Here is a 54,634-nt window from a genome sequence, read left to right as displayed (position 1 = left end):
GGTGACGGCCCAGGGATCGCCGACGCCGATGGTGTCGGCCAGGGCGATCTCCTCGACGCCCAGCGCCGCGATCCGGCCGACCAGATCGGCGACCTGATCGACCCCGACCTCGCCGTCGAAGGGGCAGCCCCAGACGCAGGACAGGGTGGCCGACAGGGACGGCGCGGCGCCGGAGGCGGCTCCGGCGTTGGCGCGCCCGGCGACGATCCCGGCCAGCATCTCGACCTGCTGGTCGACCGTCAGGCCCTGGTTCTTCAGGCCAAAGCCGTCGGTGGCGGACATGGCCACATTGACCTCGTTCACCGCCGTGCCCAGCGCCCGGTCATAGCCCTTGCCGTTCAGCACCAGACCGATGCGGCTGCGGCCGTCCTGATGCGGAAGCGCGGCCATGACCTCTTCCGCCCCGGCCATCTGGGGCACGTATTTCGGGTGGACGAAGCTGACCGCCTCGATCCGGCGGGCGCCCGCGGCTTCGAGCCGTTGGACGAAGTCGGCGCGAACGGCGGGTTCGAGCACCGCCTTCTCGTTCTGCAGGCCGTCACGGGGGCCGACCTCGACGATGGTGATGCGGCGGCTCATCGGGCGGGGGCCTCCGCCGGGAGCGCGTCGCTGCTGGGCGCATAAAGGAACAGGTCCACGTCGTCGCCCTGCGAATAGTTGTGGCCTCGCACCTCGGCGACGGTGCGGCCGGTCACCCCCAGCCGGGCGGCGGCGGCCTGGAAGGCGTCGGCTTCCCGCGATTCGACGATCACGGGGCGCCCTTCGGAGAGGGCCTTCGCGGCGCCATCGGCGTCGGTCAGTTCCGTGTCCCGGCCGGTCAGGAAGACGAAGCTGGGCTCATGATAACCCGCGATGGCGACCGGGCCGGGACGGCCCTGACGCGGGTGCAGGTCGTTCTCGTACAGGGCCTTGTCCAGCTGGGGCGAGACGGACAGCGGGCGCAGCTGGCGCAGGGTGCCCGCCAGCGCCCCGTGCGCGACCACGCCCAGGGTCAGGCTGACCAGAACGGCGGTGACGGCCGCCCGGTGCATCAGCAGGAAGGCGCCGATCAGGCCGGCCAGCACGGCGAAGGCGATGGTCAGGGTCGCCCAGGTCTGGGCGGTCGACTTGCCGAACTCGGTCAGGCCGTAGACCACCCCCGCCGCCAGCAGCAGGCCGACGAAGACCGCTAGGGCGGCGCCGGCGGCGCGCGACACCTTGCCGATCGGCCGGGTCAGGGCGGCCGCCGCCAGCAGGGCCAGGGCCCCGAAGGCCGGCAGGTTGTAGTGGATCAGCTTGGTCGGGGTCAGCTCGAAGATCAGCCAGGCCGGAACCAGCCAGCAGACGAGGAAGCGAATCGTCGGCTCGGCCCGGCGATGCCAACCGGTCGACACGGCGGCGGGCAGCAGCAGGGTCGCCGGGAAGAAGGTGATCAGGGCCGCGATCAGATAGTAGCCGGGAGGCGCCCCGTGGCTCTCGTGGCCGCCGGCGATCTTGGGCGCGAGATCGCCCGCGATAGCCTCCCGCCAGAAGCCGCCGTCGGTGGCGATGGTGATGGCGATGGCCCAGGGACCGACCAGCAGGGCCACCAGCGGCAGGCCCCAGCCCCAGCCGAGACGCTTGAGCCAGCGGAAGTCGCGGTCCCACAAGGACACCAGCAGCATGGCGGGGGCGATGACGATCAGCCCGATGGGGCCCTTGATCAGGATCGACAGGCCCAGGCCGAACCAGAACATCAGCTTGTGCGGGCGCAGCGGCGCCTCTCCGGCCCTGGAGGCCAGGTAGATCCGCGCCAGCCCGGCCATGGCCAGGGTGACGGCGCCGCACAGCATGGCGTCGGTCTTGGCGATCCCGGCCTCTGTCGACAGCAGGAAGGAGGCGCCCAGCATGGCCCCGGCGAGGAAGCCCGCCCGGTTGCCGAACATGGCCTGACCGACCCAGGCCACGGCGGCGGCGGCCATCATGGCGCCGAGGATGGACGGGATGCGGTAGGGCTGGATGTCCCGGTTCTCGACACTGGACGTCGCCGCCACGGCGACCGCCTGCATCCAGTAGATGCCGACCGGCTTCTTCCAGCGGGGATCGTCCTGGAAGCGGATGTCGACGTAGTCGCCGGTTTCCAGCATCTGGGAGGTCGCCTGGGCGTAGCGGCTTTCGTCGCGGTCCAGCGGCGGCAGCAGGGCCAGAACCGGCAGGCCGGCGAACAGGGCGACCAGCGCCGCCAGCAGCGGCCCGCGCCATCCGGCGATATACTTGTCGAGGTCGGGACGGATCATGGGGCAGTCCTACCACGCCGGTTCCGCCGTCGTCATGCGGTGTGCGCGCATGGCTCCCGCCCGGCGTCAAAACCGGCTAGAGAGCGCTCATGACCGAAGCCGTTCCCGACATCTCCGTCGTCGTTCCCGTCCATGACGAGGAGGGCGCCGCCGGCCCGCTGGCCCGCGAGATCGCCGCCGCCTTCGCCGGACGGTCGTTCGAGATGGTGTTCGTCAACGACGCCTCGAAGGACCGGACCCTGGACGAGCTGCGCGCCCTGCAGGCCGAGCTGCCGCAGCTGCGGGTGCTGAGCCACGGCTCCAATGCGGGCCAGAGCCGCGCGGTGCGGACCGGCGTGCTGGCCGCGCGCGGCGCCATCGTGGTCACCCTGGACGGCGACGGGCAGAACCCGCCCGCCGACGCGCCCCGGCTGGTCGACCTGCTGGCCGCCTCGCCGTCGAGCGTGGCGCTGGTGGGCGGCGTGCGGGCCAGACGGCAGGACACGGAGGCCAAGCGCTGGGCTTCGCGCTGGGCCAACCGCATCCGCAAGAAGCTGCTTTCGGACGACGCCGACGACACCGGCTGCGGGCTGAAGGCCTTCCGGCGGGACGTCTTCCTGCGCCTCCCGTACTTCGATCACATCCACCGCTATCTGCCGGCCCTGATGATCCGCGAGGGGTATGAGAACCGCTACCTCGACGTCGATCACCGGCACCGGGAGACCGGCCGGTCGAAATACACCAACTGGGGACGGCTGATGGCCTCGTTCTCGGACCTGCTGGGCGTGATGTGGCTCAAGTCCCGCTCGCGGAAGCCGGGCGCGATCAGCGAGTTCTGACCCGCCGGCGCCCGCACCACCCGCGGGCGTAGCCGTATGGAGCGAACCGGGGTATCTATCGTTAACAAGCGCGGCCGTGAGCGGCCGACGAGGGAGCCTCGCCCATGCTGATCGCCCTGCCGCTGCTGCTGATCCCGGTGGTCCTGTACAATATCGTGGTGCTGTCGAACGTGATGGCGGGCAGTGATGTGAACCTGGCCGCGGGCGGCGCGGACGCCATCCTGCGCGATCCCATGTTCTCGATCCCGATGGCCTCGGGCACCAGCTGGAACGTGGGCGTCGGTGACCTGATCCTGCTGCTGTCGCTGATCCTGCTGTTCTTCGAACTGCTGAAGTCGACCTCCAGCCAGAAGGTCGCGATCATCAATCACGCCCTGTCGATGATCCTGTTCGTCGCGGTGCTGGTCGAGTTCCTGCTGATCAAGGGCTTCGCCACCTCGACCTTCTTCCTGATCGTGGTGATGGTGATGCTGGACGTGCTGGCCGGGTTCATCGTGACCATCATCTCGGCCCGCAAGGACCTGGATTTCGGCGGCGGGGCGTAGCCGGAGGCCCGGGGGAGCGTCAGACGCCGCCCCTCCACCCCGCATCCTGCGTCAGGTAAACGCCACGAAGATCAGGGTCACGACGGTGATGTCGAAGGCGCGGGTCAGGAAACGGGGCATGACGGGTTCCGGAACGGGTCGATCTGACCTGTCGCCAGCAAGGACCGTGCCGTCCGCCTAGATGTCGGTGTCTTCCGTGCGACCGGGCTTCGGGCGCCGGTCGACCGTGCCGGAATATTCGGCCCCGAGGTAGGCGCTGCGGGCCGCGGTGAGCACCGGCTGGCCGCCCTTCAGGCCGCGCTTCTGGCCGGTCTGTCCCATCATCTGGGCGGCGAAAACGGCCGCTGAACCGTCTGACGGCGGCGTCGCGGCAGCTCTTGCCGGGGGAGTGACGTCCTCCGCCGGCAGGTCCAGCGGCACCAGATCGCGCGAGGTGGAGCCCGCCCGGCGCTCGGCCGTGCGGCGCTCGGCGGCCCGCCGGTCGCGCCCCTCGACGGGGCCGACGCCGCGGACCTTGTCGGTCATCCCCGGGACAGCTTGTCGAGCTGGGCGCGCATCTCGTCCATCTGACGGCGCATCTCGTCCAGTGGATCCGGAGCGCCCGGCTCCTCGGCGGCCGGCGCGGGCGCGGGCTGGCGGGCGACGCCGCCGAAACCGGGCCACATCTTCATGGCTTCCGCGAACATGGCCATGTTCCGCTTGACCGCCTCGTCCATCAGCCCGGCGCCCGGGGCGCCGCCGAAGGCCTTGGAGAACTGGCCGCGGATCTGCTCCTGCTGGCGGGTGAAGTTGTCCAGCGACATCTCGAGGTAGGAGGGCAGGACCCCCTGCATATGGCCGCCGTAGTAGCCGATCAGCTGGCGCAGGAACTGCACCGGCAGCAGGGCCTCGCCCCGGCTCTCTTCCTCGAAGATGATCTGGGTCAGGATCTGACGGGTCAGGTCCTCATTGGTCTTGGCGTCGAAGACCACGAACTCGGTCCCCTCGCGGACCATCCGCGCGAGGTCTTCCAGTGTGACGTAGGCCGAAGTCGCCGTGTTGTAGAGCCGCCGGTTGGCGTACTTCTTGATGACGACGTTGTCTCCCGCACCGGACTTCTTGTCAGCCACGCGCTGTCCCCGTTCCTGTTGCAACGCCACAGTGTCTGCGCTGCGAGTGCGAAAGTCTAGCCAGCCATCGCGGCGGGGGCGAGGACGACGCCGACCAGCACGGCCGCCCAGTGGACGGTGGCGCCGGTGACCACGAAGCCGTGCCAGATGGCGCGGCGGAACTTCACCTTCGGGCTGATGAAGACGAAGACGCCGCCGGTGTAGATCAGTCCGCCGATGACCAGCAGGGTCAGGGCGGCCGGGTGGACGGTCTCGACCATCGGCTTCAGGGCGATGACCACCAGCCAGCCGAAGGCCACATAGACAGCGCTCCAGAAGGCGTCGGACAGGCGGGGCAGCAGGACCTTGGCCAGGGCTCCGGACAGGCCGACGGCCCAGACCAGAAGGGTGAAGCCGACGGCCCAGCCGCCCTCGAACCGCTGGGTGGTGAAGGGGGTGTAGCTGCCGGCGATCATCAGGAAGATGGCCGCCTCGTCCAGCCGCCGCAGCACCGGCCGGGCGGCGCAGGGGCGGATCTGGTTGTAGATGGTCGAGGCCGACAGCATGGCCACCAGACACAGGGCGTAGACCGCGGTGGCCACCGCCGCGCCGATCCCGGCGTAGATGGCCGCCAGCACCGCCAGCAGGCCGCCGCCGACGACGGCGAGGGTCAGGCCGACCACGTGCACGACCAGATCGGCGGTCTTCTCGGCCGGGGAGAGGTAGTGCTCGATCATGTCGAGCTCGTCCGGCGTGCAGACGTGGCGGAGCAGGCGTTTCAGGCGCATGAGCATGGTCCCTTCAAGACCGGACGCCGACAGTTCGTTCCGGGGAATATGGCCTTAAGGCGGTGACTATCCGGTGAATCACGCGTTCGGGGCTGACGAAGGCGCCGCAATGCGGCACAAGCGCCACAAGTTTATTCCCCATGGAGTGAAATTCATGACCGACGTCGTCATCGTCTCGGCCGCCCGCACCCCGGTCGGCAGCTTCCTGGGCTCCCTGTCCAGCCTGTCCGCGGCCCAGCTGGGCTCGGTGGCCATCAAGGCCGCGCTGGAGCGGGCCGGAGTGGCGCCCGAGGCGGTGGACGAGGTCGTCCTGGGCCATGTGCTGCAGGCCGCCAATGGGCAGGGCCCGGGCCGTCAGGCGGCCATGGGCGCGGGCCTGCCGAAGGAGACGCCGGCCTGGACCCTGAACCAGATCTGCGGCTCGGGCCTGCGCGCGGTGGCCGTGGGCGCCCAGCAGATCGCCACGGGCGATGCGAAGATCGTCGTCGCCGGCGGTCAGGAGAGCATGAGCCAGGCGGTCCATGCCCAGCAGCTGCGCGGCGGCCAGAAGATGGGCGACGTGACCCTGGTCGACACCATGATCAAGGACGGGCTGTGGGACGCCTTCAACGGCTATCACATGGGCCAGACCGCCGAGAACATCGCGGCGACGTTCGACATCGCCCGCGAGGCCCAGGACCGGTTCGCCCTGGCCAGCCAGCACAAGGCGGAAGCCGCCCAGAACGCGGGCCGGTTCGATGACGAGATCACCCCGGTGGTCATCCCCTCGAAGAAGGGCGATGTCGTCGTCGACAAGGACGAATACATCCGCCACGGCGCGACCATCGAGGCGATGGAGAAGCTGCGCCCGGCCTTCACGAAGGACGGCAGCGTCACCGCCGCCAACGCCTCGGGCCTGAACGACGGGGCGGCGGCGCTGGTGCTGATGAGCGCGGACGAGGCGAAGGCGCGGGGGCTGACCCCGCTGGCGCGGATCGCGTCCTCGGCCACCGCGGGCGTCGATCCGGCGGTGATGGGCACCGGCCCGATCCCGGCGTCGAAAAAGGCGCTGGAGAAGGCCGGCTGGACCGTGGCCGACCTGGACCTGATCGAGTCCAATGAGGCCTTCGCCGCCCAGAGCCTGTGCGTGGTCAAGGAACTGGGCCTCGACCCGGACAAGGTGAACGTCAACGGCGGCGCCATCGCCATCGGTCACCCGATCGGCGCCTCGGGCGCGCGCATCCTGACGACCCTGCTGTTCGAAATGCAGCGTCGCGACGCGAAGAAGGGTCTGGCGACCCTGTGCATCGGCGGCGGCATGGGCGTGGCCATGTGCGTCGAGCGGGTGTGAGCGGACATTTTCAAGGACCGGGTCCCGCAAGGGGCCCGATCATTGAAGCACGGCCATGCGTCAGAAACGGACGCAGGCCCGGCCGGACCTAGTCCCGGGCGAAGACGTGCACGGGCTGGCCGGCGTGGTGCAGCTCGACGTGGCTGTAGTCGCGGGTCAGCAGCAGGCGGACCTGGGCCAGCTCGCGGGCCTCGGCCTCATTGAGGGCGTCGAGGGGTTCGTCGGTCGGATCGATGCCTGAACGGTAATGCAGGCGAAGGCTGTAGGCGGACATGACTGTCTCCCGAAGTCTGGAGCGGGAGTGTTCGAGCAACCCCGGATCGTCTCGGGGGCGGACCAATGTCTCTCAGTCGCGGGCGCTCGTGGAAAGGCTGCGCGCGATGACGGGACTCTGCACCCTTCTCGCCAAAAAAGCGAGGAAAAACCGCTATGTCCGCTACCGGACTGAGGGCGTGGGGTCGATCCGGTCGAGGGCGGACCAGCCGAAATCCAGCAGGGGCCTGACGGAGGCGGCGAAGGCGGCGAGCGTGGCCGGGAGGGCCGGCGAGGCGATCTCGGCCCCGGTGAGCGGGCGCGAGACCAGCCAGCGGGTGCGTTTCAGCACCGGCTCGAGCGCGGTCCCGGCCTGATGCTCGAACCCCTTGGGCATGCGTTTGACCGGATCGCCGGGGTCGAGCGCCAGCCCGGCCGTCGACAGGGCGGCCTCGACAGCGGCCCAGCGCGCGGGCTGGTCGACGATCAGGCGGCGGACGGCGTCGATCTGCGGCCGCTCGTCCAGGTAGAAGCCGCAGGCGACGAAGGGCCCCTTGCCGAAGGGGCCGTCGTCCGATCCCGCCGCCTCCGAAGGATGGGTGGACGGGTCCAGCGGGTCGATGCTGTCCGGATCGAAGCCGGGGCGGGACCCGCCCTCGGGCTCGATGTGGATGTAGATCATGCCGGGGCTCATCTTGCGCCCGTCGCGGGTCAGGGTGGCCGAGACGTGGGTCTTGTAGGGCCGCTTGTCCTTCGAGAAGCGGGTGTCGCGGTGGATGCGGAAGACGCTGCGCTTCGGATCGCCCGACAGGGGCAGGTCCAGGGCCGCGCAGGTGGTGGACGTCTCCGCGATCAGGGCGGCCAGGGCGGGCTTGAGGCCGTCGTCATAGGCGGCGCGATGGGCCGTGAACCAGTCGCGATCATTGTGGGCGGCGAGACCGGTCAGGAAGGCCAGGTCGGCGGAGGCGAAGCCGGGAAACGCGCTTGGGAAGGTCATGGCGCGACCCTAGACCCGGAGGGCGTTGCGGGTGAAGCGGCGCTTCCCATATGCGCCTGAAGCAGTTGCGGATGGCGAAGATGAGCAAGCCCCTGAAGATCGATTTCGTGTCGGACGTCGTCTGTCCGTGGTGCGTGGTGGGCCTGGGCGGGCTGGAGACCGCGCTGGAGAAGCTGAAGCCCGAGGGGATCGAGGCGGAGATCGCCTTCAAGCCGTTCGAGCTGAACCCGCAGATGGCGCCCGAGGGCGAGAACATCGTCGAGCACATCGGCCGCAAATACGGCTCGACCCCCGAACAGTCGGCGAAGAACCGGGCCATGATCACCGAGCGGGCGGCCGAGGTCGGCTTCGACATGCGGATGACGGCGGACAGCCGCATCTGGAACACCTTCGACGCCCACCGCCTGCTGCACTGGGCGGGCGAGACGGCGCCGGACCGGCAGCCGGCGCTGAAGAAGGCCCTGTTCCGCATCCACTTCACCGAGGGCCGCAACCTGACCGACGCGGGCGAGCTGACCGCGGCCGCCGAGGCCGTGGGCCTGGACCGGGCCGAGGCCGCCGACGTGCTGGCGTCCGGCCGCTATGTGCAGGCGGTCCGCGCGGAGGAGGCCCTGTGGCAGTCGCGGGGCATCAGCTCGGTCCCGGCCGTGGTGGTCGAGGGCAAATACCTGATCTCGGGCGGCCAGCCGCCGGAGGTGTTCGAACAGGCCCTGCGCAAGATCGCGGCGGAAGAGGCGGCGGCCCCGGCCTGACGCCCTCACGGCGGCCCCGTGAGCGGAGCGCCGCCCGGCAGGCCGGGCAGGACGGCGGCGGACGGCGGAGACGCGAAAACACCGTCCAGACCGTCCAGATCGTCCGGATCGTCCGGCCCGTTCGGCGCCGGGACGCGCCCGCGGGCGGCCTTGAAGCGCCGGAGTTCGGCCTCCATGACGCGGGTTTCCGCCCGCAGGGCGTCGGTGGTGGCGAGGAGGCGCCGCTTTTCGTCCGCCTCGCGCCGGCGCCCGGCCTGCTCGACCAGCCGGGTCAGGCGGCGGTGCTCGTCGGCCAGGGCCTGATGCACGCGCCGCCAGCGCAGGGCCGCCATGGCGTCGCCGTGCAGCACGGCCCGCATCATCCGCTGGCAGGCGACCACCGACAGATCGCCCAGGCTGATCCGCTCCAGATCGCCGTCGACGCTCTCCTCGAGCGCCAGCCCCTCGTCGTCGCGATCCAGCCCGCGCGGCCCGTCCCACGGCTGGTCGCTGCGCCGCCACCCCTCCTCGGCCGCCCGCCCGCGCAGGGTGCTGAGCCCCACGCCGTAGCGCCGGCAACAGGCGGGCGCCGACCAGCCGGCCAGATAGTCGGCGCGGATCTCGTCCCAGACGGCCTCGGTCAACCGGGCGTGGCCCGCGTCGGCGGGATCGGGGGCGGGGCGGGCCTGGGTCTCTGGGGATGCGTCGTTCATGGGAGCCTCCGGGGGGATCGGAGGCATTGTAGAACGGCGGTACGTCAGAATTGGACGTGTGGGGGAGGGGGTAGGGACGAGGGTCGAGGGTCGTGGGTCGAGGGGGTGCGGGGTGTGGGGTGTGGGGTGTGGGGTGTGGGGTGTGCCGTTCCCTCTCCCGATGGGAGAGGGACGCCGTGTCCGGATTGACGACCGGAACGCCTCCGCGCGCTCACGCAGGAAGCCGTTGATGAAGGTGGTCTTCCCGGCCCCGGTAGGCCCGACGAGGAGGACGAGGGTGGGCATGGGTGGAGGTCGGCGCGGTGGACCGGCCGGCGCGAGCGGCGGAAAAGAGTGTGTGTCCTTGTTTCCCCGGTTCCCCGGTTGTCTAGAAAAGCCGTTTCGATATGTCGCTCACAGAGTTCAGGCCGCCTCGGTGATCACTACCAGTTTTGGGGATCGTGAAAGTATACCGATCATCGCCTTGGTATGTGAGCTTAACATGTTTTCCGTCCTCCGAAATTGAGAAGCCCATTTCGGTGAGTCCGTCACGAATTTCCTTGTTTAAGGATCTGTAATCTCGAAGTAATGTCTTGAGATTTTCTCTGCGTTCATGGGGAACATTTGAAGCGGGATTATTATCGGCGACAGCTTTAAGAATGTGTTCTCGGCGACCGTTATCTTGAACTCTGCTAAGTGCATCAGCGGCGGCGTCCCGAATGACGGAAGAAATTTCGTCAGGATAGTAGTCTTGCTCGGAACCTACTTTTATTCTGACACCTGTCGAAGCGGAGCGCTGTCTTGACGATCGGATTTCGCTCGACAGTCGATTGATTTCCGCTTCCGCAGCTTGGATTGCTGCGTCTTTAAGTGCGAGTTCTGCGTCAAAGGTAGCGACATAAACATCTACTTCGTTGGAGCCGGAAGCGCGCAATGCTTGGATTGCTAAACGGGACTGCAACTGCTGCGCCGCAGCCCACGAGCACCAAGTGAGCGGACGGCGGTTCAGGAGTGCTTGTCGAACCTCCTTGGAGATAGATTTTCGTCGATCAGAATTGGTCAGTGACCAATCGGGTCGGATCAGGCGTCGACCTGAACCATCAGGCCAGTAGATGCCTACGGCGGCACCGTACGCTGGCTCGACCTCTAGGCGGAGGCGGCTCGAAAAATACCTATCAGGCTCTACGATGACATGTGCCATCCCGCAGAGCTCTCGAGCGAGTGCATCGACATTCACCCAGTAGGAACCATCAACATTGGCGCTAACGTAAACGACTGGAAGATAGCAGCCTGAGTCTCCGGAAATTAGGTTTGCGGCAAGTTCAACCTCGTCTGAGGTAAGTCGTCTGGCGGTGCGGCTGACCTGTATACCGCCATCCCATCCGCCTTCGAGAGAATCCAGGAGCGCGGCGACTACGATGGGTTTCTTGGCAGGTGGCAGGCGAGCTACCGGAGCAGCAGAATCCCGGTATGTCCGTATGCTGACCCAAGGCTCTCGGTGACCGGCATAGGAAACCTCGCTGATCCAATCGACGTTGTCTTCGGTCGCGGTGAGCCTGATCGAAACTGCAATGTCATCGGCGTTCGACGCGCCGGTAATTTCTATGAGTTGTTTCCCCGCTCTAACCGACTTTTCAGCACCCAAGCTAAGCAGGCTGAGACCCTGCGCCGTAAACGAAGTGTGAGGGGACGCGAGAACCCAGGATTTCACGGCGTCAATAAAAGCGTCAGGCGTGCTTTCCGGGCCAACGGGAAACTCAGTTGAGAAGGACAGCATTGCATACGCCCCAGTGAATTCACGCAACAGGTGCCAGCCGAATCAACGGTTTGCAACTTCAGCGTTTTGATGCGTGGAGCGGATCGGGGTCGCTCGGGCCTCATACCTTCATCTCCACCACAACGCCCCCGGCGCGGAACTTCGCCGACATCTCCGCCACCCCGGCCTCCGCCCCTTCGGCTGACGCCTGAGCGCCGAGCCCCAACGCTTCCCCGAACCATCCCCCGTCCCGGGAGTTTCCTCGCCCGGACCAGACAAGGGCGCGGGATGAAGGCGGGGTTTTCGGCGGGGGTGAGGGACGGGGTCGGGCAGTGGCTGTCGCGGTGGAAGCCGTCGAAGCGGCCCGCACGCCTGCCGTCCTCCCTGCCGTCCTGGTCGAGCGCGGTCGAGGGGGCGGCGCGGGTCGGGTATGGGGCGCGGGGGTTTGTGTATCTGTCGGCCGGGGCGCTGACGCTGCTGGCGGCGGCGGACCGGTTCGATGAGGCGGCCGGGTCGTCGGGGGCGATCGGCTGGCTGGCCGAACAGCCGTTCGGGCCGCTGTGGCTGGTGCTGCTGGGCGCCGGGCTGTGGGCCTTCGTGCTGTGGCGCGGGCTGCAGGCGGTGTTCGACGCGGACCACGAGGGCTCGGACCTGAAGGGCTGGGCCGCGCGGGCCGGGCAGGCGGTGAGCGGCCTGTTCTACGGCGTGCTGGCGGCCTCGGTGTTCGAATATCTGGATGAGTTCGGCGGGGCGCCGGACCGGGCCGATGCGGCCGAGAACCAGGAGAAGGCGGCGATGCTGCTGGCCCTGCCGCTGGGCGGGTGGCTGCTGATGGCCGTGGGGCTGGCGATCATCGCCGTGGGGGCGGGCAATATCGTGCGGGCGGCGCGCGACGACTTCGCCGGGGCGCTGGCCTGTTCGAAGACGGTGTGCAGGCGGGTCACGCCGCTGGCGCGGGCGGGCTATGCGGCGCGGGGGTTCGCCTATCTGCCGCTGGGGCTGTTCGTGATCCTGGCGGGGCTGCGGGCGCGGGCGTCGACCGTGACCGACCTTGGCGGGGCGCTGGACGCGCTGGAGCGCCAGCCGGGCGGCGACTGGGTGCTGGGGATCACCGGGATCGGCCTGATGGCCTTCGGCGCCTTCGCCTTCGTCGAGGCCCGCTGGCGCCGCATCCGCCCGCCCCGCGACCTGAACCCGCTGGACTGAGCCGGTTCAGGCGCGAGGGGGAGGATCAGACCTTCACTTCGATGGCCCCGCCGCCGGCGCGGAATTTGGCCGACATCTCGGCCATGCCGGCCTCGGCCTCGGTGAGGGAGGCGCCGGCGTCGTTCTGGCCGCGGGCGGCGTCGCGGATGTCCTGGCTGATCTTCATCGAGCAGAATTTGGGCCCGCACATCGAGCAGAAGTGGGCGGTCTTGTGCGCCTCCTTCGGCAGGGTCTCGTCGTGGTATTTGCGGGCCGTTTCCGGATCGAGGCCGAGGTTGAACTGGTCTTCCCAGCGGAACTCGAAGCGGGCGCGCGACAGGGCGTCGTCGTGGAGGCGGGCGGCCGGGTGGCCCTTGGCCAGATCGGCGGCGTGGGCGGCGATCTTGTAGGTGATGACGCCGTCCTTGACGTCCTGACGGTCGGGCAGTCCCAGATGCTCTTTCGGCGTGACGTAGCAGAGCATGGCCGTGCCGAACCAGCCGATCATGGCCGCGCCGATGGCGCTGGTGATGTGGTCATAGCCCGGCGCGATGTCGGTGGTCAGCGGCCCGAGGGTGTAGAAGGGCGCCTCGTGGCAGTGCTTCAGCTGCTCATCCATGTTGGCCTTGATCTTGTGCATCGGCACGTGGCCGGGGCCTTCGATCATGACCTGACAGCCCTTGGCCCAGGCGATCTTGGTCAGCTCGCCCAGGGTGCGCAGCTCGGCGAACTGGGCCTCGTCATTGGCGTCGGCGATGGAGCCGGGACGCAGGCCGTCGCCGAGGCTGAACGACACATCGTAGGCCCGCATGATGTCGCAGATCTCTTCGAAATGCTCGTAGAGGAAGCTCTCCTTGTGGTGAGCCAGGCACCACTTGGCCATGATCGAGCCGCCGCGCGAGACGATGCCGGTGACGCGTTTGGCCGTCAGCGGGATGAAGGGCAGGCGCACGCCGGCGTGGATGGTGAAATAGTCGACGCCCTGCTCGCACTGCTCGATCAGGGTGTCGCGATAGACCTCCCAGGTCAGGTCCTCGGCGACGCCGTTCACCTTCTCCAGCGCCTGGTAGATGGGGACGGTGCCGATCGGCACGGAGCTGTTGCGGATGATCCAGTCGCGGATGTTGTGAATGTTGCGGCCGGTCGACAGGTCCATGACGTTGTCGGCGCCCCAGCGGGTGGCCCAGACCAGCTTGTCGACCTCGTCGTCCACCGACGACAGGACCGCCGAGTTGCCGATGTTGGCGTTGATCTTCACCAGGAAGTTGCGGCCGATGATCATCGGCTCGACTTCGGGGTGGTTGATGTTGTGCGGGATGATGGCGCGGCCGCGCGCGATCTCCTGACGGACGAACTCAGGCGTCACGAAGTCGGGGATCGAGGCGCCGAAGTCCTCGCCGTCGCGGATGCAGGGGGCGGTCTGTTCGCGGCGCAGGTTCTCGCGGATGGCGACGTATTCCATCTCGGGCGTGATGATGCCGGCGCGGGCGTATTCGTACTGGGTCACGGGGCGGCCCTCGACGCCCTTGAAGACCTGGTGGTTCGACACGTCGAAGCGCGGGGCCAGGTGCTTGCCGCTGGCGTGGCCGTTGTCCTCGGGCTTCACTTCGCGCGGGTTCTCGACGGGCGCGATGTCGCCGCGGTCCAGCTGCCAGCTGGATTTGACCTTGGGCAGGCCGCGCTTGATGTCGATGGTCACCGACGGGTCGGTGTAGGGGCCGGACGAGTCGTACATCGTCACCGGCGGCTCATTGGCGCTGGGGTGGACGGCGACCTCGCGGAAGGGGACGCGGATGTCCGGGAACAGCTCGCCGGCCACATAGACCTTGACGCCGCCGGCGCGCGGGCCGGTGGGGATGCGGCCATGCTCGGCGGCGACCTGTTTGCGGGCGTCGGCCAGCGGCAGCTCGATGTTGGGCTCTTCCGGCAGGGCGGGGGGCGTAACCTGGATGTTCATTTGGCGGCCTCAAGGTGTTGAGGTCCGCCGACGTCAGGCGAGATGGTCCCTGAGCCCGAATTGGGGGCGTGGACCGAAAGCGTACTCATCCCTTCGCCGGCATGACCCGGATCAGGTTCGACGGGTCAGAGGTCTACCTCAATCTCAGCGGCTGGGCGCTTTCAGGCGAAGTGGATCCGGTTCGCCGCCCGGAAAGCGCCCCCTTGAGTGGCGCGCCTTCGAACCGCGAGCTGGTTCCCACTCGCTGAAGGCGCGCTGTGCCGCCCCCCGGAGAACGGAAGCAGCCTTACGCCTCCGGGGGGACGGGTTCAACCAGACGCTGACATGGGCGCCGGTCTAGACGCTGATCTGGGCGCCCATCTCGACCACCCGGCCGGGAGGAAGGCGATAGACGTCCGAGGCCGAGGCGGCGTTGCGGGCCAGGGCCATGAACAGCTTCGCCTGCCAGCGGGGCAGGCCCGACCGGGGCGCGGCGACCACGGTGCGCTTGCCGAGGAAGAAGCTGGTGGATTGCAGATCCACCTTCAGCCCGGCCCTTTTCGCCATGCCGACCAGCCGCGGGATCGACGGCTGCTCCATGTAGCCGAAGACGGCCGTGACCCTCCAGAAGCCGCCGTCCAGCTGTTCGGCGGTCAGGCGGTCGGCGTCGGCGACCCGCGGCGCGTCGGCGGTGTGGATGCTGAGCACGACATTGGTCTCATGCAGGACGTGGTTGTGCTTGAGATTGTGCATCAGGGCGGCCGGGGCCAGGCTGTTGTCGGCGGCCAGGAAGACCGCCGTGCCGGGGGCGCGATGCGGCTTGCGGGCCGCCAGCAGGGCGACGACCTCGGCCAGGGGCAGGGTGTCGCCGGCGGTCTTGAGACGGACCCGTTCGGCGCCCCGGACCCAGGTGGCCATGACCATGAACAGGGCCGCGCCCAGCATCAGGGGCACGAAGCCGCCCGACAGGATCTTGAGGGCATTGGCCCCCAGGAAGACCAGGTCGATGGCCAGCATCGGGACGAACAGCAGGGCGGCCTTCCACAACGGCCAGTTCCACAACCGGCGCACGACGATGAAGGCCAGGGCGGTGGTCACCACCATGGTGCCGGTCACCGCCAGACCATAGGCGTGGGCCAGTCCGGCGGAGCTCTTGAACACCGCCACCAGCACGACCACGCCGATCAGCAGGGCGATGTTGACCCGGCCGATGTAGATCTGGCCGGCCTCATGCTCGGAGGTGCGGGCGATCTTCATGCGCGGCAGCAGGCCCAGCTGCATGGCCTGGCTGGTGAGCGAGAAGGCGCCGGTGATCACCGCCTGGGAGGCGATGACGGTGGCGAGGGTGGCCAGGACGACCACGGGCGCGCGCAGAAGCTCCGGGGCCATGGTGAAGAACCAGTCGGCGTTCTCGACCCGGGCGCCCCGGGCCAGCTCGACCGCCTGCAGGGCCATGGCGCCCTGTCCGAGGTAGTTCAGCGCCAGACAGGGCAGGACAAGCCAGAGCCAGGCGGCCACAATGGGCTTGCGCCCGAAATGGCCCATGTCGGCATACAGGGCCTCGGCCCCGGTCACCGTCAGGAAGACCGACCCCAGAACGAACAGGCCCGCCGTGCCGTGGTGGGCGAGGAAGCCGACCGCGTGAACGGGGTTGAAGGCCGCCAGCACGCCGGGCTGGTGGACGATGTGGCTGAGGCCCAGCACGGCCAGAACGGCGAACCAGACGACGCAGATCGGGCCGAACCAGGCGGCCACCTTCGCCGTGCCGCGCGACTGGACCGCGAACAGGGCGATCAGGATCACGCCGGACAGGATCAGCACGGTGGCGGGGCTGATGGCGCCGCCGACGCCGGGCACGGATTTGAGCCCTTCCACCGCCGACAGCACCGAGATGGCCGGGGTGATGATGGCGTCGCCGTAGAACAGGGCGGCGCCGGTGACGCCCAGGGCGAAGATCAGCGCCGTGCGCCGGCCGACCGCCCTCTGGGCCAGGGCCATCAGGGACAGAACCCCGCCCTCGCCCTGGTTGCTCAGCCGGGTGAGGAAGATGACGTATTTGACTGTGACCACGAGGATCAGGGCCCAGAGGGCCAGGGAGCAGACTCCCAGGGCGGCCGAGGCCGTCACACCATCCCGGGACGCCTGTCCCAAGGCTTCACGAAAGGCGTACAGCGGGCTTGTGCCGATGTCGCCGTAAACCACGCCAATGGACCCGAGGGCCAGCGGCCAGAATCGCGCGTGCGCGCCGGAGGGCGCGGACGTGGAGGATTTTTGGCTGAGGTCGGAAGGGGCCGATGAGGGCGTGGCGAACGCAGGTTCGCCGGTCATCGATTTCCAGTTCTCCAGGCGGTTTCCGGGAAAGTCCGGTTCGTCGCCGCGCGGGGGTCTACGCCCGATGCTGCAGTGCAGCAAGAGAGATTTTGAGGGGCTGTAACCGGCTGTGATCTCAGTCCGGGAAGGCGATCAGCAGGCGGTCGAGCGCCGCCTCGATGCGGGTCCAGCCGGCGTCGTCGAGGGCCACGCCGCCGACGCCGGGGCGGGCGTCCGCTGACAGGGCCAGATGCTGGACGGCGGCGAGCAGCACCGCATTCAGGGCGGCGGGATCGCCTTCGGGCGGGACGCGCAGGCGGGGGCGGCGCTCGCGCATCCAGGTCTGGAGCAGGGCGGCGCGGTCATCCTCGATGCGGTTTAGCAGCGGCGAGGACTCCACCAGGGCCCAGGCCATCAGGCGCAGGGTCAGGGGACTGGCGCGGAGCGCGGCGACCCAGGCCGAGAGGCTGAGCCGGGCGAAGGCGCGCAGGGATTCGGTTTCGGCGGCGGGCGTGGCGTTCAGGCTGGCCACGAGGCCGGAATGGGCGCGGGCGGCGATGCGGGTGACGACCCCGTCGGCGCCCTCGAAATAGCGATAGACCAGCTTGCGGTCACAGCCCGCCTCGGCGGCCAGGGTCTGGACGTTCAGGCCCGGAAAGCCGTCGCGCAGCAGGATGCGCTCGCCGGCCTCGACGATGGCGGCTTCGGTGGCGCTGCGGTCGCGCAATCTGATCGGCGATTCGGCCATGGGGGGGAGCATCGCGCGGGTGCTCGATTCGAGGCAAGCGCGGGGGGATGGGGTGTCGGGTGTGGGGTGTCGGGTCCGGGGAGTGCCTGGGCGCCGGGGAGGGTGAGGCTGCCGATACCCGACACCCCACGCCCCACACCCTTCGTGGGGCGCGAGTCGGAGGTCGACGGAGCTATATGCCGGATAAGGTGCGGCCCCGGTCTGCGTCGGGGGGCGTGGCAGGGACCGGGGCCGCTTTAGTGGACTCTGTCGAGCGCGCATCGCCGCAAGGTCCGATGCGATAACAGCGGATGGTCAGTTCGGTTCCGGACATAGCGACATTTTTCTTCATGGCCTTCGCCGCCGTCCTCCGGGCGGGCTAGAGAAGACAAAACATCAGGGAGCCCCGACCATGCATCTCGCCCGCTTTCCCCGTGTCCGACTGGCCCATCTGCCGACGCCGCTGGAGCCGCTGCCCCGGCTGAGCGAGGCGCTGGGGGTGGAGCTCTGGATCAAGCGGGACGACTGCACCGGGCTGGCGGGCGGGGGCAACAAGACCCGCAAGCTGGAGTTCCTGCTGGGGCAGGCGTTCGAGGAGGACGCCGATACGCTGGTGACCCAGGGGGCGGTGCAGTCGAACCATGTGCGCCAGACCGCCGCCGCCGCCGCCGCCCACGGGCTGAAGTGCGAGATCATCCTGGAGGAGCGGACCGGCTCGACCGCCGCCGACTATCTCGACAACGGCAATGTGCTTCTGGACCGGCTGTTCGGAGCGGGCATCCGGCGCGTGCCGGGCGGGACGGACATGGCCGCCGAGCTGGAGAAGACGGCGGCCGAGGTGAAGGCGCGGGGCGGTCGGCCCTATGTGATCCCGGGCGGCGGCTCGAACGCCGTGGGGGCGCTGGGCTATGTCGACTGCGCGCGCGAGATCGTGGTCGGGGCGGATGATCTGGACATGCGGATCGACCGGATCGTCACGGCCACGGGCAGCGCCGGGACCCATGCAGGGCTGGTGGCCGGGCTGGCGGTGATGGGGGCGGACATTCCGGTGCTGGGCATCGGGGTGCGGGCGCCCAAGGCGAAGCAGGAGGAGAATGTCCTCAAGCTGGCCCGCGAGACGGCGGCCCTGCTGGGGCGGCCGGATGCGGTGACGCCGGAGATGGTGGTGGCCGACTGTGATTACGTCGGCGAGGGCTATGGTCTGGTCGATGCGGCGGTGATCGAGGCCCTGACGCTGGCGGCGCGGACCGACGGGATCGTGCTGGACCCGGTCTATACCGGCAAGGCGATGAAGGGCTTGATCGCCCTGGCCAAGGCGGGCCGGTTCGAGGGGGAGACGGTGGTGTTTCTCCACACCGGCGGAGCGCAGGGGCTGTTCGGGTATGAGAGCGAGATCGGGGGTTCGCTTTGAAGCGTGCGGTGGGCGTGATGATCGGGCTGGCGCTGGTTCTGGCGACACCGGCGATGGCCCTCGGGCAGGAAACGGCGTCCCCGCCGCACGCGATCCCGCCGCCGCCGCCACCGATCCAGCCGCCCTCGTTGTCGTCCGCCCTGGAGCCGGGCGAGGGACGGGTGGTGCTGAACTGCGGGGTGCAGCAGGACGGCAGCGTCACGGACTGCCGGGTCGAGTCGGAGGAACCGGCGGGGCAGGGGTTTGGCCCCGCGGCGCTGCGGGTGGCGGCTCAAACACGGCTGTCTGAAGAGCAGGCCCGGAGAGCCGGGATCGGGGCCCGGGTCCGCTGGACCACGCGCTTCCGGCTGGACGATTGAGGGACGTGAGGTGACCCAGACCCTCGGTATTCTCGGCGGCATGGGGCCTGTCGCGACGACGGCCTTCATGGCGCGGGTGCAGGCGCTGACGCCGGCGAAGCGGGATGAGGATCACATCCGGATGCTGGTGGACCTGAACCCGCATGTGCCGAACCGGCATACGGCGCCCGAGGCGGCGGGGAAGACGCTGGGCGAGATGGCGGCGCGGCTGCGCGAGGCCGGGGCCGAGGTGCTGGCCATGCCGTGCAACACCGCGCACAGCCACGCCGGGGCGATCCGCGCGGCGGGGCTTCCGTTTATCGACATGATCGCGGCGACGGTGGAGGCGGTCGCCAAGACCGGCGTCACGCGGGTCGGGGTGCTGGCCACGCCGGGCGGGGAGGCGCTGTATGCGGAGGCGCTGGCCAGGGCGGGGCTGGAGATGGTGCGGCTGGAGGGCGCGGATCGCGAGGCCTTCATGACCGCCGTGTTCGCGGTCAAGGGCGGCGACGACGGCGCGGGACCGCGCGGCGAGATGCGACGGCTGGCGGAGACGCTGGTTCAGGCGGGCGCCGGGGCGGTGATCGCCGGGTGCACCGAGGTTCCGCTGCTGCTGCGGGCGGAGGAAGTGTCCGCGCCGCTGGTGGACTCGGCGGAGGTGCTGGCGGCGGTCTGTGTGGAGATGTGCCGCTGAGGCTCAGGCGGCGCCGGGCTTCCACCAGTGTTCGATGACGCCGTCGAACCGACGGCCGTCGGCGGAGGTCATGGCGCTGTGCATGACCAGCGGGCGGCCGCCGTCGGTCGGGATGACGCGCAGTTCCTTGCTCCGGTGGTCGAGCTGGACCTCGGCGACATCCGCCCAGCGCAGGGTGCGGCTGTGGCCGCCACGGCTGTAGGTCAGGGCCTCGCGGGTGACGCGCAGGGTCGGCGAACCGGGAAAACGCAGGCGGAAGGTCAGGCCGAAGCCGGCGGCGGCGAAGATGCTTGCGGCGCCGACCAGGAAGGGCGAGACGCCGTCCGGATGGGTTGCCGCGCGGACCGCGATCAGGACCAGGACGAGGCCGAAGGCGCAGAGGGGGAAGAGCTCCTTGCGCGTCGGCGGGGCCGGGCGGAATTCCATGTCCATCTGAACCATGCCGGTCGCGGCCTCCCGAAGCTTGGCCGCAAGGTGAAGCGGCGCGCGAAGGTCCGCAAGCGGGAGAAGGGCTTGCCCCCGCCCGCGACCCGGCCCACACCGGTGCAGTGACGAAACAAGCGCTGATTATCGACTGCGACCCCGGCGTGGATGACGCCGTGGCGCTGATGCTGGCCTTCGGGGCCGAGGAATTTGAGCTGCTGGCCGTGACCACGGTGGGCGGCAATGTGCCGGTCGAGAAGACGGCGCGGAACGCGCGGATGCTGAGGCAGGTCGCGGGGCTGCAGAAGCCCGGCCGCGACGATGCGCCGGTGTTCATGGGCGCGGAGCAGCCGCTGGTGCGGGTGCTGGGCACCGCGACGGATTTCCATGGGCCGGAAGGGACGGGCGATCTGGCGCCGTTCGAACCCGACCTTCCGTGCGCGGACGGGCATGCGGCGGACGCCATTGTCGATCTGGTGATGAGCCGGCCGGCGAAGTCGGTGGCGATGGCGGTGCTGGGGCCGATGACCAATCTGGCGCTGGCGATCCGCAAGGCGCCGGCGCTGGCCGAGCGGCTGGGGCCGGTGGCGGTCATGGGCGGGGCGCGCGGCGAGGGCGGCAACATCACCGCCTCGGCCGAGTTCAACATCTGGGCCGACCCGGAAGCGGCGGCGGAGGTGCTGGCGACCGGCGCGGACGTCGTGCTGTTCGGGCTGGACGCGACCCATCAGGTGCGGGCGACGGAAGAGCGGATCGCCGCGATCGAGGCCGTGGGCACGCCGATGGCGGACACGGCGGCGGCCATGCTGCGCTTCTCCCAACGGGTGGAGCGGACGATCGTGGGCTGGGACGCCTCGCCCCTGCACGATCCGTGTCCGGTGGCCTGGCTGCTGAAGCCGGAGCTGTTCGAACTGAAGGCCTGCCGGGTGCGGGTGGAGACGCAGAGCGACCTGGCGCGCGGCCACACGGCGGTGGAGTTCCGCGAGGCGGTGGCGGGCGAACCGCTGAAGCATCGCTGGGCGGTGAAGGCGGACGCGGACGGGGTGTTTGATCTGATCAGGGAGAAGGTGTCGTGAGGATCACGGTCGTCGGGTCGATCAATCTGGATTTCGTGGCCACGGCGCCGAAGCTGCCGCGGGCGGGCGAGACCGTGACCGGGGCGGTGCTGGCGCGGCATCCGGGCGGCAAGGGCGCGAACATGGCGCTGGCGGCGCAGCGGCTGGGCGCCGGGGTGGTGCTCGTCGGCCGCGTGGGACGGGACGCCATGGCCGAGGAGGCCCTGGCCCTGCTGGTGGCCGACGACGTGGATACGGGGACGGTGATCGCCGACGCCGAGGCCCCGACCGGGGTGGCCCTGATCGCGGTCGATCCCGACGGGGAGAACCAGATCGTGGTCGCCGCCGGCGCCAATCACCGGGTCACGCCGGAACAGCTGCCGGCCCGGATCGAGGGGCCGCTGCTGCTGCAGCTGGAGCTGCCGGTCGAGACGGTCGAGGCGGCGGTCGGGCGGGCGACGGACTTCGTCTGCGTGAACCTGGCCCCGGCCCAGCCGGTGTCGGACCAGCTGTTGCGGCGGGCCGATCTGATCGTGGTCAACGAGACCGAGGCGGCCTTCTACGGCGACGGCCTGCATCACGGCGGCGGCCGGGTGGTGGTCACCCGGGGCGCGAAGGGCGCGACCCTGTATCAACGCGGGGTCGAGACGGCCTGGGCCACGCCGCCGAAGGTGCGGGCGGTGGACGCGACCGGGGCGGGCGACTGCTTCGTCAGCGCGATCTGCGTCGCCCTGCTGGAGGGGATGGACCCATCGGACGCCCTGACCTTCGCCTGCGCGGCAGGGGCGATCGCGGCGACGCGGCCGGGGGCCCAGCCGTCGTTCCCGACCCGCGAGGAGGTCGAGGCGATCCTGTCGGATCAGGCCGCCTCGGACTGACCGCCGCCGTGCAGGGCGGTGACCTTGCGATAGCATTCGCAGGCGCTGGCCTCGAGCGCCGGGCGGCTGATGACCCGGACCTTGCCGCGGGCGTAGGCGACGGCGCCGTTGGCCTGCAGCATCCGGGCGGCCTCGTTCACCGTGGTGCGCTGGGAGCCCAGCATGGCGGCCATGTATTCCTGGGTCAGTTGCATGACGTCGCTGTCCGACCGGTCGTGGCAGCGCAGCAGCCATTTGGCCAGGCGGCGCTCGGCCGGGTGCAGGGCGTGGCAGGCGGCGGTCTGCTCCAGCTCGCGCTGCACCCCGGCGTGATAGAGGGCCAGCAGCCGGCGCAGGCCGGGGCGGTCGTCGGCGAGGGCGCGGACGCGCCCGGCGTCGACCTTCAGCGCCTCGCCCGTGACCTGGATGGTCTGGCGGGAGGCGGAGCGCATGGGGATGACGGTCGCCTCGATCCCGGCCACGCCCTCGCGCCCGACCATGAAGGCCTCGACCGAGCGGCCGTCGGCCATCTCGTTGACGGTCGAGATGATGCCCGACAGGGGGAAGTGGACGGCGTGGATCATTTGGCCCGGCTGGATGAGGTCATCGCCCAGGATCAGGGGCACGCGTATGGCGGTGGCCAGCAGGGCCTCGCGGTCGGCGGCGGAAAGCTGGTCCAGCAACAGATTGGTCGGCGTGTTCATCGGTCCCTCGACACAGTGGTCAAGCGATCAAGCCTGACCGTATGTCATGGCAACGGTGAAGGGGCCGCGCCGGTTCCGGCTCAGGCGACGGGACGCCGGGGGCGGAAGGCGTCCGCGGCGCGGTAGCACTCGCAGGCGGCCCGCTCGAGCGCGGCGCGGTCCAGGACGGTGATCCGCCCGCGCGAATAGGTGATGGCCCCGGACTTCTGCAGGCTCTGGGCGGCCTCGTTCACCGTGGTGCGCTGGGAGCCGAGCATGGAGGCCATGTACTCCTGCGTCAGGTTGAAGGCGGCGCCGTCGACCCGGTCGTGGCAGCGCAGCAGCCATTTGGCCAGACGCTGCTCGGCCCGGTGCAGGGCGTTGCAGGCGGCGGACTGCTCCAGCTCGGCCTGCAGGGCGGCGATATAGGCGGCCAGAACCGCTCGGATCGCCGGTCGGGACGCGGCCAGGGCGCGCAGGCGGGCGGCCTCGATCCGGCGGGCGCCGCCCGCCATCTGGGCGACATTGCGGGTGGTGGCGATCTGCGGGGTGGCGGCGGCCGTCGCGCCGGCGACGCCCTCGAAGCCGACCATGACCGTCTCCACCGTCCGCCCGTCCTGCAGCACCGCCACGGCCGAGACCACGCCGTGCTCGATGAAGTAGACATGATCCACCGGATCGCCGGGCTCGTGGAAGATCTGGCCCTGGGCGAACTCGACGGGGAAGGCCAGGGCCAGCACGGCCTCGCGGTCCGCCTCGTCCAGCGCCTCGATCAGTCGGTTCCCCGGCGAAATTCCGTTCATATCCAGCGGATAAGACGATCCGCGGCCCGCCGTCTGTCGGAAGTCGACTTAAGCGTGACTTTGGATTTCCGCCCCGCCGGGCGGCCCGGCGACGGACTCCCGGGGCCGTCGCGTGGAAGGGAGGGGGCGGGCAAGATTACGAACTTGCAATCCACCCCCCGGGTCGCCGCTGTTAGGCTGCCGGTTGTTCAGTTCTGTCCTTGGGGGACCTCATGATGATCCGCACCGCCGCCCTGCTGGGCGCCTCGCTGCTTGCGCTGACCGCACCGGCCTTCCCGGCTCTCGCGCAGGACGCCGCGACCATCGCCGTCCCGCCGCTGCAGTACAGCCACCGGACCCTGGGCAACGGGCTGAACGTCTATTCGATGCCCGATCCGAGCGCCGGAACGGTGACCGTCACCGTCTGGTACAACGTCGGCGGCAAGGATGATCCGGAAGGCCGCAGCGGCTTCGCCCACCTGTTCGAGCACATCCTGAGCCGCAAGACGGTCAACCTGCCCTACGGCCAGATCTCGACCCTGGTCGAGAACGCCGGCGGCACCCGCAACGCGTCGACCGGGCAGGACTTCACCAACTACTACGAGACGGTGCCGCCCCAGTATCTGGAGACCATGCTGTGGACCCACGCCGAGCGGATGGCGCGGCCGGTGGTCGATCAGGCGGTGTTCGACGCCGAACGGTCGATCGTGCAGGAGGAGCTGCGCCAGCGGGTCTATGCGCCGCCTTACGGCCGACTGCAGCGCTTCGTCATCGGCGACAACAGCTTCGACAACAGCATCTACCGCCGCAGTGTGATCGGCTCGATCGAGGAGCTGAACTCGGCGACCATCGACGACGCCCGCGCCTTCCATGAGGCCTATTACCGCCCGGCCACGGCGACCATCATCGTGTCGGGCAATTTCGATCAGGCCCAGCTGGATGGCTGGGTGGACCAGTATTTCGCCGACATCCCGAACCCGGACCGTCCGGTGCCGGTGTTCGAGCGCCCGGCGCCGACCCGTCGGACCGAGCCGCGGTTGGTCGAGGCCTATGCCCCGAACGTGCCGCTGCCGGCCATCGCGGCCATCTATCCGGGCGTGGCGGCGAACCATCCGGACGCGGCGGCGCTGGACGTGCTGGCCGGGATCATGTCGCGGGGCGAGAGCTCGCGCCTGTACCAGTCGCTGGTCTACGGCAGCCAGCTGGCCTCCGGCGCCTTCCTGAGCGCGGGCTCGATGGAAGAGGCCGGGACCGTCACCGTCAATGTGACCCTGGCCCAGGGCAAGTCGATCGTCGACGCCGAGACGGCGCTGGACTTCGAGCTGGAGCGCATCCGCAACGAGCCCGTCACGGCCGCCGAACTGGCCGAGGCCAAGATGGAGATCGTGGCCTCGGAGCTGCGCCAGCGTGAGACAGCCTCGGGCCGGGCCTTCATCCTGGGGCAGGCGCTGGTGTCGGAGAACGATCCGGCGGCGCCGGACGCCCATCTGGCGGCGGTGCAGGCGGTGACGGCGGCGGACGTGCAACGCGTCGCCCGCACCTATCTGAATGAGCAGGCCCGCGTGTCCATCCGCTATCAGGACGAAAGCCGCCGTCCGGCCGGGGTGGCCGAGGACAGCTGGAAGAACCCGGCGCCGATGCCGACCTTCGTCAGCGTGCCGCCGGCCATCCTGCCGCCGAACGAACTGCTGCCCGAGGGCGAGCGCATGGCCCCGCCCGCGCCGGGCGCGGCCCGCGCCGCCGTGGCGCCGGCGGTGGTCGAGCGCACCCTGTCGAACGGGCTGCGCGTGATCGTGGCCCGCTCCACCGACCTGCCGATCATGAGCGCCCAGCTGATCATCGGCGGCGGCGCGGCGGCGGATCCGGCGGACCGTCCCGGTCTGGCCTCGATGACCGCCGACCTGGCCAGCGCCGGCGCCGGCGACCGGACCGCGCCGGAAATCGCCCGCACCCTCGAGGCGCTGGGCGGCAATATCGGCGGCGGCGCCGATGCGGACGCGACGGGTCTGTCGCTGTCGGCGCCGATCGCGTCGGCCGATGCGGCGGGGGCGGTGTTCGCCGACGTCGTCCTGCGTCCGACCTTCGCCGAGGATGAGGTGGCCCGCACCCGGACCCGCCGCGCCAACGCCCTGGCGGTGAACCTGCGTCAGCCCGGCCCGGTGGCCTCGATGGTGCTGAACCGTCTGGCCTTCGGCGGCGCGCCCTACGGTTCGCCCAACTCGGGCACCCCGGCTTCGATCCGCGCCATCACCCGCGATGAGATCGTCGCCTTCCATGACCGCTGGTGGCGGCCGGACAACGCCGCCCTGATCATCACGGGCGGGATGGAGCCGGAGGCGGCCTTCGCCTTCGCCGAGCGGACCCTGGGCGAGTGGAGCCGTCCCGCGACGGCCGCGCCGACGGTCGGCGATCGCGCCGGCGCCGTGCCCGCGCCGCGCGTGGTGGTGGTCGACCTGCCGGGCGCCGGTCAGGCGGCGGTGTCGGCCGCCGTGCGCGGTCCGCGCCGCGGCGACGACGGCTACTACCCGCTGCTGGTGGTCAACAGCATCATGGGCCAGGGCCAGAACGGCCACCTGTTCCAGGAAATCCGCGCCAAGCGGGGCCTGAGCTACGGCGCCTATTCGACGCTGGCGGCCCGGCTGGACGGGGGCGTGCTGAGCGCCACCACCCAGACCAAGAACGAGAGCGCCGCCGAGGTCGTCGACCTGATGCTGCACGAGTTCGATCGCCTGCGGACCGAGGCGGTGACCGAGCAGGCGGTCACCGACCGGGAGGCCTTCATCACCGGCGGGTGGTCGCGCAGCCTGGAAACCACGGGCGGTCTGGGCGGGACCCTGGCCAGCGCGGTCACCAACGGCCTGCCGCTGGGCGAGATCGAGACCTACGCCGGCAAGGTCGAGGCCACGACGCCGGAGGGCGTGATGGCGGCGGCCCAGGGCGTGAGCGCGGAGCAGGCCTATGTCGTGGTGGTCGGCCAGGCCTCGATGTTCATCGACGCCCTGCGCGCGGCGCACCCGGACGTGGTGGTGATCCCGGCGGCGGAGCTGGATCTGGACAGTCCGACGCTGGGCCTCTGAAGAGGCAGGAATTAGGGCTTAGGGGGCTGCGCCTTGGCTTCCAATTCCTAAGCCCTACGCCCTAATCCCTCACTTCGCGCGGAACGCCGCGATGGCGTCGACGGTCTTGCGGACCTGCGCCTCGATGCCGGCCCAGTCGCCGGATTTCACGGCGGCGTCGGTGATGAGTTTGGAGCCCATGCCCGCGGCGACGATGCCGCTGCCGAACCATTTGGCGATGGAGGCCTCGTCCGGGTCGACGCCGCCGGTCGGCATGATCTTGGTCCAGGGCATGGGGCCCAGCACCGCCTTGACGAAGTCGGCGCCGCCGACGCTGGCGCCCGGGAACAGCTTGACGATCTCGCAGCCCAGCTCGTGCGCCTGACCGATCTCGGTGACCGAGCCGCAGCCGGGGAAGTAGGCGGTCATGCGACGGTTGCAGACCTTGGCCACGTCTTCCACGAGGCAGGGGCTGACGATGAAGCGGGCGCCGCGGTTCAGGAACATGGCGGCGGTCGGGGCGTCGATCACCGAGCCGATGCCCAGGATGATGTCCGGATCGGTCTTCTGCAGCTCACGCGCCAGTTCGCCGAACAGGTCGACGGCGAAGTCGCCCCGGTTGGTGAACTCGATGGCCTTGGCCCCGCCGCGCGAACAGGCGCGGATCACGTTCAGGCAGACCTCCGGGTCCGCATGATAAAAGACGGGGGCGACGCCCTGCGCCTCGAGGGCGTTGAGAACGGTCAGGCGGTCGTGGCGCATTTCAATCTCCGCTCCGGCTGTCACCGGTGTCGGGGTCCTGTTTATCCCGGTCAGCGCGCGAAGCGAAAGGACCGGGGCGCGGAACTTATTGTTTCGCCAGTTCGACGATCCGCCTCACCATGGCGCTGTCCGGGTCGAGCAGCGGGCCCAGGACGGTGAAGTGGTTGAGGCCTTCCAGCGCTTCGTAGCGGGTCTCGACGCCGTTATTGGCCCAGTGGTCGGCCATCATCTTCGACTGGCGCAGGAACTCGGGGCTTTCGTCGCCGCCGACGAGGCAGTCCAGCACCGTGCCGCCGGGCGTGGAGCCGTTGGGGATGGGCCAGAAGATGGGGGACAGGGCGGCGGCCTCGTTGGCGTCGAGGTCCAGGGCCGCGTTGATCGAGGTGCCGATCAGGGGGCGCAGGTCGAAGACGCCGCTGATGGCGACGGCGGCGGAGGCGCGGGCCTCGGAGAGCATGCAGGCCGACATGTGGCCGCCGGCGGAGTGGCCGAAGACGACCGGGCGCTTGCCGCCGTTGCGGGCGCGGATCAGGTCCACCGCCGCGCGCACCTGCTTGAGGATGGTCCCGAGGCGGACGGTCGGGGCCAGATCATAGGAGGGGACGGCCAGACTGACGCCGTGGTGGAGCAGGGCGGGGGCCAGGCCGCTGAACCAGTCCTTGTCCAGCGCCTGCCAGTAGCCGCCGTGCAGGAAGACGACGATCGGCGCGTCCGGTCCGGCGGAGAACAGGTCCATCACCTCGCGCGGACCGGGGCCGTAGGCGATGACTTCGGGCGGATGGGCGGCGCGCGCGGCCTCGGCCGTCGCCTTCCACTGCCCCATGGCCTGCATATGGTCGGGGACGCGGGCGCGGTTGTTGTACTCCGCTTCCAGATCGATCTCGGCCTTACCCGTCACGTCATCATCCGCTAGACAGCCTCCGAACGCCGGAGGAACCGCCGCCATGATGACCGCCATCTTCGTCTTCATCAAATGCGAGCTGGGCCATGCCAATGACGTGGCGGCCGACATCGTGGACAATGTGGAATACGTCTCGGAGGTCTATTCGACCTCGGGCCAGTACGACCTGCTGGCCAAGTTCTCGCTGCCGAAGGACCTCGATATCGGGACCTTCGTGACCAAGTCGGTGCAGACCCGCCCGAACATCCGCGACAGCTTCACGGTAATTACCTTCTCGCCCTTCCTGCCGACCAAGGGTTAGGGTCGCGGTCAACAACCGGGAGGTGTTGGCCATGAAGCGTGTCGCCCTAGGTGTGATCGCCGTCGGCATGGTGGGCTGCGCGTCCCCGTTTAGCGGGCCCGGCCCGGTCTTCCCGGTCAGCGCAGAGGACCGGGCAGGGACGGATTCCTTCCCGCAGGCTCTGCGCGAGACCACCCTGAGGTGTGGGGTGTTCGGGGTGGGCGGCGGCCAGCGGGAGATGAGCCGCGTGACCGACTGGTACGGTGGACATCTGCGCGCGGCGGGCGAGACGCCGCTGTTCCGGAGCACGGGGTCGAGCCTGCGCTTCACCTGGCTGAGAAGCTTCGATGCGCCGGTGGTGATCCGTCTGGAGACGGGCGCCGACGGGGCGGTGACGATGACGGCGACCGAACTGTCCGGGCGCGGCGGCTATGAGCCGGGGAGCGTGGCGCGGCGCATCGAGCGTCGCCTGACGGCCGGCGAGGTCACGGCTTTGGCGCGGATGATGGCGCAGAGCGGGGTCCTGAAACAGACGGCCGCGACCTGCGACATCGGTCTGGACGGCGCCGGGTGGGCCGTCGAGTCCGCCGGGGCGGACGGCTATCGCTTCATCGAGCGGCAATCGCCCGCGGACGGGCCGGTGCGCACCTTCGGCCTGCACCTGATCGGGTTGACCGGCTGGACGTATGACAGGGTTTACTGAGGCGCGCTGACGCGTCGGTTTCTCGCGCGGGGTCCGGGCGCGGGCTTGCCCTCTTCCTCCGCCGCCTCGGCCTCGTCGTCGTCGCCGACCTTTTCCTCGACGGTGGCGGAGAGGCGCTGGAAGACGCCGAGGCCGACGAGGACCAGTACCGAGACGCCGATCAGGGCGACCGGGTAGAGCATGTGCTCGACGTTTTCGCGGGCGGTCTTGAAGACCAGCACCAGGCCCTCGAGGAAGAGGGCGATCAGGATGGTGGAGAGGAATTTGGTCAGGCTGCGCCGGGCCTCGGCGGCGCTGCGCTTCTCGGCGTCGCGGCGGACCTCTTCCTCGAACAGGTATTTGGCCACGTCGAACACGGCGATGGCGACGATCAGATAGCCGAGGATGTTCAGGATGGCGTCGGCGGCGGCGTCTCCGCCCGACAGGACAGGGCCGACGGCCTCGGTCAGGCCGACGATGACGAGGCCCAGGGCGAGGACCAGCAGCAGCAGGCTGGCGAAGGCGAAGACGGCGCGGGTGATCAGGGTCATGGGCGCCTAACGCGGTCCCGCCACAGAGCGTTGCCGTCGTGGCCTTCTCCCCGTCCGCGATGAGGCGAAAAGACCGTAGTCAAACGAGACTTATCGCTGCTAACCTTCGTCCAAGAGTTCCGGCAAACGGACAACGAGGGTTGGAAAATGGCTGATCTGGACGCCTTCCGCGCCGAGGTGCGCGCGTGGCTGGAAGAGAACTGTCCGCAGGAGGTGCGCGGGCCGCTGGACAATGAGGAAGACCGGGTCTGGGGCGGGCGCAACCCGACCTTCAAGACCCCGGCCCACAAGCTCTGGATGGAGCGGATGGGCGCCAAGGGCTGGACCGCGCCGGAGTGGCCGAAGGAATACGGCGGCGGCGGACTGAGCCGCGAGGAGGCCAAGGTCCTGCACTCGGAGCTGCGCCGGATCGACGCCCAGATGGCGCTGTCGAGCTTCGGCATCTGGATGCTGGGGCCGGCGCTGCTGCAGTTCGGCACCGAGGAACAGAAGAAGCGCTTCCTGCCGGAGATCGTGCGCGGCGAAATCCGCTGGTGCCAGGGCTATTCGGAGCCGGGCGCGGGGTCCGATCTGGCGAACGTGCAGACCAAGGCGGAAGACAAGGGCGACCACTGGATCGTCAACGGCCAGAAGATCTGGACCTCCTACGCGGACAAGGCCGACTGGATCTTCTGCCTGGTGCGGACCGATCCGACGGCGCCCAAGCATCTGGGCATCTCCTTCGTGCTGTTCGACATGGCCTCGCCCGGCGTGACGACCAGGCCGATCACCCTGATCAGCGGCAAGAGCCCGTTCTGCGAGACTTTCTTCGACGACGTGCGCGTCGAGAAGGAGAACCTGGTCGGGACGCTGAATCGCGGCTGGGACGTGGCCAAGGCGCTGCTGGCCCACGAGCGGACCATGATCGGCGCCATCGGCGACGCGGGCGGCGGACGCCCGCTGGGCCAGGTGGCGACGGACTCGATCGGCAGCGACGAAGAGGGCCGTCTGGACGACCTGATGCTGCGCGCCAGGGTGGCTGAACTGGAGGTCGACGCGGCCGCCTTCCGTCTGGCGATGGAGCGGGCGGGGGATCAGATGAAGGCGCGTCAGGCCCATCCGGCCATCGCCTCGATGCTGAAATACTACGGCTCGGAGCTGAACAAGCGCCGCCACGAACTGCTGATGGCGGCGGGCGGGGCCGAGGCGTTGGAGTGGGAAGGCGAGCGGTCACGCGAGGGCACGGTCGCCCGCGACTGGCTGCGCACCAAGGCCAACTCCATTGAAGGCGGCACCAGCGAGGTGCAGCTGAACATCATCGCCAAACACCTGCTGCAGCTGCCGGGAGCCTGACGTGCAGCCCGACATGTCATGGTGGCGCGCCGCGTCGCTGGTCGGCATCGTCGTCTGGTCGTTGGCGGGGTTCGTCCTGTCCCTCGGCTCTGCCCTCACCCTGGTCTGGGCCTGGTCGAGTTTCGTGACGAACCCGCTGTGGAGCCAGGTCCTGACATGGACCGTCGTTCTGGCTCCCGTGATCGGCGTGATCCTGACGGTCGGGCTCGGAAAGACCCTGCGGAAACACTCACTCACAGCGATCACGACCGCGCTCGTGATCCAGTTGATCGCCCTTTTCACCCCCATGCTGGTGACCTGAAATGCCCCTGATCCTGACCGAAGAGCAGACGATGCTGAAGGAAGCCGCGGACGGCTTCCTGAGCGAGAACGCGCCCATCGCCCACCTGCGCAAGCTGCGCGACAGCCGCGACGCCGACGGAGTGTCGCGCGCGCTGTGGAAGGCGTTCGGCGAGATGGGTTTCGCCGGGGTGATCATCCCGGAAGAGCACGGCGGATCGGCGCTGGGCGCGGTGGAAGCCGGCGTCGTGGCCGAGGCCCTGGGCCGGACCCTGACGCCGTCGCCCTTCATGGGGTCGGGCGTGCTGTCGGCCAAGGTGCTGGTGGACGGCGGCTCGGCCGAGCAGCAGGCGGCCTGGCTGCCGAAGATCGCGGCGGGCGAGGCGATCCTTTCGCTGGCCGTCGATGAGGGCGCCAAGCATGCGCCGTCGAAGATCGCCACCGTCGCCGAGCGCGCGGGCAACGGGTTCAGGATCAACGGGGCCAAGGGCTTCGTGCTGGACGGCCATGTCGCCGACGCCCTGATCGTGGCGGCCCTGACCGAGACCGGCCTGACGCTGTTCCTGGTCGATCCGAAGACGAAGGGTGTGGAGATCGAGCGCACGGTGATGGTCGACGCGCACAATGCGGCGCGGGTGACGCTGACCGACGTCGAGGTCGATGCGGACGCGGTGATCGGATCGGTGGATGAGGGCGAGGCCCTGCTGGAGGGGGCGCTGAACCTGGGCCGGGCCTGCGCGGCGGCGTCGCTGAACGGGGCGGGCGATCAGGCCTTCCAGACGACGATGGAATACCTGCGGACCCGCAAGCAGTTCGGCAAGCTGATCGGCGAGTTCCAGGCGCTGCAGCACCGGGCCGCCCACCTGTACAGCGAGATCGAGATCGCCCGCGCGGCGGTGATCGGCGCCCTGCAGGCGCTGGACGCCGGCAAGGAGAAGGCCCCGCTGGCGGTGTCCGTCGCCAAGGCGAAGGCCGGCCGCGTCGCCGAACTGGCGGTGCAGGAGGCGGTGCAGATGCACGGCGGCGTCGGCATGACCGACGAGTTCGACGTGGGCCTGTTCATGAAGCGGGTCCGGGTGCTGAACGAGCTGCTCGGGGATGCGGGCTTCCATCAGGAGAAGATGGCGCAGAGTCAGGGGTTCTGAGGTCCGTCCCGACAGGGGTAGCTTGACGTTGTTCCGAATTGCCTCCCATGGTTGCGTGGGGGCGATGGGCCATGGACGATCGCAAGACGGATCGGTTGACCTTGCGCGAGCGGGAAGCGCTTCGGCTGGTCAGCATCCACATGAGTTCCAAGGAGATCGCGCGCCGCCTGGGCATATCGCCCGGCACGGTCGATCGGCATCTGGCGAACGCCATGCAGAAGCTGGGCGTGTCCTCCCGACTGGCTGCGGTTCGCCTGCTGCTGGAGGATGCCGTGACCGCCCTTCCCGAGGCGTCTGCAGAAAATCCCCCTACACAATCTTCCGCCATGGCGACGGGCGGCGGAGGGGCGCAGTCTCCGCCTCGCTCGCCGGTCGTCAGCGGGCCGCGAAAGGGAGAGCCGTCATGGTTCGGCGATCAAAGCCTCGGAGCCGTGCTGCTTCGGTTCGTCGTGGATGCGGTGCTGGTCATCCTGTTCTTCGCCGTGCTGACCGCCGGGGCCTGGGCTGCGCACTGGATCATCCTGCAGGGTGAGGCGGCGCATATCGATCATGGGGTCGCCCTGATCCTGAAGACCGTCCACTACGCACTGGTCGTGATCGACGGGTCCGGCGTGGTGCTGGCGACGCTGCTTCTGACCTTCAGGTTCCTCAAGGCGCTCAAGGAGGTGCAATGAATTCGGACGAAAAACGGAACCGCCTGACCGTCGTTGCGGAGGCTCTGTGGGAGATTGTGCGGCAGGAGTTCTGGATTGTGCTGAAAGCCTATTTCGCACCGATCTTCGGGACGATCGCGGTGATCGGCCATCTCCGTGAAGTGATCCGGCTGACGGACCGGGGCGCGCTCTGATCGAGTTCGTGTGCCCAAGCCCCCTTCTATGGAGAGAGCGGGTCGGGGCAGCCTCTTGTTTCACAGAATTCTGCCCATGCTGCTCGCCACGCTTGCCGTCATCGCGCTTCAAGGCCCCAGGTGGTGGACGGTGTGATCGTCAGCCCACGCTGGGCGGCGACGGCGCCGGTCCTTGAGACCTCTTCGGCCAATACCGAGCCGCCCTCTCCAGATCGGCGAAGACGCCGATCTGTCCACTCCATTCGCTTGGGGGCGAATGGAGAGGTGAGCGCTCTCGCCGTTCTCCGCAAACTCGGTTGTCGGGCTGGCCCGCCGCCCGCCGCCCCTGCTAAACCTCCCGCAAGGGAGACCAGCACATGACGACGCGAGCCAACGCGCCTCAATATCTCAGCGGCTTCGGAAATCACTTCGCCACGGAGGCCGTCCCCGGTGCGCTGCCGGAGGGGCGGAATTCGCCGCAGCGGGCGCCGATGGGGCTGTATGCGGAGCAGCTGTCGGGGACGGCCTTCACCGCCCCGCGCACCGAGAACCGTCGCAGCTGGCTGTATCGCCTGCGGCCGTCGGCGCAGCACCCGGCCTACAAGCCCTTCCCGCAGAAGCGGGTGCGCTCGGGCCCCTTCCATGAGGCGCCGCCCAGCCCGAACCGGATGCGCTGGGACCCGCTGCCGATCCCGAGCGAGCCGACCGACTGGATCGAGGGGCTGGTCACCTATGGCGGGACCGGGGATGCGGAGGCGCTTTCGGGCGTCGGCATCCACCTGTACGCCGCCAACCGCTCGATGACCGACCGCGTCTTCTACTGCGCCGACGGCGAGTTGCTGATCGTGCCGCAGCAGGGGGAGCAGGCCTTCGTCACCGAGATGGGCCGCATCGATGCGAAGCCCGGCGAGATCGTGGTGATCCCGCGCGGGGTGCGGTTCCGCGTCGAGTGCGCCGGACCGATTCGCGGCTATGTGTGCGAGAACTACGGCGCGGCGTTCCGCCTGCCGGATCTGGGGCCGATCGGCTCGAACGGCCTGGCCAATCCGCGCGACTTCCAGACCCCGGCGGCGGCGTTCGAGGACGTCGACCGTCCGACCGAGTGCATCCAGAAATTCGGCGGGCGTCTGTACGTCACCACCTTCGATCACAGCCCGCTGGACGTGGTCGGCTGGCACGGCAACTACGCGCCGTACAAGTACGATACGGCCAGGTTCAACACGATCGGGACGGTCAGCTACGACCATCCGGATCCCTCGATCTTCACGGTGCTGACCAGCCCGTCGGATACGCCGGGGACGGCCAACTGCGACTTCGTCATCTTCCCGCCGCGCTGGATGGTGGCCGAGGACACCTTCCGTCCGCCGTGGTTCCACCGGAACATCATGAGCGAGTTCATGGGTCTGGTGACGGGCGAGTATGACGCCAAGGAGGGCGGCTTCGCCCCGGGCGGCGCGTCCCTGCACAACTGCATGAGCGGACACGGGCCGGATCAGGCGTCCTATGACAAGGCGGTCGCCGCGGACCTGAAGCCGGTGAAGATCGAGAACACCCTGGCCTTCATGTTCGAGACCCGTCTGCCGATCCGCACCACGGAATGGGCACAAACCTCGCCGACGATGCAGCTGGACTACGATGATGTCTGGACCGGGTTTGAAAAGGGACAAGTGAAATGAAGCGCGTGATGATCGCGATGGCCGCGGCCCTGTTCGCCGCCGCCTGTCAGCCGATGCCCGCGACGGACACGGCCTCGGCCGCGCCGGCGTTGCAGCCGACGCAGCTCAGCGCCGCCGGGACGACCGACGCGGCCCTGTGCGCGCGCGCGGGCGGCAAGATGCTGCCGCAGGGCCGGATGCAGTCGGTGCGCTGCGTGATCACCTATGCCGACGCGGGCCGCCGCTGCACGACCGGCTCGGACTGCCAGGGCGACTGCCGGGTCGAGGACGCCGCCGGCGCGCCGCATGCCGGGGCCGCCGCCGTCGGAACCTGCCAGCGCGATTCCAGCCGCTTCGGTTGCTACACGACCGTCGAGAACGGGAAGGCCGAGGCGACGCTCTGCGTCGACTGACGAGGGGGTGACGGGTGATTGGTGATTGGTGACTGGTGGCGAGCGGGATGTTCGCCCGACTGAGCTCATCGTCCCTTCCAGCCGTCACCAACCACCCATTATCAACACCCTCCCCAAGCAAAAGGCCCCGCCGCGAGAGCGACGGGGCCTTTCCTGTTCGTCCATGGACGGAACGGCTTAGTGAGCCGAGGCCGGCGGGGCGGTCATGTCGCCCGACGGGGTGGTGCTCGGGGTGTTCTCGGTGGTCATGCCGCCGTCGGCGTTGCCGGCCTGCTGCTCGATCCGGTCGGCTTCGGTGTTGAGGGCCTTCTCCTGGGCCTCGTTCGAGGTCGCGGCGGCCTGCGCCTCCAGGGCGTCGGCCTGTTGTTCGGCGGCCTTGTCGGCGGCGCTTTCGCCACAGGCGGCGAGACCGGCGAAGGCGACGACGGCGGTGGCGGCGATGATCAGTTTACGCATAGGAACAGTCCCTTTTTTCTCTTCCTGGGACCGAACCAACCTGCGGGATTCGAAAAGGTTCACGTCGATGTGAGGCGGGCGTGAACCTGATCGATGATCATTCGGCGGCGAAGGCGACCCGGGCCGCGCCCAGCAGGGCGGCGTGCTTGTGCAGGATCACATGGGTCGGAATGGCGGCCATGTAGTCCTTGAACCGGCCCTTGCGCTCGAAGCGTTCGCGGAAGGGGCTGGCCTGGAGGAAGGGCAGGATGCGCGGGGCGATGCCGCCGGCGATATAGACGCCGCCGCGCGAGCCGGTGGTCAGGGCGATGTCGCCGGCCACGGCGCCGAGGATGGCGCAGAAGCGGGCCAGGGTGGCGCCGCAATGGCTGTTGGGGTTCTCCAGCGCCTCGGAGGTGATTTGGGCCGGATCGTCGATGTGGGTCTCGCGGCCGTCGATCTCGGCCAGGGCGCGGTGCATGTTCAGCAGACCCGGCCCGCAGATCAGGCGCTCGATGGAGACGCGGTCGTAGCGGCGGCGCAGGATGCGCAGGATCTCGTCCTCGACGGGATCGCCGGGGGCGAAGCAGGCGTGGCCGCCCTCGGAGGGCATGGCCAGCTCCTTGCCGTGGGCGTCACGGACAAGGGCCGAGACGCCGAAGCCGGTGCCCGGCCCGAGCACGGCGATGGCGGCGTGCGGGTCGCCCGTCTCCGGCCCACCCAGCGAGGCCAGTTCGGCCTGCGGGACCACGGGGGCGCCCCAGGCCAAAGCCTCGAAATCGTTGATCAGGCGCACGGGTTTGAGGCCGAGCGTGCCCAGTTCGGTCTCCGACACGCGCCAGGGCGAGTTGGTCAGGTCGATCTCGCCGTCGGTGACGGGGCCGGCCACAGCGATGACGCCGCCGGTCGGCTTGACCTCGCAGCCGTCGATGAAGGCCTTCACGCCCTCAAGGAAGGTCGGATAGCGCTCGGCCGGGAAGCTCTCGTGGTGCTCGAGCACCGGCTTGCCGTTGACCATGTGGGCGATGGCGAAGCGGGCGTTGGTGCCGCCGACGTCGCCGACGAGCAGGGTGCGATCCCAGTTGATGGTCATGAACGCGTTCCTTGAGTCCCTTGGCCGCGCGGCGGCTTGTTCTTGCTTGTGTCAGGCGTCGACAGCGCGGTCGACGATGTTCGGATCGGGCGGGGTGTCCTCGCTGACGCGCGCGCCGGACGGGACGGCGAAGCAGACCGAGGCGCCTTCCTCGGCGGTCGAGACGACGTGGCGGAAGGCCCCGAACAGCTCGCGGCCATAGCCCCAGGCGCTGCCGGTGGCGTGGGCCTCGCTGCGGTGGGCGGCGGGGCGGGCGGTCAGGTCGGCGACGCCGACCGTGGACAACACGCCGGCCTCGGCGTCGAGGCGGATGATGTCGCCGTCCCGCACATGGGCCAGAGGCCCGCCCGCGAGGGCTTCGGGGCTGACGTGGATGGCCGCGGGGGTCTTGCCCGAGGCGCCGGACATGCGGCCGTCGGTGACGAAGGCGACCTTGTAGCCCTTGTCCTGCAGCACGCTGAGGGCGGGCGACAGGCTGTGCAACTCGGGCATGCCGTTGGCCCGGGGACCCTGGAAGCGCAGGACCACGACGACGTCGCGGTTCAGCTTGCCGTCCCTGAAGGCCTGCAGGGCGTCTTCCTGCGATTCGAAGACGGCGGCGGGCGCCTCGACGATCCGGTTCTCGGGTTTGACCGCCGAGACCTTGATGACCGCGCGGCCGAGGTCGCCCTTCACCAGACGCAGGCCGCCGTCCTTCTGGAACGGGTCGGAGGCGGGACGCAGGATGTCGGTGTCGAGGCTTTGCGCCACGCCGTCGCGCCAGACCAGTTCCCCGTCGACCATGGACGGCTCCTGGAAATAGGCGTCCAGACCCTTGCCCATGACGGTTTCGACGTCGGCGTGGATGTTGCCGGCCTCGGCCAGCTCGCGGGTGACGAAGGCGACGCCGCCGGCGGCCTGGAAGGCGTTCACATCGGCCGAGCCGTTCGGGTAGACGCGGGCCAGCAGCGGGGTCGCCGACGACAGCTGGTCCATGTCGGTCCAGTCGATCAGCACGCCCGCGGCGCGCGCCATGGCGACGAGGTGGATGGCGTGGTTGGTCGAGCCGCCGGTGGCCAGCAGGGCCACGATCATGTTGACGATCGACTTCTCGGAAATGACGTCGGCCATGCGCCCGCTGTTCGTGCGGGCCAGCTCGACCGAGCGTTTGGCGGCGGCGGCGGTCAGGGCGTCGCGCAGGCCGGTCTCCGGGTGGACGAAGGCGGTCGAGGGCAGGTGCAGCCCGGCGATCTCCATCATCATCTGGTTGGAGTTCGCGGTGCCGTAGAAGGTGCAGGTGCCGGGCGAGTGGTAGCTGCCGATCTCGCTTTCCAGCAGGGTCTGACGGTCGACCTGGTTCTGGGCGTAGAGGGCGCGGACGCGGGCCTTCTCGGCGTTCGGGATGCCCGAGGGCATGGGACCGGCCGGGGCGAAGATGACCGGCAGGTGGCCGAAGGCCAGGGCGCCGATGAACAGGCCCGGGACGATCTTGTCGCAGACGCCCAGCATCAGGGCGGCGTCGAAGGCGTCATGGGTCAGGGCGACGCCGGTCGACATGGCGATGACGTCGCGGCTGAACAGGGACAGCTCCATCCCCGGACGCCCCTGGGTGACGCCGTCGCACATGGCGGGCACGCCCCCCGCGACCTGGGCCGTGGCCCCGACCTCGCGCGTCGCGGCGCGGATGATGTCGGGGAAGCGCTCGAACGGCTGATGGGCCGAGAGCATGTCGTTGTAGGCGGTGACCACGCCGACGTTCGGCTGCTGGCCGCCCATGGCGGTGAGCTTGTCGGCGATCGTCTGGCCGGCGAAGGCGTGGGCCCAGTTGGCGCAGGACAGCTTGGCGCGCCCGGCGCCGCTGTCGCGGGCGGCGTCCATGCGGCGCAGATAGTCGGAGCGGGTGTCCCGGGAGCGCGCGACGATGCGGGCGGTGACCTCGGCGACGACGGGATGGAGCTTGGACATCAGGCGGCCTCCGTCCACAGGACTTCAAGCGGGACGTTCGCGGCGATCAGGGCGGCGATGGGCCGGGTGGCGGGATCGCCCGCGGCCTCGCGCTCGAACACCGCGCGCTTCTGCTTGCCGGTCAGGGCGAGGACCACGCAGCGGGCCTGCGCCAGATACGGCAGATTGATCGACAGCCGTTCAAGGCTGGGCGCCAGGCCGTCGCGGCCGTGGGGCACGCCCAGGACGGTCGGCGGCAGCGTCGGGGTGAGCAGGGTCTTCAGCGTCGGGCTTTCGGGGAACATGGAGCAGATGTGGCCATCCTCCCCCATGCCGAGAAGGACGGCGTCGAGACGGCCGCCGGCGGCGGCGAGGGTCCGGGCCGCGACGAGGGCGGCGCGGTCGACCGTCACCTCGGGCGTGTAGAGCGGGATGAAGCGGGCGGCGGCGGCCGGACCGGTCAGCAGGGTCCGCTTCATCAGGGCGGCGTTGGAGTCCGCCGAGCTCTCCGGCACATAGCGCTCGTCCACCAGGGTGACGGCGACCTTCGACCAGTCCATCGGGGTGGCGGCCATCTGGCGGTAGACGGGCGACGGGGTCGAGCCGCCCGCGCCGGCGAAGACGGCGGCGCCGGTCCCGGCGACGGCGGCGGACAGGGTTTCGGTCAGGCGCGCGGCGCAGGCTTCGGCCCAGCGCGCTCCGTCGGCAAGGATTTCGATCTCAGGCATCGCTGACGTTCCACTCGCGGCCGGTGCGGGCCATCAGCATGTCGGAGGCGTCGGGGCCCCAGGTCCCGGCGACATACTCCTGCGGCTTGACCTCGCCGTCAGCCCAGGCCTGGGAGACCTCGTCGACCCAGCGCCAGGCCTGCTCCGCTTCGTCGCGGCGGACGAAGAGGGTGGAATCGCCGTGCAGGGCGTCCAGCAGCAGGCGTTCGTAGGCGATGCGGCGGCGGGGCGGCTTGTCGCCCTTTCCACCGACGCCCCAGGACAGGCTCATCTTGATCGGCTGAAGCTGCATCCGCTGGTCGAGGCCGGGACGCTTGTTCATCACCGTCATCGAGATGTCTTCCTCGGGCTGGAGCTCGATGATCATGCGGTTGGCCTGCACATCGCCCCGGTCGTCGTGATCGAAAATGGAGTGCGGGACCGGCTTGAACTGGATGACGATCTCGGTGCGCTTCTCGGGCAGGCGTTTGCCGGTGCGCATGAAGAAGGGCACGCCGGCCCAGCGCCAGTTGTCGATGTCGGCGCGGATCGCGACGAAGGTCTCGGTGTCCGAGTCCTGGCCGCGCTCCTCGTCATAGCCCTTCGCCGGCTTGCCCTCGCTGGTTCCCGCGACGTACTGGCCGCGCACGGTGACGCGCTCGGCCTCCTCGTGGGTGATGGGGCGCAGCGAGCGGAGCACCTTGACCTTCTCGTTGCGGACCGAATCCGGATCGAGGTCGGACGGGGGCTCCATGGCGACCAGGCAGAGCAGCTGCAGCATGTGGTTCTGCAGCATGTCCCGCAGGGCGCCGTATTCGTCGTAGTAGGGCCAGCGGTCGCCGACCCCGACCGTTTCGCCGATGGTGATCTGGACGTGGTCGATCGACAGGTTGTTCCACAGCGGCTCGAACACGGTATTGCCGAAGCGCAGGGCGATCAGATTCTGGACCGTCTCCTTGCCGAGGTAGTGGTCGATGCGGAAGACCTGGTCCTCGCGGAAGGCGTGCCCGACGGCGTCGTCGATCTCGCGGAAGCTGGCGAGGTCGCGACCGACCGGCTTCTCCAGCACGACGCGGCAGTTCCGCTCGGCCAAGCCGGCGGCCTTCATGGCCGTGACGATGCGGGCGTAGAGGGAGGGGGAGACCGCCAGGAAGGAGGTGATCTCGCCGTCGCCGCAGAGCGCGCGCAACGGTTTCAGGCTGTCGGCGCTGGTGGCGTCGACGGGCAGGTAGTCGAGGCGGGCCTCCATCCGGGCCCAGGACGCCTCCGACCAGGCGTCGTCCGCCCGGGCCTTGCCCTCGACCGCCGCGCGGACCTTGCCGACATATTCGTCGCGGCTCTCGTCCGAGCGCGCGGCGCCGATGATCTTCAGATCATCCGCCAACAGACCCTCGTGGTCGAGGAAATAGAGCGAAGGCAGAAGCATCCGCATGGCGAGGTCGCCGCCGCCGCCGAACAGCACAAGGGCCGCCATTCGCGCTCCTTCAATCAGTGAACCCTTCAGGATGAAGGGTCTTTGGCCGCTTCCGCGCGCCGAGCCAACCGCCGGGCGTCGCGCTGAAACACCATGTGACGGTCAAGCTGAAAAAGCGAACGGGCGTCAGGGTCAATCCCCGACGCCCGCGAGCGGTTCCGAAGCTGTCGGGAAGGCCTACGGCACTTCGGTGATCAGCAGGGTGGCCGAGGCGTTGCCGCCCCCATAGGTGCCGACCCAGATGTCATAGACGCCCGAAGACGGCCGCGAGAAATAGACCTGGGCGTTGTTGCCGTCCCCGGAGTCGTCATCGCAGTACCATTCGCCGTCGGGGCCGTTGACGACCAGGGTGGTGTCCATGCCGGACTGGGTCTGGATGGCCAGCGGCAGGGAGCCGGCGGTGTAGGTGATCTGATAGTCGGGCGCCGTGGCGATGGAGCCGGCGCAGTCCGACGACACGACGGAGGCCTGCAGCAGGCCGCCGGCGGTGATGCTGACCCGATGGGGGTCGGGGGTGAAGCCGGAGTTCAGATAGATTTCGCCAAAGGTCGCGCGGGCGCTGGTGTCGGGATAGCCGCCACCGCCGCCGCCGCCGCCGTAGCCGTCGGTGTAGAGCTCGGAGATCGAGAGCGTGGCCGCCGCCGTGCCGCCCCCATACACGCCGACCCAGATGTCATAGGTTCCGGAGCGCGGGTTGTTGAAGGTGACCAGCGGATTGTTGCCGTTGGTGTCGTCATCGCAATACCAGCGGCCGTCGGGGCCGTTGACCACCAGGGTGGTGTCCGAGGACGCGGTCGCGCTGATGTAGAGCGGCAGTGAACCGGCCGAATAGGTCAGCTCATAGTCCGGCGCCCGGGCGATGGAGCCCGTGCAGGGCGAGCCGATGGTCGAGGCGTCGATGGTTCCACCGGCGGTCAGGCTGACCGAGTGGGGATCGGGGGTGAAGCCCGAGCTGAGACGCACCGAGCCGAACGTCGCCGGAGCGGACGTATCCTGGGCGTGGGCGGCGGGCGCCACCAGAAGCAGGGCCGCCGTCGCGGCGATAATGGACCGAACCAACATATTTCACTCCCCCATGAAGAGTCTGACCGAACGACGTTTGCATGCCGTCGTCCGTCGGACAAGACGAAGCGACATGCAGGAGACTCTTGGCGTTTCCCGGCTGATGGCACTACTTGCGAAACATGACAAAGGTTCTGATCCTCGGCGCCGGACATGCGGGCGGAACGGCGGCGGCCCTGCTGCGCCAGTACGGGCACGACGGCGCGATCGTTCTGGCGGGGGAAGAGGCGGCGCCGCCCTATCAGCGCCCGCCGCTGTCCAAGGCCTGGCTGAAGGGCGAGGCGGACCTGGAGGCGCTGCTGCTGCGCCCCGAAAGCTTCTATGCCGAGCAGGACATCGTGCTGCGAACCGGCGTGACGGCGACCGCCGTTGATCGCGCCGCGAAGACGGTGACGTTCGGCGACGGCGGCGTCGAGACCTATGACCTTCTGATCCTTGCGACCGGATCGACGGCGCGGCGCCTCGCCATTCCGGGCGCGGACCGTCCTGACCTGCTGGAGCTGCGCACCCTGGCGGACGCCGAGAGGCTGAAGGCGGCGCTGGGACCGGGCAAGCGGCTGGCGGTGGTCGGCGGCGGCTATGTGGGGCTGGAGGCGGCGGCCTCGGCCCGGGCGCTCGGCGCCGGGGCGGTGGTGATCGAGCGGATGGACCGGGTGCTGGCGCGGGTCGCGTCGGAGACCCTGTCGCGCTTCTTCACCGACTATCACCGCAGGCATGGGGTCGAGATCCTGACCTCGGCCGAAGTGACCGGATTCGAGGACGCAGGCGTGCGTCTGGCGTACGGGCGGCTGATCGAGGCCGATGCCGTGCTGGTCGGCGTCGGGGCCCTGGCCAATGAGGCGCTGGCGCGGGACGCGGGGCTGGCGTGTCTGAACGGGGTGGTGGTCGACGCCGAGGCCCGCACCTCGGACCCGTCGATCTTCGCCATCGGCGACGTGACCCATCGTCCGGTGCCGGTTCACGGCGGGGCGATGCACCGGCTGGAGAGCGTGCCCAATGCGCTGGAGCAGGCCAAGCAGGCCGCCTCGGCGATCACCGGCCGTCCGGCTCCGGCCCCGGAAGTCCCGTGGTTCTGGTCGGACCAGTATGACCTGAAGCTGCAGATCGCCGGCCTGCCGGGCGAGGCGGACCGGCAGGTGGTGCGTGGGGACGCAGCCGCGGGCGGGTTCGCGGTCTTCCATCTGGCCGGGGACCGGATCGTCTGCGCGGAGGCGGTCAACGCGCCGGCCGAGTTCATGGCCGGGCGGCTGATGATCGGAAAGCGGACGCCGGTGGATCCGGCGAAGCTGGCGGACCCGTCGGTGACGATGAAGGCGGTGGCGGCGGGCTGAGCCGTCAGGCGACCGCGGACGCGTCCGCCGCGGCGAAGGGACCGTCGAGACGGAGGATCAGGCCGTCGAGCGCGCAGGGGCGGCCGATCAGATAGCCCTGGGCCATGTCGCAGCCCATGCCGCGCAGGAGGGCGAGGGCGGTCGGCGTTTCGACCCCCTCTGCGGTGATCTTCAGGCCGAGGCCGTGAGCCAGATCGATGGTCGATTTGACGAGCAGGGCGTCACGACCGGACTGGTCCATGTCGACGACGAAGGTTTTGTCGATCTTCAGTTCGTCGGCCTGGATGCGCTTCAGATAGGTCAGGGAAGACAGGCCGGAGCCGTAGTCGTCGAGGGAGATCAGCACCCCGGCGGCCGACAGCCGGTCGATGACGCCCAGCGCCCGCTCGGGATCGTGCATGACCGCCGTCTCGGTGATTTCGAAACACAGGCGGGCGCCGGAGGCGGCGACCTGTTCCAGCGCGAAGTCGGCGAAGCTGTCGTCCGACAGCAACCGGCCCGAGATGTTGATGGAGACGATGACCTCGTGGCCGGCGGCCGCCATGGTCTTCTGGTCGAGGATGGCCTGGCGGACCACCCATTCGGTCAGGGGGCGGATATGGCCGGTCTCCTCGGCCATGCCGACGAAGAGTTCGGGCGGGACCGCGCCGCGCCGGGGATGGGTCCAGCGGGCGAGGGCCTCGACCCCTGTGATCCGCTCGGCCCGGAAATCGTATTTGGGCTGGTAGGCCAGCGAGAACTCGCCGTTGTCGAGGGCGGCCATCAACTCGGAGATCAGCGACAGGTTGCCGGACGGGTCGCCGTAGGCTTCCGGGTCGAAACCGGCGGCCGGAAGACGAAGGCGTCGGGCCCGCGCAATGGCGCTGGCGGCCCGGTCGACGGGAGAGGTCAGGTGGGCTTCGGCTTCGCCGCGGCGGGCGACGCCGGCGGTCAGGGCGATATCGACCGGAGCGCCGGAAATGTTGAAGGGGTCGTGCGCCGACTCCACCAGGGCGGCGGCGATCCTCAGGGCTTCGTCCTCGGTTTCGACGGCGACGACCAGACCCAGGACGGCGGCGCTGACCCGCGAGATCGAGGCGCCGGAGGTCAGGGCCAGACAGCGACCGACGGCCGTGACGAGATTGGCCATGGCGTCGTAGCCGATGGCGTCGCGGACCACCTCGAAACGGTCGATGCCGACGAGGATGACCCAGAGGCCGTGCTGCGACGCGGCCAGCCGTTCGAGGGCCAGGCGGTTGGGCAGGCCGGTCTCCTGATCGTGCAGGGCGATGTGGGTCAGGCGGCTTTCCCGATCGCGCAGGTCCCCGACCATGGTCCGGAAACCGATGACCAGAACGACCAGGGCGACCACGGCGAAGGACAGGCCGCCGATCACCGCCGCCTCATGCGGCTTCATGCCCTCGGTCAGCGGGTGGAGGAGCGGCAGGAGCAGGGCGGACACCAGAAGGGCCGCGCCGAACAGGCCGGCGCAGAGCAGGGCCAGCCTCGCCTGGAAGCGATCGAACCGCGGCAAGCGGGGCAGACCCTGCGGCGCCATCAGCGGGCCGTCGGGAGGGGTTGCGCGGGAGATGTGCGACGGCGCGGGCTGTCGACGTCGCCGCGCCCGATCCCGGTCGGCCAGCAGGGGCGCTCGAACCACGATCTCACAGCGGCAGGGTGCGCCAGACAGGTGAACTCCGGGTAAAGCGCGGTCCGGTTTCCGGGCGCGCCGGCGCCGGCGGGAGAAATGGGCGTCGAATTGTGAGAATGTGTCGCAAAAACGATTGCGGCGGGGAGAAAAAGTGATATTGCGAGCCGCTCGCATTCTCACCCTCCGTCCCGGACTTCCTCCCCATGACCCAACGCGCCGACGCGCTCCGCACGCTTCTCTTCGCCTCCAGCGCCGCCGGGATGCTGATGGCCGCCGCGCCGGCCATGGCGGGAGATCCGGTCGCCGGGCCGACCGACCCGGCGCAGGACCGGGAAGCGACCACCCTGGGCACGGTGACCGTGAACGGCCAGCGCGTGCGCCGTGAGCCGCAGTCGCCCGAGTTCGTCGCCCCGCTGGTCGACACCCCGCGCGCGGTGACCATCATTCCGCGCCAGATCATCGAACAGACGGCCGCGACCTCGCTGCAGGACATTCTGCGCACCTCGCCGGGCATCACCTTCGGGGCCGGTGAAGGCGGGCAGCCCCTGTCCGACCGCCCGTTCATCCGCGGCCAGTCGTCGGGCAACAACATCTTCGTGGACGGCGTCCGTGACACCGGCGGCCAGCAGCGCGAGGTCTTCAACCTGGAGCAGGTCGAGGTCATCAAGGGCGCGGACTCGGTCTATTCGGGCCGGGGGTCGGGCGGCGGCTCGATCAACCTGGGCTCCAAGGCGCCCCGTCTGCAGGACTTCAGCCGGTACGGCGTCGGACTGGGCACCGACGGCTATGTGCGCGGGACCATCGACCAGAACTGGCGGCTGGGCGACACCTCGGGCCTGCGCCTGAACCTGATGGCCGCCGAGGGCGACGTGCCGGGCCGCGACACTGTCGACTACGACAAGTGGGGCCTTGGGCTGTCCTATGCGATCGGGCTCGGCCAGGCGACCACCCTGACGGCCAGCTACTACCACCTGGATTCGAACCAGATGCCCGACTACGGCATCCCGTTGTTCACCAAGATCGGCACGCGCACGACCGATTCCGGCATTCTGGATGTCCCCTACAGCAGCTTCTACGGCCTGTCGGACCGGGACTATCTGAACAATACGGTCGACAGCTTCACCGTCGCGGTCGAACACCGGTTCAGCGACACCCTGCGCATCCGCAACGTGACCCGCTATTCGGAGACGCTGAACGACTACATCGTCACCAATCCCGGCGACGGCGGCGCGGCGCAGTTCGTGGACGGCGAATGGTGGATGAAGCGCGGGACCAAGACGCGCTGGAATCCGGTCGACACCCTGGCGAACGTCACCGACCTGACCGGCGAGTTCTCGACGGGCGCGCTCCGTCACAGCTTCAACGCCGGCCTGGAGCTGACGCGCGAGAAGAACCGCAACGCGGCCTATTCGACCTACACCACGGCCGGTTCGGCCTGCCCGGCGGGCTTCGTGCTGTCGGCGTCGGCGCTGGCCAGCCTCGGCGCCGGCGACTGCACCCGCGTCTATGCGCCGGACACCGGCGATTCATGGACGGGGGTGATCAACCGCGGTCCGGTCAGCGAGAGCACGACCGAGACGGTGGGCGTCTACGCCTTCGACAGCATCAATCTGACGGAGCGCCTGATCCTGAATCTGGGTCTGCGCTGGGACCGCTATTCGGTGGAGGGGCTGAGCCGCTCGGCCACGGCCACGGCCGGCGTCTATGGCGCGGTGACCGAGACCCCGACCCCGTCGGCGGACTGGGACTTCGTCAACTACCAGGTCGGCCTGGTCTACAAGCCGACCCGCGACACCAGCGTCTATGCGTCCTATTCGACCTCGTCGACGCCGCCGACCATCGCCGCCGGCGACCAGAACACCGCCCCGACCGCCGCCCAGGCCGTGCTCGATCCCGAAGAGACCACCAGCTACGAAGTCGGCGCCAAGGCGAGCCTGTTCCGTGACCAGCTGCAACTCAGCGCCGCCGTCTTCCGTCTGGAACGCAGGAACGCCGTGACCCAGTCCACGCCGGTCGTGGTGCAGGACGGCGAGGTGAGGGTGCAGGGTCTGGAGCTGGGCGTGTCGGGCAACATCACGCCGGAATGGCAGGTGTTCGGCGGCTACACCTGGATGGACTCCGAACTGGTGAAGGGCGCCCTGACGTCGGGCGGTCTGCCCAATCCGCTGAACGGCCAGCAACTGGCCAATACGCCGGAGCACGCGTTCAGCCTGTTCACCACCTATCGTGTGATGCCGAACCTGAGCGTGGGGGGCGGGGTCTACTATGTCTCCGACAGCTTCGGCGGAAACCAGGGCGGCGCCGGCGGCGGCACGAACCGGATCTATGCGCCGGAGTACACCCGCGTGGACCTGTTCGCGTCCTACGACATCAACGAGACGGCCTCGCTGCAGTTGAACATCCAGAACGCGGCCGATGAAGAGTACATCATCCGGACCAACGGCGTTCACCACGCCGATGTGGCCCCGGCCCGTCAGGCGATCCTGACGCTGAACCTGCGCTACTAGGCCGGACGATCCGGGACCGGTAGCGTGGAGCCCGGGGTTCAGGTGTCTTCCCTGATGACCTGACCCCGGGCCTTTCCGCGTCCGGAGACGGACGCCAACAGGAGGCGGCGATGCTGCTGCACATTCCGCAGGTCTTCACCAGGGCCGAGGTCGCCGCGCTGCGGACGACGCTGGACGGCGGCGCATGGGTGGACGGCAACGTCACCTCGGGCCACCAGTCGGCGACGGCCAAGGTGAACCGGCAGCTGCCCGAGGACTCGGAGGCGGCCCGGGAGGTCGGGGGGCTGATCCGGCAGGCGCTGGCCGCCAACCCGATGTTCGTGTCCGCCGCCCTGCCGCACACGATCTTCCCGCCCCTGTTCAACCGCTATGAGGGCGGGGAGCATTTCGGGGTGCACGTCGACAATGCGATCCGCCAGAGAGGCGACATCCGCATTCGCAGCGACCTGTCCTGCACCCTCTTCCTGTCCGAGCCCGAGGACTACGACGGCGGCGAGCTGATCATCGAGGAGATGTACGGCCCGCAGTCGGTGAAGCTGCCGGCGGGGGACCTGGTGCTGTACCCCTCCAAGAGCCTGCACCGGGTGACGCCGGTGACGCGGGGGGCGCGGGTGTCGAGCTTCTTCTGGCTGCAGAGTCTGGTCCGCGACGACGCCGACCGCGAGACCCTGTTCCGGCTGGATGTGGCGATCCAGCGGGTCAGTCTGGAGAAGGGGCCGAAGGATCAGGCCGTGCTGGAGCTGACCGCCGTCTATCACAACCTGATGCGCCGCTGGGCGGAGGTGTGAGGGGGCGGCTGGCCCGTGCGTTGGTGGCCGGACGGCAGGCGCCGTGCGGCGAAGTGATGAGTGGTTAGTGATCAGTGGGGGGGCGGGACCACGGCTGGTTCCAGATCGACAACAGCCCGTGACGCCGCGAACCACTAGGCACTAACCACTCATCACTTCCCCGCATTGACGTTCGCCGTCCGCGCTCGAACAGCTGATCAGTACACGTCCCGACGGTAGCGGCCGGTCTCGGTGAGGTTCAGCAGGGCCTCGGCGCCGATGACGGCTTCAAGCGCGTCGTGGACGCCCTTGGACATGCCTTCGAGGCTGCCGCAGACCATGATGGCGGCGCCGCGGGACAGCCAGTCCTTCAGCAGTTCCGCCTGCTCGGTCACAACCGCCTGCACATAGCGGCCGTCGCCGGCGTCGCGGGAGAAGACGCGGTCGAGGCGGGTGAGGAAGCCCGAGGCCTGCAGGGCCTCAAGCTCATCGTTCAGGAAGGCGTCGTGGGCGCGGGTGCGTTCGCCGAACATCAGCCAAGCCCCGCCGTGGGCCTGACCCTCGCGGGCCTTCAGATGGGCGCGCAGCCCCGCCAGACCCGTGCCGTTGCCGATCAGGATCAGGGGCGTGGCGGCGTCCGGGCCGTGGAAGCTGCGGTTGGTGCGGATGCGCAGGCCGACCTCGGCGCCCGGTTCCAGCTCGCGGGTCAGCCAGCCGGAAGCGAGGCCCGGCGCGCCGTCCGGACGGATCATGCGGCGGATGATGAACTCGGCGCGGCCGCTCGCGGGCAGGGAGGCGACGGAGTATTCGCGGCTGCCTTGCGCCGGATCAGGCAGGCCGATCTCGGCGATGTCGCCCGCGGCCCAGTGGGGCGTGTGATCGACGGGCTCGAAGGCCAGCAGATGGGCTTCGCCGCCGGGGCTGCCCGGGTTCAGCAGGCGACGCTCGACCAGCCGCCAGCGATCATAGGCGGGCGGGGTCCAGTCGGCCTGGACCGTCGAGCCGGTGATCAGCCCCAGCTGGTGTTGCCAGTGGCGGATCGCGCCGGTGTCGCCGTTGTCGACCTCGACGTGATCGAACAGGGGGCGGGCGCCGGACCGCTGCAGCCAGCTGTCCAGGGCGCGGCCGAAGCCGCAGTAGTCGGCATAGGTGCGGTCGCCCAGCGCCAGCAGGCCGTAGGTGAGGCCGGACAGGTCGGCGGGGGCCTTCATCACTGTGCGGACGAACCACGACATGCTGTCCGGCGGATCGCCCTCGCCGGTGGTGGAGGCGATGACGAGCAGGCGTCCGGCGGCCTTCAGCCCGGCCGGCTCGAGGTCGCCCAGCAGGGTGACGCGGGCCGGGGTTCCGGCGTCGGACAGGCTGCGGGCGGTCATCCACGCCAGGTCCTCGGCCAGGCCGGTCTGGCTGGCGAAGGCGACGAGGACGGCGTCGGCGTCCGCCGGCCCCGACAGGGCGGCGGCCTTGCGGGCGGCGGCGCGTCGGGCGAGGGCGCGGCCGACGACGACCGCGGCGACGCAGAGAAGCCAGAGGCCGACCGCGGCGGCGGCCCAGAGCAGGCGCACGGGATCGTGGGTCACGCGCCCTCTTCCAGCATGGCGGTGAAGGCGGGGGTGACGAACTCCGTCATTCCGCCGTCGGGATCCCGCACCACGAAGGCGGCGGCGATCTTCATTGCGGCGGCGTAGGCCGGACCCTCCGTCGGCCCCATGACGGTCAGGGCGGTGGCCATGGCGTCCGCCTGGAAGGCTGTGTCCGCCAGGACCGTGACCGAGGCCACGCCGTTGTCGATCGGGCGACCGGTGCGGCCGTCGAGGGTGTGGCTCCAGCGCTTGCCGTAGGTCACGAAGCTGCGGACCCAGTCGCCGGAGGTGGCGACGGCGAGGTCGAACAGGGCGGCGACCGTGCGCGGTCCCGGGGCGCCCGGGGCCTGCTGCAGCTCGACCCACCAGGGATGGCCGTCCGGCTTCACGCCGCGGCCGCGCAGCTCGCCGCCGATCTCGACCAGATGATGCCCGGAGCCGAGGGCGGCGAGGCGGTCGGAGACGCAGTCGACCGCATGGCCCTTGGCGAGGCCGGAGAGGTCGAGCCGGAGCCCGCCCGGCTGCTGCACCGCCCGATGGTCCCGGTTGAGGCGCAGGCGGCCCCAGCCGGAAACGGCGCGGGCGGCGGCGATCTCGTCCTCGTCCGGGATGGAGGGGCTGTCGCCGAAACCGGTCGGCGCGCGGGGGCCGGGCGGACCGAAACCCCACAGATCGACCAGGGCGCCGAGCGTCGGGTCGACGGCGCCGTCGGTGTCGTCGGCCATGTCCATGGCCCGGTTGAGCAGGGCCCAGAAGGGTTCGGACACGGCCCAGAAGCCTTCGGGGGCGGCGTTGAACCGGGCCAGTTCGGAGCGGCTGTCCCAATGGCTGAACAGGGCGACGACGGCCGCCAGCTCGGACTCGATGGCGGACTGGACGGCCGCGCGGTCGACCCCGAGCGGCGGGACCAGACGGACCGACCAGTCCGTGCCCATGGTCTGGCCGGCGAAGTCCCAGATCAGGTTGACCGGCGGCCGCGTCGGGGCGCGGCCGTGGGTCGGGATGAGCACGCGATTGTGCATCCGTGGCGCAGCATCGCCGCCCGCGGGAAGCGCGGGCGGCGTGCCGGGACGATCGGACGGGCCGTCGGACGGGGTCAGGGCAGGACTTCCAGCGCGCCGTTGTACTGGGCGTTGGAGGCCATCCGGCCGCCTTCCGCCGCGGTGCGGACCGAGGTGTTGATCCAGTACATGCCCGCGTCGGACCAGGTGACGGTGAAGGCGCCGTCGGCGTCGGTCGTGACGGTCATTTCCTCGGGGGCGTCGCGGTAGCGGGAGCCGCCGCGCGCGATGGTGACCTCCTGGTTGGCCAGGGGCTGACCGTCGCGGAGGAATTTGAAGGTGGCGGCCTCACCGGTGGCGAGGGCGTTCGGGTGGGTCACCGGGACCAGTTCGATGCCCTCGTTGGTCGGCGCCAGGGCGTGGGTCGAGGTCGCGCCGAGGGTTACGAAGGTCTCGATGCGGCTGTTGGAGCGGGTCGCCACGACGTCGGTCGCATCGGCCGGGATGGCGGCGGCCATTTCGGCCTCGGTGCCGCGCCAGCGCTTCTGCTCGCCGCCCTGGGTGTAGCTGACCATGACGCCGCCCATGACGTTGGCGACGCGGTAGGTGCCCTGCTGGGTCAGGTGCAGGTCGAAGGTCGAGCGATACCGGGCGCGGTTCATGTTCTCGGCCTGGACGGTCGTTCCGTCCGGGGCGGTGATGACCAGACCGCCCAGGTTCATGGCGGCGTGATCCGGAATGAAGACGCCGTTGGACATGCCGGCGTCGAAGCCGACCCAGGCTTCGGCCCCCGAGAGCGAGGTCGAGGTCGGGGCCAGCCACGCGCGGTGGGCCTGGGCCGACAGGGGCAGGGCGAGGGCGGCGAGGGCCGCGATGAGGGCGATGGACTTCTTCATGGACGGCTTCCTTTAGCGGGTGACGGCGACGGTGACGGCGCCCAGTTCGCGGGTTCCGGCGGCGCGGCCGGTGTTGGGCGCGCCCCAGCGGAAGGGCACGCGGACAGCCTCGCGTCCGCCGAGTTCACGGGCCGCCTCGACGACGATCACATAGTCGCCGGCGGGCAGATCGCGCAGACGGGCGGCAGGAACGCGAACGGTGTGGGCGCCGGGCGCCTTGGTGGCGCTGGAGACGCCGTCGGCGGGCAGGGTCAGGTTCTGGCCGCCCCGACGCCACCAGGTGCGGATGTCCTTCAGCCAGTCCTTGCCCTCGCGGACATTGGAGACCTCGTACCAGACGGCGAGGGTGCGCACGGCGGTGTTGTTCGGGCGCTCGATCCAGACCGCGACATAGGGGCGGTGGTAGGCGGCGACGTTCAGGGCCGGGACCTGGACGGTGACGTTGAGATCGGCGGCGAGGGCCGGGGTCGCGACGACGGCGGTCGCGGCGGCGGTCAGGGCGAGAGGAAGCTTACGCATGACAGGTCCGGGGGAGGCTTCAGTGAATGAACAGAAGGGCGATGACGACAGGGATCAGCAGGCCCAGGCCCAGCAGCGGCCAGGTCGAGGGGCGCTGCTTCGCGTGCATCCAGGTCAGGGCGAAGCCGGTGACGGCGAAGACGATGCAGGCGACGGCGAAGACGTCGATGAACCAGAACCAGACCTTGCCCGCGTTCCGGCCCTTGTGAAGGTCGTTGAGGTAGGCGATCCAGCCGCGCGTGGTGCGCTCCCGCGAGGCCTCGCCGGTGGCGCGGTCGATGGTCAGCCAGCCGTCGCCGCCGGGCTCGGCCAGGGCGACGTAGATTTCATCGACGGTGGTCTCGGTCGGGCGGCCGGCGATCTGGATATTGAAGGCGTCCCGGGCCCACCGGGCGACCGCGTCGGGAACCGGGTCGGTGGTCTCTTCCGGGAAGGCCGACAGGCGCTCCAGCAGGGGGGCGGGCAGGGTCGCCTCGACCGCGGTCGTCACCGGCTCGGCCGGGATGGAGGCGGCGTGGTTCAGGGTGATGCCTGTGATCGCGAACAGCATCAGGCCGATCAGGCTGACGGCCGCCGAAATCCAGTGCCACTGGTGCAACTGCTTCAGCCAGAACGAGCGGGCGCCGTTCAGGGCTTTCTTCGGCTTGGGAGCGGTCGCGGCGGCTTCGGTCACATTCGGCTAATGCCGAAATTGCGAACCGTTTGCAAGTCGCCGCGTGCGCCGTCTCAGCGCGACAGTCTGACGCCGACTGAAAGGGTGCGGGGCGGCGCGTAGCCGGCGACGCCGGTTCCGGTCTCGGACACCGCGATCTCCGCATCGAACAGGTTGGCGGCGCCGAGCCAGAGGGTGGTCGCGTCGTCGAGGCTCCAGTCGGCCCGCAGGTCGAGAGTTCCGCCCGCCTCCAGCACGCGGCTGTTCAGGTCGTCCTCGAACCGGTCGCTCTCCCAGCGGGCGTCGGCGGCGAGGGTGAGGCGGTCTGTGGCGCGCCAATCGAAGCCCGCGACGGCGCTGACCCGCGGAGCCTGGGCGGGGCGCAGGCCGGTCAGCTGGGGCGCGGCGGCCCCGCCGTCCACCTCGGCGTCGGTCAGCGACAGGGCGGCGCGCAGGGTCAGGCCGTCGGTGACGGTGAGGCGGCCGTCCAGCTCGAGCCCGACGGCCTCAATGGTTCCGGCGTTCCGGCGCTGGCGCAGGACGCCGCCCGCCGGGACGAAGCCCGCGCGCGGGAAGGTGGCCGGGCCCGAGCCTATGGTGACGTTGACGATGGCGTCGTCCAGCCGGGTCCAGAAGGCGGCGGCGGTCAGGGACGCCCGGTCGCCGGTCCAGCTCCAGCCGGCCTCGGCGCCGCTGACGGTTTCGGGCTCCAGGGCGGCGTTGGCCTCGGTCAGGTCGTTGCCGACGCGGAAGGGGCGGTGCAGCTCATTGAGGGTGGCCGGACGGAAGCCGGTGTAGCCCGCCACCCGCAAGGCCTGGCCATGGCCGATGTCGCGGCGGAGGCCGAGGCGGGCGCTGACCACCTCGCCGGAGCGGTCGGGGTCGGATTCGTCCAGGGTGACGGCGAGGGTCTGGTGATCACGCTCGAAGCGGCGGCCGCCGGTGTTCTCCCACCGATCGGCGCGAAGGCCGCCGGCGAGGAGCCAGGGACCGGTCGTCCAGGAGCCCTCGGCATAGGCGCCGATGACCGAGGTCTCGCCGCCCGCGATGCGGTCGCGGGTGAACTGGCCTCCCATGTAGCGGAACATCTCGTGCGTCTCGCCGTCCGCGAAGCGGGCGTCGACGCCGAGCTCCCATTCGACCCGGCTGACGCCGCTGACGAGAACGCGACGCAGGGCGGCGTTGACGCCCCAACCGACGGCCGGGGTCTCGAACTGGTTGTTGGCCGGCGTGGTCGTGGCGCGGTCTGCGGCGACGGCGACAGAGGTGTTGGCCAGATCGCTTTCACGCCGCCAGATCTGCAGCCGCCAGCCGGGACGGCCGGCGTCCGGCTGGACCGCGGCGGTGGCGGACAGGGCGTTGCCCGAGGCGGTCGAGCGCGCGCCGGCGAGGCCGGAACCGCGATCCTCCTCGAAGGCCGAGGCGCGCAGGGAGACGGTGGCGGGGCCGACGGGCAGGTCGGCGCGGACGGCGTGGCCCAGAAGCCGATCCAGCCCGACGTTCTCCTGGACGCCATTCG

The 54,634-nt window shown here is 69.7% G+C and carries 54 protein-coding genes and 1 riboswitch (1 of these 55 cut by a window edge); of the genes, 23 read left to right on the top strand and 31 right to left on the bottom strand.

Features of this window, described 5'->3' with window-relative positions; all coding sequences use genetic code 11:
• Both ACLQ7T_RS08505 and ACLQ7T_RS08500 read right to left on the bottom strand, forming a co-directional pair.
• Positions 1 to 579, bottom strand: the 5' portion of a protein-coding gene (locus ACLQ7T_RS08505; RefSeq protein WP_420479034.1) for a hydroxymethylglutaryl-CoA lyase. 339 nt of this gene lie to the left of the window's left edge; the window shows 579 of its 918 coding nt (coding positions 1–579); its start codon is at positions 577 to 579; its stop codon lies off the left edge, out of view.
• Positions 576 to 2,255, bottom strand: coding sequence for an ArnT family glycosyltransferase (locus ACLQ7T_RS08500; protein ID WP_420479033.1), 1,680 nt, complete (start codon positions 2,253 to 2,255; stop codon positions 576 to 578). Before ACLQ7T_RS08500 ends, ACLQ7T_RS08505 begins: the two co-directional genes overlap by 4 nt.
• Before the next feature lie 89 nt (positions 2,256 to 2,344).
• On the opposite strand from ACLQ7T_RS08500, the gene ACLQ7T_RS08495 reads away from it, so the two are divergent.
• Entirely contained in the window at positions 2,345 to 3,073 is a 729-nt protein-coding gene (locus ACLQ7T_RS08495; protein ID WP_420471155.1) for a glycosyltransferase family 2 protein, read from the top strand.
• Between the two features lie 104 nt (positions 3,074 to 3,177).
• Complete coding sequence (locus ACLQ7T_RS08490) at positions 3,178 to 3,618, top strand: hypothetical protein (RefSeq protein WP_420471154.1); 441 nt, start codon at positions 3,178 to 3,180, stop codon at positions 3,616 to 3,618.
• A 177-nt stretch (positions 3,619 to 3,795) separates the two neighbouring features.
• Here ACLQ7T_RS08490 and ACLQ7T_RS08485 read toward each other — a convergent pair whose 3' ends face one another.
• The 3 genes from ACLQ7T_RS08485 to trhA are packed head-to-tail and all read right to left on the bottom strand — an operon-like array spanning position 3,796 to position 5,500.
• A complete protein-coding gene (locus tag ACLQ7T_RS08485; RefSeq protein WP_420479032.1) occupies positions 3,796 to 4,143 on the bottom strand; it encodes a hypothetical protein in 348 nt (115 codons plus the stop codon).
• Positions 4,140 to 4,727: a polyhydroxyalkanoate synthesis repressor PhaR gene (phaR, locus tag ACLQ7T_RS08480; RefSeq protein ID WP_420471152.1), complete on the bottom strand. Its 588-nt coding sequence runs from the start codon at positions 4,725 to 4,727 to the stop codon at positions 4,140 to 4,142. The genes ACLQ7T_RS08485 and phaR overlap by 4 nt, the downstream gene beginning before the upstream one ends.
• Positions 4,728 to 4,783: 56 nt before the next feature.
• On the bottom strand, positions 4,784 to 5,500 hold the full coding sequence (gene trhA, locus ACLQ7T_RS08475) for a PAQR family membrane homeostasis protein TrhA (RefSeq protein WP_420479031.1): 717 nt from the start codon (positions 5,498 to 5,500) through the stop codon (positions 4,784 to 4,786).
• Positions 5,501 to 5,648: 148 nt separating this feature from the next.
• Between trhA and ACLQ7T_RS08470 the strand changes: the two genes are divergently transcribed.
• Positions 5,649 to 6,824, top strand: coding sequence for an acetyl-CoA C-acetyltransferase (locus ACLQ7T_RS08470; protein ID WP_420479030.1), 1,176 nt, complete (start codon positions 5,649 to 5,651; stop codon positions 6,822 to 6,824).
• An 88-nt stretch (positions 6,825 to 6,912) separates the two neighbouring features.
• Here ACLQ7T_RS08470 and ACLQ7T_RS08465 read toward each other — a convergent pair whose 3' ends face one another.
• Together ACLQ7T_RS08465 and ACLQ7T_RS08460 are read right to left on the bottom strand one after the other, a co-directional pair.
• Entirely contained in the window at positions 6,913 to 7,098 is a 186-nt protein-coding gene (locus tag ACLQ7T_RS08465; protein ID WP_420479029.1) for a hypothetical protein, read from the bottom strand.
• A 162-nt stretch (positions 7,099 to 7,260) separates the two neighbouring features.
• Positions 7,261 to 8,073, bottom strand: coding sequence for a DUF2461 domain-containing protein (locus tag ACLQ7T_RS08460; RefSeq protein ID WP_420479028.1), 813 nt, complete (start codon positions 8,071 to 8,073; stop codon positions 7,261 to 7,263).
• Positions 8,074 to 8,153: 80 nt separating this feature from the next.
• Between ACLQ7T_RS08460 and ACLQ7T_RS08455 the strand changes: the two genes are divergently transcribed.
• Positions 8,154 to 8,825, top strand: coding sequence for a DsbA family oxidoreductase (locus tag ACLQ7T_RS08455; protein WP_420479027.1), 672 nt, complete (start codon positions 8,154 to 8,156; stop codon positions 8,823 to 8,825).
• 5 nt (positions 8,826 to 8,830) lie between these two features.
• Here ACLQ7T_RS08455 and ACLQ7T_RS08450 read toward each other — a convergent pair whose 3' ends face one another.
• Both ACLQ7T_RS08450 and ACLQ7T_RS08445 read right to left on the bottom strand, forming a co-directional pair.
• Positions 8,831 to 9,517 (bottom strand): hypothetical protein, encoded by a 687-nt coding sequence (locus ACLQ7T_RS08450; RefSeq protein ID WP_420479026.1) that lies wholly within the window; start codon positions 9,515 to 9,517, stop codon positions 8,831 to 8,833.
• 367 nt (positions 9,518 to 9,884) lie between these two features.
• Complete coding sequence (locus tag ACLQ7T_RS08445) at positions 9,885 to 11,300, bottom strand: hypothetical protein (RefSeq protein WP_420479025.1); 1,416 nt, start codon at positions 11,298 to 11,300, stop codon at positions 9,885 to 9,887.
• A gap of 240 nt (positions 11,301 to 11,540) precedes the next feature.
• On the opposite strand from ACLQ7T_RS08445, the gene ACLQ7T_RS08440 reads away from it, so the two are divergent.
• On the top strand, positions 11,541 to 12,458 hold the full coding sequence (locus ACLQ7T_RS08440; protein ID WP_420479024.1) for a DUF1206 domain-containing protein: 918 nt from the start codon (positions 11,541 to 11,543) through the stop codon (positions 12,456 to 12,458).
• A gap of 25 nt (positions 12,459 to 12,483) precedes the next feature.
• On the opposite strand, the gene thiC is transcribed toward ACLQ7T_RS08440, so the two are convergent.
• The 3 genes from thiC to ACLQ7T_RS08425 all read right to left on the bottom strand — a co-directional run bounded on the left by thiC (position 12,484) and on the right by ACLQ7T_RS08425 (position 17,431).
• Positions 12,484 to 14,394: a phosphomethylpyrimidine synthase ThiC gene (gene thiC / locus ACLQ7T_RS08435; RefSeq protein ID WP_420479023.1), complete on the bottom strand. Its 1,911-nt coding sequence runs from the start codon at positions 14,392 to 14,394 to the stop codon at positions 12,484 to 12,486.
• Positions 14,395 to 14,465: 71 nt separating this feature from the next.
• Positions 14,466 to 14,608: riboswitch (TPP riboswitch) on the bottom strand.
• A gap of 122 nt (positions 14,609 to 14,730) precedes the next feature.
• Positions 14,731 to 16,701, bottom strand: a complete 1,971-nt coding sequence (locus ACLQ7T_RS08430) for a potassium transporter Kup (protein ID WP_420479022.1) — start codon at positions 16,699 to 16,701, stop codon at positions 14,731 to 14,733.
• Positions 16,702 to 16,819: 118 nt separating this feature from the next.
• Complete coding sequence (locus ACLQ7T_RS08425; RefSeq protein WP_420479021.1) at positions 16,820 to 17,431, bottom strand: TetR/AcrR family transcriptional regulator; 612 nt, start codon at positions 17,429 to 17,431, stop codon at positions 16,820 to 16,822.
• Positions 17,432 to 17,822: 391 nt separating this feature from the next.
• Between ACLQ7T_RS08425 and cuyA the strand changes: the two genes are divergently transcribed.
• From cuyA to cuyB, 3 genes are read left to right on the top strand one after another with little or no spacing between them, the layout of a single operon-like run.
• Complete coding sequence (gene cuyA, locus ACLQ7T_RS08420; RefSeq protein WP_420479020.1) at positions 17,823 to 18,821, top strand: D-cysteate sulfo-lyase; 999 nt, start codon at positions 17,823 to 17,825, stop codon at positions 18,819 to 18,821.
• Positions 18,818 to 19,180 (top strand): energy transducer TonB, encoded by a 363-nt coding sequence (locus tag ACLQ7T_RS08415; RefSeq protein WP_420479019.1) that lies wholly within the window; start codon positions 18,818 to 18,820, stop codon positions 19,178 to 19,180. Before cuyA ends, ACLQ7T_RS08415 begins: the two co-directional genes overlap by 4 nt.
• A gap of 10 nt (positions 19,181 to 19,190) precedes the next feature.
• Complete coding sequence (gene cuyB / locus ACLQ7T_RS08410; RefSeq protein WP_420479018.1) at positions 19,191 to 19,853, top strand: cysteate racemase; 663 nt, start codon at positions 19,191 to 19,193, stop codon at positions 19,851 to 19,853.
• 3 nt (positions 19,854 to 19,856) lie between these two features.
• Here cuyB and ACLQ7T_RS08405 read toward each other — a convergent pair whose 3' ends face one another.
• Entirely contained in the window at positions 19,857 to 20,294 is a 438-nt protein-coding gene (locus ACLQ7T_RS08405) for a PH domain-containing protein (protein ID WP_420479017.1), read from the bottom strand.
• A gap of 107 nt (positions 20,295 to 20,401) precedes the next feature.
• Between ACLQ7T_RS08405 and ACLQ7T_RS08400 the strand changes: the two genes are divergently transcribed.
• Together ACLQ7T_RS08400 and ACLQ7T_RS08395 are read left to right on the top strand one after the other, a co-directional pair.
• Positions 20,402 to 21,352, top strand: a complete 951-nt coding sequence (locus ACLQ7T_RS08400) for a nucleoside hydrolase (protein ID WP_420479016.1) — start codon at positions 20,402 to 20,404, stop codon at positions 21,350 to 21,352.
• Positions 21,349 to 22,209 (top strand): ribokinase, encoded by an 861-nt coding sequence (locus ACLQ7T_RS08395; protein ID WP_420479015.1) that lies wholly within the window; start codon positions 21,349 to 21,351, stop codon positions 22,207 to 22,209. The genes ACLQ7T_RS08400 and ACLQ7T_RS08395 overlap by 4 nt, the downstream gene beginning before the upstream one ends.
• On the opposite strand, the gene ACLQ7T_RS08390 is transcribed toward ACLQ7T_RS08395, so the two are convergent.
• Both ACLQ7T_RS08390 and ACLQ7T_RS08385 read right to left on the bottom strand, forming a co-directional pair.
• Entirely contained in the window at positions 22,191 to 22,892 is a 702-nt protein-coding gene (locus ACLQ7T_RS08390) for a Crp/Fnr family transcriptional regulator (RefSeq protein ID WP_420479014.1), read from the bottom strand. The genes ACLQ7T_RS08395 and ACLQ7T_RS08390 overlap by 19 nt on opposite strands.
• An 80-nt stretch (positions 22,893 to 22,972) precedes the next feature.
• Complete coding sequence (locus tag ACLQ7T_RS08385) at positions 22,973 to 23,674, bottom strand: Crp/Fnr family transcriptional regulator (protein WP_420479013.1); 702 nt, start codon at positions 23,672 to 23,674, stop codon at positions 22,973 to 22,975.
• Positions 23,675 to 23,889: 215 nt separating this feature from the next.
• Between ACLQ7T_RS08385 and ACLQ7T_RS08380 the strand changes: the two genes are divergently transcribed.
• Positions 23,890 to 26,730, top strand: coding sequence for a M16 family metallopeptidase (locus ACLQ7T_RS08380; RefSeq protein ID WP_420479012.1), 2,841 nt, complete (start codon positions 23,890 to 23,892; stop codon positions 26,728 to 26,730).
• 69 nt (positions 26,731 to 26,799) lie between these two features.
• Here the strand turns inward: ACLQ7T_RS08380 and ACLQ7T_RS08375 are convergent, their stop codons facing one another.
• Positions 26,800 to 27,471: a bifunctional 4-hydroxy-2-oxoglutarate aldolase/2-dehydro-3-deoxy-phosphogluconate aldolase gene (locus tag ACLQ7T_RS08375; protein ID WP_420479011.1), complete on the bottom strand. Its 672-nt coding sequence runs from the start codon at positions 27,469 to 27,471 to the stop codon at positions 26,800 to 26,802.
• A gap of 85 nt (positions 27,472 to 27,556) precedes the next feature.
• Positions 27,557 to 28,369 (bottom strand): alpha/beta hydrolase, encoded by an 813-nt coding sequence (locus tag ACLQ7T_RS08370; protein ID WP_420479010.1) that lies wholly within the window; start codon positions 28,367 to 28,369, stop codon positions 27,557 to 27,559.
• Positions 28,370 to 28,415: 46 nt separating this feature from the next.
• Here ACLQ7T_RS08370 and ACLQ7T_RS08365 point away from each other — a divergent pair, with 46 nt between their 5' ends.
• Both ACLQ7T_RS08365 and ACLQ7T_RS08360 read left to right on the top strand, forming a co-directional pair.
• Positions 28,416 to 28,673: an Lrp/AsnC ligand binding domain-containing protein gene (locus tag ACLQ7T_RS08365; protein ID WP_420479009.1), complete on the top strand. Its 258-nt coding sequence runs from the start codon at positions 28,416 to 28,418 to the stop codon at positions 28,671 to 28,673.
• 31 nt (positions 28,674 to 28,704) lie between these two features.
• Positions 28,705 to 29,355: a hypothetical protein gene (locus tag ACLQ7T_RS08360; protein ID WP_420479008.1), complete on the top strand. Its 651-nt coding sequence runs from the start codon at positions 28,705 to 28,707 to the stop codon at positions 29,353 to 29,355.
• Here ACLQ7T_RS08360 and ACLQ7T_RS08355 read toward each other — a convergent pair.
• Positions 29,349 to 29,885 carry a GNAT family acetyltransferase gene (locus ACLQ7T_RS08355; RefSeq protein ID WP_420479007.1) on the bottom strand — a complete coding sequence of 179 codons (537 nt, stop codon included), beginning with the start codon at positions 29,883 to 29,885 and terminating at the stop codon, positions 29,349 to 29,351. The two genes, ACLQ7T_RS08360 and ACLQ7T_RS08355, sit on opposite strands and share 7 nt — an antisense overlap.
• Before the next feature lie 147 nt (positions 29,886 to 30,032).
• Here ACLQ7T_RS08355 and ACLQ7T_RS08350 point away from each other — a divergent pair, with 147 nt between their 5' ends.
• The 7 genes from ACLQ7T_RS08350 (at position 30,033) to ACLQ7T_RS08320 (ending at position 35,535) form a co-directional block, all read left to right on the top strand.
• Positions 30,033 to 31,217: an acyl-CoA dehydrogenase family protein gene (locus ACLQ7T_RS08350; protein ID WP_420479006.1), complete on the top strand. Its 1,185-nt coding sequence runs from the start codon at positions 30,033 to 30,035 to the stop codon at positions 31,215 to 31,217.
• A 1-nt stretch (position 31,218) separates the two neighbouring features.
• Positions 31,219 to 31,518, top strand: coding sequence for a hypothetical protein (locus ACLQ7T_RS08345; RefSeq protein WP_420479005.1), 300 nt, complete (start codon positions 31,219 to 31,221; stop codon positions 31,516 to 31,518).
• Position 31,519: 1 nt separating this feature from the next.
• Positions 31,520 to 32,641, top strand: coding sequence for an acyl-CoA dehydrogenase family protein (locus tag ACLQ7T_RS08340; RefSeq protein WP_420479004.1), 1,122 nt, complete (start codon positions 31,520 to 31,522; stop codon positions 32,639 to 32,641).
• A gap of 71 nt (positions 32,642 to 32,712) precedes the next feature.
• Positions 32,713 to 33,315, top strand: a complete 603-nt coding sequence (locus tag ACLQ7T_RS08335) for a helix-turn-helix domain-containing protein (RefSeq protein WP_420479003.1) — start codon at positions 32,713 to 32,715, stop codon at positions 33,313 to 33,315.
• A complete protein-coding gene (locus tag ACLQ7T_RS08330; protein ID WP_420479002.1) occupies positions 33,312 to 33,488 on the top strand; it encodes a hypothetical protein in 177 nt (58 codons plus the stop codon). The genes ACLQ7T_RS08335 and ACLQ7T_RS08330 overlap by 4 nt, the downstream gene beginning before the upstream one ends.
• A gap of 356 nt (positions 33,489 to 33,844) precedes the next feature.
• The gene (hmgA, locus tag ACLQ7T_RS08325) at positions 33,845 to 35,143 is read left to right on the top strand and encodes a homogentisate 1,2-dioxygenase (RefSeq protein ID WP_420479001.1); all 1,299 of its coding nucleotides are present in this window, start codon (positions 33,845 to 33,847) and stop codon (positions 35,141 to 35,143) included.
• Positions 35,140 to 35,535, top strand: coding sequence for a hypothetical protein (locus ACLQ7T_RS08320; protein ID WP_420479000.1), 396 nt, complete (start codon positions 35,140 to 35,142; stop codon positions 35,533 to 35,535). The genes hmgA and ACLQ7T_RS08320 overlap by 4 nt, the downstream gene beginning before the upstream one ends.
• A 177-nt stretch (positions 35,536 to 35,712) precedes the next feature.
• Here the strand turns inward: ACLQ7T_RS08320 and ACLQ7T_RS08315 are convergent, their stop codons facing one another.
• The 6 genes from ACLQ7T_RS08315 to ACLQ7T_RS08290 form a co-directional block, all read right to left on the bottom strand.
• Positions 35,713 to 35,991 carry a hypothetical protein gene (locus ACLQ7T_RS08315; protein WP_420478999.1) on the bottom strand — a complete coding sequence of 93 codons (279 nt, stop codon included), beginning with the start codon at positions 35,989 to 35,991 and terminating at the stop codon, positions 35,713 to 35,715.
• A gap of 97 nt (positions 35,992 to 36,088) precedes the next feature.
• Positions 36,089 to 37,063, bottom strand: a complete 975-nt coding sequence (gene glk, locus ACLQ7T_RS08310) for a glucokinase (RefSeq protein WP_420478998.1) — start codon at positions 37,061 to 37,063, stop codon at positions 36,089 to 36,091.
• Positions 37,064 to 37,114: 51 nt separating this feature from the next.
• Positions 37,115 to 39,007 (bottom strand): phosphogluconate dehydratase, encoded by a 1,893-nt coding sequence (gene edd, locus ACLQ7T_RS08305; RefSeq protein WP_420478997.1) that lies wholly within the window; start codon positions 39,005 to 39,007, stop codon positions 37,115 to 37,117.
• On the bottom strand, positions 39,007 to 39,714 hold the full coding sequence (gene pgl / locus ACLQ7T_RS08300) for a 6-phosphogluconolactonase (RefSeq protein ID WP_420478996.1): 708 nt from the start codon (positions 39,712 to 39,714) through the stop codon (positions 39,007 to 39,009). Before pgl ends, edd begins: the two co-directional genes overlap by 1 nt.
• A complete protein-coding gene (gene zwf / locus ACLQ7T_RS08295) occupies positions 39,707 to 41,167 on the bottom strand; it encodes a glucose-6-phosphate dehydrogenase (RefSeq protein WP_420478995.1) in 1,461 nt (486 codons plus the stop codon). The genes pgl and zwf overlap by 8 nt, the downstream gene beginning before the upstream one ends.
• A gap of 177 nt (positions 41,168 to 41,344) precedes the next feature.
• Complete coding sequence (locus ACLQ7T_RS08290) at positions 41,345 to 42,229, bottom strand: peptidase (RefSeq protein ID WP_420478994.1); 885 nt, start codon at positions 42,227 to 42,229, stop codon at positions 41,345 to 41,347.
• A gap of 122 nt (positions 42,230 to 42,351) precedes the next feature.
• On the opposite strand from ACLQ7T_RS08290, the gene ACLQ7T_RS08285 reads away from it, so the two are divergent.
• The gene (locus ACLQ7T_RS08285; protein WP_420478993.1) at positions 42,352 to 43,560 is read left to right on the top strand and encodes an NAD(P)/FAD-dependent oxidoreductase; all 1,209 of its coding nucleotides are present in this window, start codon (positions 42,352 to 42,354) and stop codon (positions 43,558 to 43,560) included.
• A gap of 4 nt (positions 43,561 to 43,564) precedes the next feature.
• On the opposite strand, the gene ACLQ7T_RS08280 is transcribed toward ACLQ7T_RS08285, so the two are convergent.
• Entirely contained in the window at positions 43,565 to 45,097 is a 1,533-nt protein-coding gene (locus tag ACLQ7T_RS08280) for a putative bifunctional diguanylate cyclase/phosphodiesterase (protein ID WP_420478992.1), read from the bottom strand.
• Between the two features lie 296 nt (positions 45,098 to 45,393).
• On the opposite strand from ACLQ7T_RS08280, the gene ACLQ7T_RS08275 reads away from it, so the two are divergent.
• Both ACLQ7T_RS08275 and ACLQ7T_RS08270 read left to right on the top strand, forming a co-directional pair.
• Positions 45,394 to 47,697 (top strand): TonB-dependent receptor, encoded by a 2,304-nt coding sequence (locus tag ACLQ7T_RS08275; protein ID WP_420478991.1) that lies wholly within the window; start codon positions 45,394 to 45,396, stop codon positions 47,695 to 47,697.
• A 110-nt stretch (positions 47,698 to 47,807) separates the two neighbouring features.
• Positions 47,808 to 48,485: a Fe2+-dependent dioxygenase gene (locus tag ACLQ7T_RS08270; RefSeq protein ID WP_420478990.1), complete on the top strand. Its 678-nt coding sequence runs from the start codon at positions 47,808 to 47,810 to the stop codon at positions 48,483 to 48,485.
• Between the two features lie 197 nt (positions 48,486 to 48,682).
• On the opposite strand, the gene ACLQ7T_RS08265 is transcribed toward ACLQ7T_RS08270, so the two are convergent.
• The 6 genes from ACLQ7T_RS08265 to ACLQ7T_RS08240 all read right to left on the bottom strand — a co-directional run.
• Positions 48,683 to 50,044, bottom strand: a complete 1,362-nt coding sequence (locus ACLQ7T_RS08265) for a sulfite reductase subunit alpha (protein WP_420478989.1) — start codon at positions 50,042 to 50,044, stop codon at positions 48,683 to 48,685.
• Positions 50,041 to 51,069 carry an FAD:protein FMN transferase gene (locus ACLQ7T_RS08260; RefSeq protein WP_420478988.1) on the bottom strand — a complete coding sequence of 343 codons (1,029 nt, stop codon included), beginning with the start codon at positions 51,067 to 51,069 and terminating at the stop codon, positions 50,041 to 50,043. Before ACLQ7T_RS08260 ends, ACLQ7T_RS08265 begins: the two co-directional genes overlap by 4 nt.
• A gap of 74 nt (positions 51,070 to 51,143) precedes the next feature.
• Positions 51,144 to 51,944, bottom strand: coding sequence for a DUF4198 domain-containing protein (locus tag ACLQ7T_RS08255; protein ID WP_420478987.1), 801 nt, complete (start codon positions 51,942 to 51,944; stop codon positions 51,144 to 51,146).
• Between the two features lie 12 nt (positions 51,945 to 51,956).
• Positions 51,957 to 52,463, bottom strand: coding sequence for a DUF2271 domain-containing protein (locus tag ACLQ7T_RS08250; RefSeq protein ID WP_420478986.1), 507 nt, complete (start codon positions 52,461 to 52,463; stop codon positions 51,957 to 51,959).
• 19 nt (positions 52,464 to 52,482) lie between these two features.
• The gene (locus tag ACLQ7T_RS08245; RefSeq protein ID WP_420478985.1) at positions 52,483 to 53,136 is read right to left on the bottom strand and encodes a PepSY-associated TM helix domain-containing protein; all 654 of its coding nucleotides are present in this window, start codon (positions 53,134 to 53,136) and stop codon (positions 52,483 to 52,485) included.
• Positions 53,137 to 53,189: 53 nt separating this feature from the next.
• On the bottom strand, positions 53,190 to 54,634 hold a 1,445-nt coding region (locus tag ACLQ7T_RS08240; RefSeq protein ID WP_420478984.1), incomplete at its 5' end, for a TonB-dependent receptor.

It is taken from the genome of Brevundimonas sediminis (genome assembly GCF_048799765.1).
GTDB lineage: Bacteria > Pseudomonadota > Alphaproteobacteria > Caulobacterales > Caulobacteraceae > Brevundimonas.
Note: the sequence above shows the minus strand (reverse complement) of the source record. Positions and strands in the feature narration are given on the sequence as shown.

Bases quoted from the DNA above. Each gene is read 5' to 3' on its own strand.
- ACLQ7T_RS08500 (WP_420479033.1), bottom strand. From the start codon at position 2,255: ATGATCCGTCCCGACCTCGACAAGTATATCGCCGGATGGCGCGGGCCG.
- ACLQ7T_RS08495 (WP_420471155.1), top strand. From the start codon at position 2,345: ATGACCGAAGCCGTTCCCGACATCTCCGTCGTCGTTCCCGTCCATGAC.
- ACLQ7T_RS08490 (WP_420471154.1), top strand. From the start codon at position 3,178: ATGCTGATCGCCCTGCCGCTGCTGCTGATCCCGGTGGTCCTGTACAAT.
- ACLQ7T_RS08485 (WP_420479032.1), bottom strand. From the start codon at position 4,143: ATGACCGACAAGGTCCGCGGCGTCGGCCCCGTCGAGGGGCGCGACCGG.
- trhA (WP_420479031.1), bottom strand. From the start codon at position 5,500: ATGCTCATGCGCCTGAAACGCCTGCTCCGCCACGTCTGCACGCCGGAC.
- ACLQ7T_RS08470 (WP_420479030.1), top strand. From the start codon at position 5,649: ATGACCGACGTCGTCATCGTCTCGGCCGCCCGCACCCCGGTCGGCAGC.
- ACLQ7T_RS08465 (WP_420479029.1), bottom strand. From the start codon at position 7,098: ATGTCCGCCTACAGCCTTCGCCTGCATTACCGTTCAGGCATCGATCCG.
- ACLQ7T_RS08460 (WP_420479028.1), bottom strand. From the start codon at position 8,073: ATGACCTTCCCAAGCGCGTTTCCCGGCTTCGCCTCCGCCGACCTGGCC.
- ACLQ7T_RS08455 (WP_420479027.1), top strand. From the start codon at position 8,154: ATGAGCAAGCCCCTGAAGATCGATTTCGTGTCGGACGTCGTCTGTCCG.
- ACLQ7T_RS08450 (WP_420479026.1), bottom strand. From the start codon at position 9,517: ATGAACGACGCATCCCCAGAGACCCAGGCCCGCCCCGCCCCCGATCCC.
- ACLQ7T_RS08440 (WP_420479024.1), top strand. From the start codon at position 11,541: ATGAAGGCGGGGTTTTCGGCGGGGGTGAGGGACGGGGTCGGGCAGTGG.
- thiC (WP_420479023.1), bottom strand. From the start codon at position 14,394: ATGAACATCCAGGTTACGCCCCCCGCCCTGCCGGAAGAGCCCAACATC.
- ACLQ7T_RS08430 (WP_420479022.1), bottom strand. From the start codon at position 16,701: ATGACCGGCGAACCTGCGTTCGCCACGCCCTCATCGGCCCCTTCCGAC.
- ACLQ7T_RS08425 (WP_420479021.1), bottom strand. From the start codon at position 17,431: ATGGCCGAATCGCCGATCAGATTGCGCGACCGCAGCGCCACCGAAGCC.
- cuyA (WP_420479020.1), top strand. From the start codon at position 17,823: ATGCATCTCGCCCGCTTTCCCCGTGTCCGACTGGCCCATCTGCCGACG.
- ACLQ7T_RS08405 (WP_420479017.1), bottom strand. From the start codon at position 20,294: ATGGTTCAGATGGACATGGAATTCCGCCCGGCCCCGCCGACGCGCAAG.
- ACLQ7T_RS08390 (WP_420479014.1), bottom strand. From the start codon at position 22,892: ATGAACACGCCGACCAATCTGTTGCTGGACCAGCTTTCCGCCGCCGAC.
- ACLQ7T_RS08385 (WP_420479013.1), bottom strand. From the start codon at position 23,674: ATGAACGGAATTTCGCCGGGGAACCGACTGATCGAGGCGCTGGACGAG.
- ACLQ7T_RS08380 (WP_420479012.1), top strand. From the start codon at position 23,890: ATGATCCGCACCGCCGCCCTGCTGGGCGCCTCGCTGCTTGCGCTGACC.
- ACLQ7T_RS08375 (WP_420479011.1), bottom strand. From the start codon at position 27,471: ATGCGCCACGACCGCCTGACCGTTCTCAACGCCCTCGAGGCGCAGGGC.
- ACLQ7T_RS08365 (WP_420479009.1), top strand. From the start codon at position 28,416: ATGATGACCGCCATCTTCGTCTTCATCAAATGCGAGCTGGGCCATGCC.
- ACLQ7T_RS08360 (WP_420479008.1), top strand. From the start codon at position 28,705: ATGAAGCGTGTCGCCCTAGGTGTGATCGCCGTCGGCATGGTGGGCTGC.
- ACLQ7T_RS08355 (WP_420479007.1), bottom strand. From the start codon at position 29,885: ATGACCCTGATCACCCGCGCCGTCTTCGCCTTCGCCAGCCTGCTGCTG.
- ACLQ7T_RS08350 (WP_420479006.1), top strand. From the start codon at position 30,033: ATGGCTGATCTGGACGCCTTCCGCGCCGAGGTGCGCGCGTGGCTGGAA.
- ACLQ7T_RS08340 (WP_420479004.1), top strand. From the start codon at position 31,520: ATGCCCCTGATCCTGACCGAAGAGCAGACGATGCTGAAGGAAGCCGCG.
- ACLQ7T_RS08335 (WP_420479003.1), top strand. From the start codon at position 32,713: ATGGACGATCGCAAGACGGATCGGTTGACCTTGCGCGAGCGGGAAGCG.
- ACLQ7T_RS08330 (WP_420479002.1), top strand. From the start codon at position 33,312: ATGAATTCGGACGAAAAACGGAACCGCCTGACCGTCGTTGCGGAGGCT.
- hmgA (WP_420479001.1), top strand. From the start codon at position 33,845: ATGACGACGCGAGCCAACGCGCCTCAATATCTCAGCGGCTTCGGAAAT.
- ACLQ7T_RS08320 (WP_420479000.1), top strand. From the start codon at position 35,140: ATGAAGCGCGTGATGATCGCGATGGCCGCGGCCCTGTTCGCCGCCGCC.
- ACLQ7T_RS08315 (WP_420478999.1), bottom strand. From the start codon at position 35,991: ATGCGTAAACTGATCATCGCCGCCACCGCCGTCGTCGCCTTCGCCGGT.
- glk (WP_420478998.1), bottom strand. From the start codon at position 37,063: ATGACCATCAACTGGGATCGCACCCTGCTCGTCGGCGACGTCGGCGGC.
- edd (WP_420478997.1), bottom strand. From the start codon at position 39,007: ATGTCCAAGCTCCATCCCGTCGTCGCCGAGGTCACCGCCCGCATCGTC.
- pgl (WP_420478996.1), bottom strand. From the start codon at position 39,714: ATGCCTGAGATCGAAATCCTTGCCGACGGAGCGCGCTGGGCCGAAGCC.
- zwf (WP_420478995.1), bottom strand. From the start codon at position 41,167: ATGGCGGCCCTTGTGCTGTTCGGCGGCGGCGGCGACCTCGCCATGCGG.
- ACLQ7T_RS08290 (WP_420478994.1), bottom strand. From the start codon at position 42,229: ATGTTGGTTCGGTCCATTATCGCCGCGACGGCGGCCCTGCTTCTGGTG.
- ACLQ7T_RS08285 (WP_420478993.1), top strand. From the start codon at position 42,352: ATGACAAAGGTTCTGATCCTCGGCGCCGGACATGCGGGCGGAACGGCG.
- ACLQ7T_RS08280 (WP_420478992.1), bottom strand. From the start codon at position 45,097: ATGGCGCCGCAGGGTCTGCCCCGCTTGCCGCGGTTCGATCGCTTCCAG.
- ACLQ7T_RS08275 (WP_420478991.1), top strand. From the start codon at position 45,394: ATGACCCAACGCGCCGACGCGCTCCGCACGCTTCTCTTCGCCTCCAGC.
- ACLQ7T_RS08270 (WP_420478990.1), top strand. From the start codon at position 47,808: ATGCTGCTGCACATTCCGCAGGTCTTCACCAGGGCCGAGGTCGCCGCG.
- ACLQ7T_RS08260 (WP_420478988.1), bottom strand. From the start codon at position 51,069: ATGCACAATCGCGTGCTCATCCCGACCCACGGCCGCGCCCCGACGCGG.
- ACLQ7T_RS08255 (WP_420478987.1), bottom strand. From the start codon at position 51,944: ATGAAGAAGTCCATCGCCCTCATCGCGGCCCTCGCCGCCCTCGCCCTG.
- ACLQ7T_RS08250 (WP_420478986.1), bottom strand. From the start codon at position 52,463: ATGCGTAAGCTTCCTCTCGCCCTGACCGCCGCCGCGACCGCCGTCGTC.